Source organism: Granulibacter bethesdensis, from assembly GCF_001889525.1.
Taxonomy (GTDB): Bacteria; Pseudomonadota; Alphaproteobacteria; order Acetobacterales; family Acetobacteraceae; genus Granulibacter; species Granulibacter bethesdensis_C.
In genome coordinates, this window is sequence record NZ_CP018192.1 from 2,645,172 (window position 1) to 2,690,741 (window position 45,570).

General features: G+C 60.2%; 42 protein-coding genes (1 of these 42 cut by a window edge). 9 read left to right on the forward strand and 33 right to left on the reverse strand.

From position 1 onward, the window contains the following. The 14 genes from rbfA to dxs all read right to left on the reverse strand — a co-directional run. Nucleotides 1–30 carry the 5' end (the start) of a 30S ribosome-binding factor RbfA gene (gene rbfA / locus GbCGDNIH6_RS11930; RefSeq protein ID WP_011633091.1) on the reverse strand. It extends 387 nt beyond the left edge of the window, so 30 of the gene's 417 nt are visible here — the first part of the coding sequence; the start codon lies at nucleotides 28–30; the stop codon falls past the left edge of the window. Next, nucleotides 27–2,774 (reverse strand): translation initiation factor IF-2, encoded by a 2,748-nt coding sequence (infB, locus tag GbCGDNIH6_RS11935; RefSeq protein WP_072564144.1) that lies wholly within the window; start codon nucleotides 2,772–2,774, stop codon nucleotides 27–29. The genes rbfA and infB overlap by 4 nt, the downstream gene beginning before the upstream one ends. Nucleotides 2,775–2,782: 8 nt before the next feature. Further along, nucleotides 2,783–3,388, reverse strand: a complete 606-nt coding sequence (locus tag GbCGDNIH6_RS11940; protein WP_072564594.1) for an RNA-binding protein — start codon at nucleotides 3,386–3,388, stop codon at nucleotides 2,783–2,785. A 28-nt stretch (nucleotides 3,389–3,416) separates the two neighbouring features. Beyond that, nucleotides 3,417–4,940, reverse strand: a complete 1,524-nt coding sequence (gene nusA / locus GbCGDNIH6_RS11945; protein ID WP_072564145.1) for a transcription termination factor NusA — start codon at nucleotides 4,938–4,940, stop codon at nucleotides 3,417–3,419. A gap of 11 nt (nucleotides 4,941–4,951) precedes the next feature. Continuing rightward, the gene (rimP, locus tag GbCGDNIH6_RS11950) at nucleotides 4,952–5,488 is read right to left on the reverse strand and encodes a ribosome maturation factor RimP (protein WP_072564146.1); all 537 of its coding nucleotides are present in this window, start codon (nucleotides 5,486–5,488) and stop codon (nucleotides 4,952–4,954) included. A 77-nt stretch (nucleotides 5,489–5,565) separates the two neighbouring features. Further along, a complete protein-coding gene (locus GbCGDNIH6_RS11955) occupies nucleotides 5,566–6,435 on the reverse strand; it encodes a YihY/virulence factor BrkB family protein (protein WP_072564147.1) in 870 nt (289 codons plus the stop codon). Next, nucleotides 6,432–8,450, reverse strand: coding sequence for an AI-2E family transporter (locus GbCGDNIH6_RS11960; RefSeq protein WP_072564148.1), 2,019 nt, complete (start codon nucleotides 8,448–8,450; stop codon nucleotides 6,432–6,434). The genes GbCGDNIH6_RS11955 and GbCGDNIH6_RS11960 overlap by 4 nt, the downstream gene beginning before the upstream one ends. Nucleotides 8,451–8,554: 104 nt before the next feature. Beyond that, nucleotides 8,555–9,238 carry a tRNA (guanine(46)-N(7))-methyltransferase TrmB gene (gene trmB / locus GbCGDNIH6_RS11965; RefSeq protein WP_072564149.1) on the reverse strand — a complete coding sequence of 228 codons (684 nt, stop codon included), beginning with the start codon at nucleotides 9,236–9,238 and terminating at the stop codon, nucleotides 8,555–8,557. A gap of 101 nt (nucleotides 9,239–9,339) precedes the next feature. Continuing rightward, nucleotides 9,340–10,527 carry a methionine adenosyltransferase gene (gene metK / locus GbCGDNIH6_RS11970; protein WP_072564150.1) on the reverse strand — a complete coding sequence of 396 codons (1,188 nt, stop codon included), beginning with the start codon at nucleotides 10,525–10,527 and terminating at the stop codon, nucleotides 9,340–9,342. 140 nt (nucleotides 10,528–10,667) lie between these two features. Beyond that, a complete protein-coding gene (hpnK, locus tag GbCGDNIH6_RS11975) occupies nucleotides 10,668–11,507 on the reverse strand; it encodes a hopanoid biosynthesis-associated protein HpnK (RefSeq protein ID WP_072564151.1) in 840 nt (279 codons plus the stop codon). An 86-nt stretch (nucleotides 11,508–11,593) separates the two neighbouring features. Then, nucleotides 11,594–13,030, reverse strand: coding sequence for a hopanoid biosynthesis associated radical SAM protein HpnJ (gene hpnJ / locus GbCGDNIH6_RS11980; RefSeq protein ID WP_072564152.1), 1,437 nt, complete (start codon nucleotides 13,028–13,030; stop codon nucleotides 11,594–11,596). A gap of 120 nt (nucleotides 13,031–13,150) precedes the next feature. Further along, the gene (gene hpnI, locus GbCGDNIH6_RS11985) at nucleotides 13,151–14,335 is read right to left on the reverse strand and encodes a bacteriohopanetetrol glucosamine biosynthesis glycosyltransferase HpnI (protein WP_072564153.1); all 1,185 of its coding nucleotides are present in this window, start codon (nucleotides 14,333–14,335) and stop codon (nucleotides 13,151–13,153) included. A 51-nt stretch (nucleotides 14,336–14,386) separates the two neighbouring features. Next, a complete protein-coding gene (locus GbCGDNIH6_RS11990; RefSeq protein WP_081370133.1) occupies nucleotides 14,387–15,046 on the reverse strand; it encodes an ABC transporter substrate-binding protein in 660 nt (219 codons plus the stop codon). Then, nucleotides 15,043–17,052, reverse strand: coding sequence for a 1-deoxy-D-xylulose-5-phosphate synthase (dxs, locus tag GbCGDNIH6_RS11995; RefSeq protein ID WP_072564154.1), 2,010 nt, complete (start codon nucleotides 17,050–17,052; stop codon nucleotides 15,043–15,045). Before dxs ends, GbCGDNIH6_RS11990 begins: the two co-directional genes overlap by 4 nt. Nucleotides 17,053–17,785: 733 nt before the next feature. On the opposite strand from dxs, the gene hpnH reads away from it, so the two are divergent. Further along, nucleotides 17,786–18,967 (forward strand): adenosyl-hopene transferase HpnH, encoded by a 1,182-nt coding sequence (gene hpnH / locus GbCGDNIH6_RS12000; RefSeq protein WP_072564155.1) that lies wholly within the window; start codon nucleotides 17,786–17,788, stop codon nucleotides 18,965–18,967. 45 nt (nucleotides 18,968–19,012) lie between these two features. Here the strand turns inward: hpnH and GbCGDNIH6_RS12005 are convergent, their stop codons facing one another. After that, nucleotides 19,013–19,633 (reverse strand): phosphorylase family protein, encoded by a 621-nt coding sequence (locus GbCGDNIH6_RS12005; protein WP_072564156.1) that lies wholly within the window; start codon nucleotides 19,631–19,633, stop codon nucleotides 19,013–19,015. Nucleotides 19,634–19,769: 136 nt separating this feature from the next. Between GbCGDNIH6_RS12005 and dapB the strand changes: the two genes are divergently transcribed. Further along, nucleotides 19,770–20,555, forward strand: coding sequence for a 4-hydroxy-tetrahydrodipicolinate reductase (dapB, locus tag GbCGDNIH6_RS12010; protein WP_198355770.1), 786 nt, complete (start codon nucleotides 19,770–19,772; stop codon nucleotides 20,553–20,555). Between the two features lie 14 nt (nucleotides 20,556–20,569). Further along, entirely contained in the window at nucleotides 20,570–22,108 is a 1,539-nt protein-coding gene (gene murJ / locus GbCGDNIH6_RS12015) for a murein biosynthesis integral membrane protein MurJ (RefSeq protein ID WP_072564157.1), read from the forward strand. Nucleotides 22,109–22,111: 3 nt separating this feature from the next. Here the strand turns inward: murJ and GbCGDNIH6_RS12020 are convergent, their stop codons facing one another. Next, on the reverse strand, nucleotides 22,112–22,444 hold the full coding sequence (locus GbCGDNIH6_RS12020) for a hypothetical protein (RefSeq protein WP_157692439.1): 333 nt from the start codon (nucleotides 22,442–22,444) through the stop codon (nucleotides 22,112–22,114). Nucleotides 22,445–22,699: 255 nt separating this feature from the next. On the opposite strand from GbCGDNIH6_RS12020, the gene GbCGDNIH6_RS12025 reads away from it, so the two are divergent. Next, complete coding sequence (locus GbCGDNIH6_RS12025) at nucleotides 22,700–22,990, forward strand: hypothetical protein (RefSeq protein WP_157692440.1); 291 nt, start codon at nucleotides 22,700–22,702, stop codon at nucleotides 22,988–22,990. A 6-nt stretch (nucleotides 22,991–22,996) separates the two neighbouring features. Here GbCGDNIH6_RS12025 and GbCGDNIH6_RS12030 read toward each other — a convergent pair whose 3' ends face one another. The 3 genes from GbCGDNIH6_RS12030 to GbCGDNIH6_RS12040 all read right to left on the reverse strand — a co-directional run bounded on the left by GbCGDNIH6_RS12030 (nucleotide 22,997) and on the right by GbCGDNIH6_RS12040 (nucleotide 27,462). Next, on the reverse strand, nucleotides 22,997–25,453 hold the full coding sequence (locus GbCGDNIH6_RS12030) for a glycogen/starch/alpha-glucan phosphorylase (protein ID WP_072564160.1): 2,457 nt from the start codon (nucleotides 25,451–25,453) through the stop codon (nucleotides 22,997–22,999). A 196-nt stretch (nucleotides 25,454–25,649) separates the two neighbouring features. Continuing rightward, complete coding sequence (gene trpS, locus GbCGDNIH6_RS12035; protein WP_072564161.1) at nucleotides 25,650–26,648, reverse strand: tryptophan--tRNA ligase; 999 nt, start codon at nucleotides 26,646–26,648, stop codon at nucleotides 25,650–25,652. Between the two features lie 52 nt (nucleotides 26,649–26,700). Continuing rightward, nucleotides 26,701–27,462 (reverse strand): glycosyltransferase family 2 protein, encoded by a 762-nt coding sequence (locus tag GbCGDNIH6_RS12040; protein WP_072564162.1) that lies wholly within the window; start codon nucleotides 27,460–27,462, stop codon nucleotides 26,701–26,703. Nucleotides 27,463–27,617: 155 nt separating this feature from the next. On the opposite strand from GbCGDNIH6_RS12040, the gene GbCGDNIH6_RS12045 reads away from it, so the two are divergent. Further along, nucleotides 27,618–28,967: an NAD(P)/FAD-dependent oxidoreductase gene (locus GbCGDNIH6_RS12045; protein WP_081370134.1), complete on the forward strand. Its 1,350-nt coding sequence runs from the start codon at nucleotides 27,618–27,620 to the stop codon at nucleotides 28,965–28,967. A gap of 41 nt (nucleotides 28,968–29,008) precedes the next feature. Here the strand turns inward: GbCGDNIH6_RS12045 and GbCGDNIH6_RS12050 are convergent, their stop codons facing one another. The 7 genes from GbCGDNIH6_RS12050 to hemC all read right to left on the reverse strand — a co-directional run bounded on the left by GbCGDNIH6_RS12050 (nucleotide 29,009) and on the right by hemC (nucleotide 34,886). Then, complete coding sequence (locus tag GbCGDNIH6_RS12050) at nucleotides 29,009–29,215, reverse strand: TOBE domain-containing protein (protein ID WP_025319322.1); 207 nt, start codon at nucleotides 29,213–29,215, stop codon at nucleotides 29,009–29,011. Between the two features lie 59 nt (nucleotides 29,216–29,274). Beyond that, the gene (msrA, locus tag GbCGDNIH6_RS12055) at nucleotides 29,275–29,826 is read right to left on the reverse strand and encodes a peptide-methionine (S)-S-oxide reductase MsrA (protein ID WP_072564163.1); all 552 of its coding nucleotides are present in this window, start codon (nucleotides 29,824–29,826) and stop codon (nucleotides 29,275–29,277) included. A 96-nt stretch (nucleotides 29,827–29,922) separates the two neighbouring features. Then, nucleotides 29,923–30,306 (reverse strand): hypothetical protein, encoded by a 384-nt coding sequence (locus GbCGDNIH6_RS12060; protein ID WP_198355771.1) that lies wholly within the window; start codon nucleotides 30,304–30,306, stop codon nucleotides 29,923–29,925. Nucleotides 30,307–30,610: 304 nt separating this feature from the next. Next, on the reverse strand, nucleotides 30,611–31,915 hold the full coding sequence (locus GbCGDNIH6_RS12065) for a heme biosynthesis HemY N-terminal domain-containing protein (RefSeq protein WP_072564165.1): 1,305 nt from the start codon (nucleotides 31,913–31,915) through the stop codon (nucleotides 30,611–30,613). Further along, entirely contained in the window at nucleotides 31,915–33,048 is a 1,134-nt protein-coding gene (locus tag GbCGDNIH6_RS12070; RefSeq protein WP_072564166.1) for a COG4223 family protein, read from the reverse strand. The genes GbCGDNIH6_RS12065 and GbCGDNIH6_RS12070 overlap by 1 nt, the downstream gene beginning before the upstream one ends. Next, nucleotides 33,045–33,809: a uroporphyrinogen-III synthase gene (locus tag GbCGDNIH6_RS12075; protein ID WP_072564167.1), complete on the reverse strand. Its 765-nt coding sequence runs from the start codon at nucleotides 33,807–33,809 to the stop codon at nucleotides 33,045–33,047. Before GbCGDNIH6_RS12075 ends, GbCGDNIH6_RS12070 begins: the two co-directional genes overlap by 4 nt. A gap of 18 nt (nucleotides 33,810–33,827) precedes the next feature. Then, nucleotides 33,828–34,886 carry a hydroxymethylbilane synthase gene (gene hemC, locus GbCGDNIH6_RS12080; protein WP_072564168.1) on the reverse strand — a complete coding sequence of 353 codons (1,059 nt, stop codon included), beginning with the start codon at nucleotides 34,884–34,886 and terminating at the stop codon, nucleotides 33,828–33,830. A 43-nt stretch (nucleotides 34,887–34,929) separates the two neighbouring features. Between hemC and tsaD the strand changes: the two genes are divergently transcribed. From tsaD to GbCGDNIH6_RS12095, 3 genes are read left to right on the forward strand one after another with little or no spacing between them, the layout of a single operon-like run. Continuing rightward, complete coding sequence (gene tsaD / locus GbCGDNIH6_RS12085) at nucleotides 34,930–36,075, forward strand: tRNA (adenosine(37)-N6)-threonylcarbamoyltransferase complex transferase subunit TsaD (protein ID WP_081370135.1); 1,146 nt, start codon at nucleotides 34,930–34,932, stop codon at nucleotides 36,073–36,075. Continuing rightward, nucleotides 36,072–36,956, forward strand: coding sequence for a 23S rRNA (adenine(2030)-N(6))-methyltransferase RlmJ (locus GbCGDNIH6_RS12090; RefSeq protein WP_072564169.1), 885 nt, complete (start codon nucleotides 36,072–36,074; stop codon nucleotides 36,954–36,956). Before tsaD ends, GbCGDNIH6_RS12090 begins: the two co-directional genes overlap by 4 nt. Next, nucleotides 36,953–37,924, forward strand: coding sequence for an NAD(P)H-dependent glycerol-3-phosphate dehydrogenase (locus tag GbCGDNIH6_RS12095; protein WP_072564170.1), 972 nt, complete (start codon nucleotides 36,953–36,955; stop codon nucleotides 37,922–37,924). The genes GbCGDNIH6_RS12090 and GbCGDNIH6_RS12095 overlap by 4 nt, the downstream gene beginning before the upstream one ends. A 28-nt stretch (nucleotides 37,925–37,952) precedes the next feature. Here the strand turns inward: GbCGDNIH6_RS12095 and nth are convergent, their stop codons facing one another. After that, on the reverse strand, nucleotides 37,953–38,654 hold the full coding sequence (nth, locus tag GbCGDNIH6_RS12100) for an endonuclease III (RefSeq protein ID WP_072564171.1): 702 nt from the start codon (nucleotides 38,652–38,654) through the stop codon (nucleotides 37,953–37,955). A 92-nt stretch (nucleotides 38,655–38,746) separates the two neighbouring features. Between nth and GbCGDNIH6_RS12105 the strand changes: the two genes are divergently transcribed. After that, on the forward strand, nucleotides 38,747–39,271 hold the full coding sequence (locus GbCGDNIH6_RS12105) for a DUF2244 domain-containing protein (RefSeq protein WP_072564172.1): 525 nt from the start codon (nucleotides 38,747–38,749) through the stop codon (nucleotides 39,269–39,271). On the opposite strand, the gene GbCGDNIH6_RS12110 is transcribed toward GbCGDNIH6_RS12105, so the two are convergent. The 6 genes from GbCGDNIH6_RS12110 to GbCGDNIH6_RS12135 form a co-directional block, all read right to left on the reverse strand. Next, nucleotides 39,268–40,845 (reverse strand): inorganic phosphate transporter, encoded by a 1,578-nt coding sequence (locus GbCGDNIH6_RS12110; protein ID WP_072564173.1) that lies wholly within the window; start codon nucleotides 40,843–40,845, stop codon nucleotides 39,268–39,270. The two genes, GbCGDNIH6_RS12105 and GbCGDNIH6_RS12110, sit on opposite strands and share 4 nt — an antisense overlap. Before the next feature lie 222 nt (nucleotides 40,846–41,067). Next, nucleotides 41,068–41,520, reverse strand: a complete 453-nt coding sequence (hemJ, locus tag GbCGDNIH6_RS12115; protein WP_072564174.1) for a protoporphyrinogen oxidase HemJ — start codon at nucleotides 41,518–41,520, stop codon at nucleotides 41,068–41,070. Beyond that, complete coding sequence (locus GbCGDNIH6_RS12120) at nucleotides 41,517–42,209, reverse strand: HAD family hydrolase (RefSeq protein ID WP_072564175.1); 693 nt, start codon at nucleotides 42,207–42,209, stop codon at nucleotides 41,517–41,519. The genes hemJ and GbCGDNIH6_RS12120 overlap by 4 nt, the downstream gene beginning before the upstream one ends. Continuing rightward, nucleotides 42,206–43,339 (reverse strand): ferrochelatase, encoded by a 1,134-nt coding sequence (hemH, locus tag GbCGDNIH6_RS12125; protein WP_081370136.1) that lies wholly within the window; start codon nucleotides 43,337–43,339, stop codon nucleotides 42,206–42,208. Before hemH ends, GbCGDNIH6_RS12120 begins: the two co-directional genes overlap by 4 nt. A gap of 64 nt (nucleotides 43,340–43,403) precedes the next feature. Beyond that, nucleotides 43,404–44,603 (reverse strand): DEAD/DEAH box helicase, encoded by a 1,200-nt coding sequence (locus GbCGDNIH6_RS12130; RefSeq protein WP_232449846.1) that lies wholly within the window; start codon nucleotides 44,601–44,603, stop codon nucleotides 43,404–43,406. Nucleotides 44,604–44,847: 244 nt separating this feature from the next. Further along, a complete protein-coding gene (locus GbCGDNIH6_RS12135; RefSeq protein ID WP_072564176.1) occupies nucleotides 44,848–45,561 on the reverse strand; it encodes an outer membrane lipoprotein in 714 nt (237 codons plus the stop codon). Nucleotides 45,562–45,570 lie beyond the last annotated feature (9 nt).

Below are 45,570 nucleotides of genomic sequence, written 5' to 3' on the forward strand. Positions count from 1 at the left end.
CCCGGAGGAGGAGGGCGGACGGCTGCTCAAGCGGGAACAAGCTCCGTCTCATAGCATTCAACGACATCGCCTTCCTTGATGTCATTGTAGCCTGCAAAGGACAGACCGCATTCGTAATTGCGGGCCACTTCCTTCACATCATCCTTGAAGCGCTTCAACTGGCTCAATTCACCCGTGTGAATGACAACGTTGTCACGCAGCAGACGCACGCCACAGCCACGCTTCACCACACCTTCGGTCACCATACAGCCAGCGACCTTGCCGACCTTGGTAATTTCGAAAACCTTGCGGATCTCGGCATAGCCCAAGAATTTCTCGCGCTGTTTCGGCGCGATTTTGCCGCGTACCAGCGCCTCGATATCATCCGCCACTTCATAAATGATGGAGTAGTAACGGATATCGACGCCCTCGCGCTGGGCAAGCTCACGCGCCTGATTGGTTGCACGCACATTGAAGGCGATCAGCACGGCATTGGAAGCCTTGGCCAGCTGCACATCGCTTTCGCTGATCTGGCCGACCGAGGAAAGCAGGGTGCGGACCTTGACCTCTTCGTGCTCCTGCTTCTGCACGGTGGAGGCAATTGCCTCCGCGCTGCCCTGCACATCGGCCTTGATGACAACAGCAACTTCTTTCTGCGCACCAGCCTGAATGCGGCTGAGCATCTGTTCCAGCGTGCCACGACCAGCGGCAATACCGGCGGCCATTTTCTCGCGGATTTTGCGCTGACGGAACTCACTGATTTCCCGCGCCCGGCTTTCGTTTTCCACCGCAACGAAAGGCTCGCCCGCCGACGGAACCCCGGCGAGACCGAGAATCTCGACCGGTGTCGAAGGCAGGGCTTCTTTCATCTGCTGGCCCTTATCGTCCAGCATGGCACGCACGCGGCCCCATTCCGCCCCGGCGACGACAATGTCGCCCTGACGCAACGTGCCTTTCTGTACCAGCACGGTGGCCACCGGACCGCGTCCACGATCCAGACGGCTTTCCACCACGGTGCCTTCAGCGGCCCGATCCGGATTGGCTTTCAGATCCAGCACTTCCGCCTGAAGCAGAATGGCCTCTTCCAGCTTGTCCAGATTCTGGCGCTTCAGGGCCGAAACCTCGACATCCTGTGTATCGCCGCCCATATCCTCGACCACGATTTCGTGGTGGAGCAGTTCCTGACGGACGCGGCCCGGATTAGCACCCGGTTTGTCGCACTTGTTGATGGCGACAATGATGGGCGCGTTCGCGGCCTTGGCATGTTTGATGGCCTCGATCGTCTGTGGCATCACGCCGTCATCCGCCGCCACCACCAGCACGACGATATCCGTCACCGATGCACCACGAGAGCGCATGGCCGTGAAGGCTTCATGGCCGGGCGTATCCAGGAAGGTCAGCTTCTGCCGGGAGGGCAGAGTCACCTGATACGCACCGATATGCTGGGTGATACCGCCCGCTTCGCCCGCCGCCACATCGGTGGCACGCAGCGCATCGAGCAGCGAGGTCTTGCCATGATCGACATGCCCCATGACCGTGACCACAGGTGGCCGCGGCTGAAGATCGGAGTCGATATCGCTGATCCCTTCCAGACCGACTTCCACATCGCTTTCGCTGACGCGACGGACGCGATGACCGAATTCCTGAACGACCAGTTCGGCGGTATCGGCGTCGATGGTCTGGGTCACAGTGGCCATCATGCCCATGCGCATCAGCTGCTTGATCACATCGGCAGCCCGCACGGCCATACGGTTGGCAAGCTCACCCACCGCAATGGTTTCCGGCAGCACGACATCGCGCACCACTTTCAGCTGATCAGCGCGCAGACGCTCCAGTTCCGCCTGACGGCGTTCACGGTCACGCTGACGACGCATAGAGGCGATGGAACGCGTGCGCTCATCCTCCCCCTCGATCGCAGCACGCACATCGATGCGGCCACCACGACGCGGCTCAGCAACGGCTTTTTTCGCAACCGGAGCGGCCGCTTTGCGCGGTGCAGGTGCACCGCCACCGCCTGCACGGCGCGGCTTGCGTTCTTCCTCACCCTCATCCCCACGTTCCCGCAGACGCAGCGTCTGCGGAGCGGACGGTGCTGCAACAGGAACCTTGGAGGGAATCGGCGCGGGGCGGGAGGGACGACGAATATCGTCCGACGGTGCTGTGCGAGAGGGGGCAGACCGCGAAGAAGGGGCAGCCGTACGCTCACGCTGGGCCGGAGGAGGCACAGGAGGAGCCTCGGCCGGCGGCGCGGATTCAGCGGCCTTACGGGCCGCTTCTGCGGCAATCCGGTCGGCCTCTTCCTGTTCCTTGCGACGTTCCTCTTCTTCAGCGGCGCGTTTGGCTTCTTCCTCGCGGCGGCGTGCTTCCTCGGCAGCAGAGAGGATCGAGATCTTCTCCTGCTCGCGGCGCTCCACCTCACGGCGCGCGGCCTCGATACGTTGCTGTTCCAGCACGCGCTGGCGAATAGCCAGTTCCTGCGCCGTCAGAGCGCGGCCTGCGCCCCCGGCACCACCACGACCGGAGCCGCGATTACCACCACCGCTGCGTGGCGTACCCTGTGGGGCATTACCACTCTGTGGGGCGGGTGCGCTGCTGCTGCCGCCTTCCGGGGCCGAAGGGGTGCCGGGCTGCAATCCGCGCTTCTTGCGGACCTCAACCTGCACAACCTTCGAACGTCCGTGGCTGAAGCTTTGCCGCACGGATCCGGCATCCACGGTACGGCCCAGCTCCATCCGGCCAGCTGGCCGAAGCGACAGCCGGCCCTTGCCCGCGTCCTGATCGTTGCCTTCGCTCATCTAACGCCTTAACCCTCAATCGTGTCGCCGGTGAGTCCGGCCAACCGTTCCGCCTCAATCTCCAGCCGCGTGGCCAGAGCCCCCGGCGTAACCGCGATATGCACAGCATGATCGCGGCCAAATATCCGTCCCAGTTCCTCACCGCTCAGCGGCGAGATGACCGGCACGGTCCTCTGTCCCGACAGGAAACGCGCCCTTTCGTCCCGGCTGCCATCCGCAGCCTGCACAATCAGCGCCGCCCGACCGGCGACCAGCCATTCGCGGGCTTTGGTATAACCCGCCACTGCCTGCCCGGCGCGGCGCGCCAGACCAAGGCAATCCGTAACCCGTCGTAGAAGGCCGTGCCGCACCCTATCGGTCAGATCGGACGGAACAACCACCTGTGCGCGCGCAGCCCTGGCGAAAGCACCCCGGCGCTGGGCTGTTTCTAGCACATCGCGCCGTGCGCTCAACCATATTCCCCTGCCCGGCAGGGTTGCCGTCAGGTCGGGGACCACCGAGCCGTCAGGACCAATGACAAAACGGAGCATGCGGGCGCGTTCACCCTGCGCCCTCGTCACGACACAACGGCGCAGCGGCCCCCGCTCGTCCTGCTCATCATCCGCGTTGTCCAGCGGCGAATCGTCCGGTACTAGGGGCACGTCAGGCGTGGTCAGCCTCCTGTTCCTCATCGGTGAACCAATGGGCGCGGGCAGCCATGATGATCTCGTTGGCTGTCTCTTCATCCATGGCATCGCTGCCGACGATTTCCACCAACTCGTCACCGGCCAGATCGGCCAGATCATCCAGGGTTTTGACGCCCTTTTCACCCAGCGCCACCAGCATGGCAGGCGTCAACGTTTCGATATCGGCGATCTCGTCGGTAACACCCAGCGCCTTGCGCTTGTCATCCATCTCATTCGCACGGCGGGTCAGATCGACCTCGGCGCGGCGGATCAGCTCTTCCGCCACGTTCTCGTCAAAGCCCTCGATTTCGCTGAGTTCTTCCAGCGGCGAGAAAGCCAGTTCCTCGACCGTCGTGAAGCCTTCGGTCACCAGCAGGCCGGCGATCACGTCATCGACATCCAGCGCATCAACAAACAGGCTGGTACGCTTGCGGAATTCTTCCTGACGGCGCTCGCTTTCCTCGGCCTCGGTCAGGATGTCGATATCCCAACGGGTCAACTGGCTGGCGAGGCGGACATTCTGGCCACGGCGACCGATTGCCAGACTGAGCTGGTCATCCGGCACGACGACTTCAACGCGGCCTGCTTCCTCATCCATCACCACCTTGGTGACTTCAGCCGGAGCAAGCGCGTTCACCACGAAGGTCGCGGCCTGCGGGCTCCAGGGGATGATATCAATTTTCTCGCCCTGCAACTCGGCCACCACCGCCTGCACGCGGCTACCGCGCATACCGACACAGGCGCCGACCGGGTCGATGGACTGGTCACGGCTGATCACCGCCATTTTCGCACGGCTGCCGGGATCGCGGGAAACTGCCTTGATCTCAATAATGCCATCGTAGATTTCCGGCACTTCCTGCGCGAACAGTTTGGCCAGGAAATTCGGATGCGTGCGGCTGAGGAAAATCTGTGGGCCGCGCGGCTCTTCACGCACATCATAGATATAGGCCCGCACGCGATCGCCATTACGGAAGCTTTCACGGGCAATCAGCTCGTCACGGCGCAGCAGCGCTTCGGACTTGCCAAGATCAACCATCAGATTGCCGTATTCGGTCCGCTTGACCACACCGTTGATGATCTCGCCCACGCGGTCCTTGAATTCGTCGTATTGACGGCGACGCTCATATTCGCGCACGCGCTGTACGATCACCTGCTTGGCGGTCTGCGCGGCAATACGCCCGAAATCGATCGGCGGCAGGGGATCGACCAGATGACCGCCAAGCTCGATATCGGGTTTGAATTTACGGGCGATATGAATCGGGATCTGAGTTTCCTCATTTTCCACGACCTCGACCGCCTCGGTCCAGCGGGACAGGCGCACATCACCGGTTTTACGATCGATGGTGGCGCGGATATCCTTTTCATGCCCGTATTTCGCACGACCAGCCTTCTGGATGGCCTGCTCCATCGCCTCGAGCACTTCTTCTCGGTCGATCGACTTTTCCCGCGCCACAGCATCGGCGACGAGAAGCAGTTCGGGACGGGAAATCGCCGTATCCATGCGGTCCTCTATCAATTCGGCTGCTGCGGAGAATCGGCCACGCCTGCGTCCTGGGCGGTGGCGTCGATCAATGCATCCGTCAGCACCAGTTTAGCCTTCTTCAGCCCATCCATCGGCAGGCTGACTTCCTCGCCGTCATCCAGCCGCAGACGAGCAGCGGTTTCGTCAGCCCCCAGCACCGTGCCGGCAAAGCGCCGGCGACCGCCGGGGCCGGGAATCGACATCTCGACCTTTGCCAGATGACCGGCAAAACGCACCCAGTCCTTCACCCTGGTCAGCGGACGGTCGATCCCTGCGGAGCTGACCTCCAGATTCCAGGTAGACTGGATCACATCCTCCACATCCAGCAGCGCGCCGGCTGCGTGGCTGATAGCCTCGCAATCGTCGATGCCGATCAGGGAACCGTCGGCACGATCAGCCATGATCTGCACCGTGGGCTGCTCCCGCCCCAGCACGGCCACACGCACCAGTTCGAATCCCATATCGGCCAGACCGGGAGCGATCAATCCGGCAATACGTTGTTCGAGAGGAGTTTGCGCCACACTCATATGGTCATACGTCCGAGAAAGAAAAAGGGCGGCCCGTGGGCCACCCTTTTACAGGCATAAGTATAGGAACAATGTTCCTACGCCTTTAACGTGTCCGGTGCAATACCTGCCTGTCGGCGGGCGTGCCGATCATCGGAATAGGCGCGGGTCAACTCGGCCCCGAACAGGAAAATCTGCGCGGAGTAATAAACCCACAGCAGCATGATCACCAGCGCCCCGGCAGCGCCATAAGAAGTCGCCGCATTGCTGGAGCCGATATACATGCCGATCAGCATCTTGCCGACGCTGAACAGGAGCGCGGTCGTCACAGCCCCCATCCCTACATCACGCCATGCAATCACCCGGTCCGGCAGGATTTTGTAGGTTGCCCCGAAGATCAGGGCGATGATGAAAAAGGACATGGCGGCATTGGCCAGTTGCAGCAGTAATCTGGTTTCCGGAATAAAACTGTCGAGCCAATCGCCGATAGCGGCCAGCACCGCACTGGCCACCAACGAGACCATCAGTAAAAAACCCATCGTCATCACCAACCCAAGGCTGAGCAATCTGACCCTGACCAATTGTCCGACCGTGGAGCGTGGCGGCTCCGCCCGCCAGATCACATTCAGCGTCGCCTGAATTTCACCGAACACACCGCTGGCCGTTATCAGCAATGTCCCGATGCCGATCACCGTCGCAATCGGTCCCGCACCATGCCGTCCGGCACTGGCAATCATGGCCTGCAATGCCTCGGCGGCCTGCTTGCCCATCAGACCGCCCAGTTGGCTGACGATCGCACCGCGCGCGGCATCCTCACCGAACAGGGTGCCTGCCACGGCAATGACGATCACCAGCACCGGCGACATCGAAAACACCGTGTAATACGCAATTGCCGCCCCGCGGCTGAGGCAGTTATCGGCGAGGTAACCCCCCGCCGCATCCTTGAGAATAGCAAGAATACGTTTCATGCCGCCATTCCCGACTGATGCTCCAGCGCTGCCGCATGCGCCTGCCGCACTGCATCCCGTAATGAGGTCACATAGTAATCCGCCCCGATCATTTCCTGCTGCGCTTCATCAGACAGAATCGAGTTTCCCGTCGGCCACAGCCCGACCATCAGCTTCGCATGAGGGGCATGGGTGCGCAGGCGCTGCATCAGCATGCGCAGATGGGCCGGGCGGCTGGTGACTTCCAGATAGGAAACGCACACCAGATCGACCTCACCCAGATCCGTCTGGGCAATACGGACGCCCCGCACAGCATGGCGTGACAGAACCCGTGCCGGCAGACCATGCTTGGCCATCAGCTGAGCCAGCATGATAGCAGCCCCCTCATCCAGTGGTCCCCGCCCCGCGACGCAGACAACTGAATAGGATCCAGCCGAAACAGGCTCGACATGCGTATCCGGTGGTAAAGCAGACGTCTCGGCCATGCGCACCCCCGTTTCTTCAGGCAACAGGGCTTCATCATCGAAATCAGCCAGCTCATCAGTCAGATCCCGCACCTGCTGAAGGATGACTTCTACCCGATCCGGCGCCAGAACACCGCGCTGGGCGTCTCTGCCGGCCAGTTGCAGCGCCTTCAGCGCGACTTCATCGTAATAGGAAGACAGGCTCCGCTCCCTCAGCAGGATCTCGGCATGGTCCTGGACCTCGTCGGAATCACCGGCAAGCATGCGCTGATAAAAACTCTCCACCGGTGTCAATGCCGGCCTGTCTCCCAGCAGAACATCCAGAAATTCCAGTTTCGGGATATGCCGCCCCATCACCACCAGACAGACTGTCAACGGCGTGGACAGGATCAGCCCGATTGACCCCCACAGCCAAGTCCAGAAAATCGCCGACAGCATGACCGCCAGAGGCGACAGCCCGGTCGAATGACCATAGAGCAAAGGCTCCACCACCTGCCCCATCATGCTTTCCGCCACCAGAAACATACCGGCCGCCCACAGCGCCATGCTCCAGCCCGGATCAACCGCCGCCGCAAGGGCGATCGGCGGAATGGCTGCCAGGGGTGTACCGATATAAGGCACGAACCGCATCAGCCCGGCGATCACTCCCCACAAAGCCGGGCTGGGCACCCCGATCATCCACAGACCAAGCCCGGTGATCAGACCGAAAGCCGCATTCAATCCAAGCTGCGCCAAAAAATATCGGCTGAGCCGACTGGCTGCATCGTCCATCGCCAGAGTTGTACGGTGCAAGTCGGACGAACCGAACAGGCGGATCATCCGGTCTCGCAGATCCTCCAGCCTCATCAGCATGAAAATTGCGACAATGAACACGATTCCCGTGGATGCCAGCGGGGCAATGATCGGCGACAGATACCGTTCTGCGATTTCCAGTGGCGACGGGTTGACTGGCGCGATCATCACGGGAACCGGCTGATCCTCCCTACCCGGAGAAGCGTGCAGATCGCCGCCATCCCGCCGCTGGGGCAACAGCGGAGTCCCATGATCAGGCGCTGAGCGAGCCGGAGGAATCACAGACTCTTTCGGAGGGTGAGATTCAGTCTGCAAAGAAGATGGGGCAGCACTCCGCTCATGACCGAATGAACCAAAACGCTCGGCAAGATGCCCGGCACGGATCATCGCCCAATCCCGCAACATGTCCGCCTTGTCGAGGATCGTGGACTGATAGCGTGGGACGTTATCAGCCAGCTGCGCCAACTGGGTGCCGATCAGACCGCCCAAGGCCAGAATGATGCCCAAAGCCAGCAAGACGGCCAGCACCACCGCGATAAAGCGCGGCATCCACAGCCGGCGCAGCACCGAGACCAGCGGCGACAGTACGAAGCTGAGCAGCACGGCCAGCGTGATCGGCACCAGCACCTCTCGCCCCAGATACAGCGCCGCCACCACGACCACGCCGATCACCACAGCACGCAGATCGTTACTGCTGGGCGTTTCGGCGGCGGGGATGCGGACGCGGTTGTCTGCGACCGGCGGCAGCAGGGAGGACGAAGAAGATGGCGCGTCGGGCATGAGGGTCGCTTTGCTGCGAAAAAGGCTTCACCCTAATGCGCAGTAAAGCGTGTCAGGTTCCCGATTGCGACCGTGCTGTACGCAATTGGCAACGAATGGTGGCGTCAGCGCCGCACATAGCGCCAATAAAGCGGCTGACGGCCCGCTCTGATCGCCTTGGCCTCATAACGCGTCGGCGGCCAGCCTTCCGGCCTTTCATCGCTCACACCGAGCAGCTCGAAAGCGGTCTGACGCTCCATGACCTCCGGCACCCAGGCCTGGTAGGTAGGATCATCAGAGGCAATCCGCCATTCCGCTCCCGGCTTCATCACCCGCGCCAGCGTAGCGGCGTTTTCAGGATGCACAAAGCGCCGTTTCGCGTGTCGCGCCTTCGGCCATGGGTCGGGAAACATCAGAAAAACCCGGTCCAACACCTGATCCGGCAGATCGCGCAACAGGGGACGCGCATCATCATCCCAGACCCGTAAATGACCTGGAAGCGGCGCAGTTTCCTCATCCAGCGGCTCTGGCAGAAGGCGTGACAGCAGGGAACACAGACCGTTTTCGAATACTTCGCAGGCGATCAGAGTCACATCCGGATGCGCCTCGATCTGGGCCACGGCATGCTCACCGCCCCCAAACCCGATTTCCAGCCAGAGTGGAGCAACACCCCGAAGGGAGGACGGTCCGGCATAGCGCAGGCGCGGCAAGGTCAGGTCCAGCAGACGCTGCTGACGAGGCCGGAGCGCATGGCCACGCTGACGGCCATACAGTCGGTCGGGTTGGGATTTCATCGTCATGTCAGGCATCGATTCAAATCAGACAGAAGCAGATGATCGAGATCAAATGAAAAGGTCAGGGATTGCTCCCTGACCTTTCATATCATCCGGTCAGTCGGAAGCGTCTGGTCTCAGCGGTTGAAGGCGGAGCGGAGGGCTGCCGCAATATCCGTCTGCTCCCAGGTAAAGTTATCCAGTGCCATATCCGGGGTACGGCCAAAATGGCCGTATGCGGAGGTCGGCACATAAATCGGACGGTTCAGACGCAGATGCTCGCGAATACCACGCGGGGACAGGTTCACCAGCTCACGCAAGGTCTTTTCCAGCTTCACTTCGTCCACATCATGGCCCGTGCCATGCAGATCGACATAGACAGACAGCGGATGCGACACACCGATCGCGTAGCTGATCTGCAGGGTCACCTGGTCCGCCAGCTCGGCCGCGACCACGTTCTTGGCCAGATAGCGGGCGACATAGGCAGCGGAACGGTCAACCTTGGTAGGATCCTTGCCGCTGAAGGCTCCGCCGCCATGCGGGGCCGCACCACCATAGGTGTCGACGATGATCTTGCGGCCCGTCAGACCCGCATCACCATCCGGACCGCCAATGACGAACTTGCCGGTCGGGTTGACATAGATTTCCTGCTCCGGCGGCATCCAGCCATCCGGCAGAACCTGACCGATCACACCGGTCACGATATGGCGCAGCTCATCCTGAGACGCGGATTCGCCATGCTGGGTGGACACAACCACGCTGGTCGCGCCGACCGGGCGGCCATCCACATAACGCAGGGTGACCTGGCTCTTCGCATCCGGCTCCAGCAGCTTGCCTTCGGCGGAACCGCTTTTACGCAGCTCCGTCAGACGACGCAGAATTTCATGAGAATAATAGATCGGGGCCGGCATCAGGGCCGGAGTCTCGCGGCAGGCATAGCCGAACATGATGCCCTGATCGCCCGCGCCTTCATCCTTATTGCCCGCGCTATCGACGCCAACAGCGATGTCGGCGGATTGCGCATGCAGATGAATGGCCACGTCGGCATTCTTCCAGGAAAAGCCTTCCTGATCGTAACCAATGTCCTTGATCGCCTCACGGGTGAGGTTTTCGAGCAGTTCCGGCGTCACCGAAGCAGGGCCGCGTGTTTCACCCGCGAGAACGACACGGTTGGTGGTTACCAGCGTTTCACAGGCCACACGGGCGTAAGGATCAGCCTTCAGGAAAGCATCCAGAACCGTATCACTGATCCGGTCTGCCACCTTGTCGGGATGACCTTCCGAAACGGATTCGGAAGTGAAAAGATATTCGCCCTTATCGCGCATGGAGTTTTTTCCTCTTGTCGCGAGCGTGAACCGCTACGATCGCCATGGTGGGGGGTGTGGCTGAAACCGGTCATATCGTCAAGGCGCGATGGCCTGCCGGAAGGGCCGGAACCGGCTGACAGCATAATGTCAGCGATCTGTCACAGATCATTCCAGCCTATGAACTGCACCTGCCTACCCGTGAATGCGTCCCTTACCTGTGGATCAGTCAGGGCTGCGTATTCACCGGTCTGGTCGTATTCCGGCATCAGCGCCCGCAGGGTCGCATCGGGCCGGGATGCCGGATGCGTGTAGATTTCGGTGACACCGGACGGCAAATGCCTGCTCAGCCGCAACAGCTTGTCGGATGTCATATGCCCGCTCCAGCGCAGGCCGAACACGTGATCGTTGACCGAAAGACCCGCTTTGCGCGCCTGCGCCCGCAGCATACCGGTCCAGCGATATAACAGCGTATCACTCAGGCCCGTCTTTTCCCCGCAGGCCGCCATGATGGCAGGCGGCTCGGCAGGGATGCGGATCGCACGCAGACCATAATCCCGGCCGATTTCGCACAGCAACTTCCCCACCGTCGGATGCAGATGCATGTGCTTGTGCGCATTGGCGTGATCCAGCGTCAGCCCGGTGGCGCGAAAAGCCGCGAACTGGGCGTCGATCTCCTCCGCCAGTTGCCGCCTCGCCGAGGGGGAAAAGAAATAGGTGAAGCCCCGCCGCACCTGATCGGAGCCGAAACGCCCCTGCTGATCAACCAATGCCGGAATCCGGGCATGCGGCAGCACCGCATCCCCTTCTACCAGCACCAGATGCAGACCGACCCGCAGGGAGGGCGTCGCCTGTGCCATGGCCACGGCCTCTGCCGCCGCCGGAGCCGCCACCATCAGGCTGCATGTCGACAGGATTCCGTTGCGGTGGGCATCCCGCACCGCCTCATTCACCGTCGAGGTCAGGCCGAAATCATCAGCGGAGACGATGATTCGTCTCATCACCCGTCCTATCCTTCATAAGCGACAGGGCCAGAGAATGAACTCTGGCCCTGTCCCGTTACCCTTGTTTTAACCGTGCGGATCGATCAGGCAGCGTTACGCTGGGTCTTGCGTTCCTTGAGGAACTGGAAGAACTCCACACCCTCGCGCAGGCGACGCTTCATCATCTGCGGGCTGGTGATCATCTCGCCGACGATGGAGGCGATCTTCGGCGCGCGGAAATAGAATTTCCGGTAGAATTCCTCGACGCTCTGGAACATCTCGGTATGGCTGAGATGGTCGTAATGCAGCGGCGCCATCTGGATGCCATGCTCGTCGATCAGTTCCGCATGCTCGGCATCCAGCCAGCCATTCTCAACCGCCTGATTATACAGGAACGTGCCCGGATACGGCGCAGCAAGGCTCACCTGCAAGGTATGCGGGTTCACTTCCTTCGCATAGTCGATCGTCTCCTGAATGGTTTCCTTCGTCTCACCCGGCAGGCCGAGGATGAAGGTACCATGAATCTTGATGCCGAGATCGTGGCAATCCTTGGAGAATTTCTTCGCCACCTCGATCCGCAGACCCTTCTTGATGTTGTGCAGGATCTGCTGGTTGCCGCTCTCATAACCAACCAGCAACAGGCGCAGGCCGTTATCCTTCAAAATCTTCAGGGTTTCGCGCGGCACATTGGCCTTGGCATTGCAGGACCATGTGACACCCAGCTTGCCCATTTCACGTGCGATGGCCTCAGCGCGCGGCAGATCGTCGGTGAAGGTGTCGTCGTCGAAGAAGAATTCCTTCACCTGCGGGAAGTATTTCTTCGCCAGCGCGATTTCCTCAGCCACATGCTGCGGGCTGCGCACCCGGTAGCGATGGCCACCAACCGTCTGCGGCCAGAGGCAGAAGGTGCAGCGGGATTTACAGCCACGCCCGGTATACAGGCTCAGATAGGGATGCTTCAGATAGCCGATGAAGTAATCCTCGATCTTCAGATCACGCTTATAGACCTCGGTCACGAAGGGAAGCTGATCCATATCCTCCAGGATTTCACGATCCGGGTTATGGATGATCTCACCATTCGCATTGCGCCAGGACAGGCCGGCAATGGTGGCCAGATCACGGCCCTCCGCCACTTCCTTGACGGTGAAGTCGAATTCGTTGCGCGCCACCCAGTCAACGGGACCGCCGCTTTTCAGGCTTTCTTCCGGCTGCACCGCCACCTTCGCGCCGACGAAACCGATCTTGAGGGATGGATTCGCGTCTTTCAGGGCCTGCGCCACCTTCACGTCGGAGGCAAAGGAAGGGGAGGAAGTGTGCATCACACACAGCTCATAATCCTTGATCTGCGCCGTCACCGTCTCCAGCGTGATCCCGGCTGGCGGAGCGTCAATCAGCTTGCTGCCCGGCACCATCGCGGCAGGCTGGGCCAGCCATGTCGGATACCAGAAGGAACGGATCTCGCGCCGCGCCTGATAACGGGAGCCGGCTCCGCCATCAAATCCATCGAAGGAAGGCGGGTGCAAAAACAGGGTCTTCATCATGAGCGTCGGTACCTCTCCATGAGTCGGCGCCGACAGGCCCGGCTCCGCTTACGCAATCTTACGCAGTCATTGTCTTACGTCATTGTGGCGCGGATACGTATGCCCGCACTGCAATCGACCTCAGCCCTTCAGGAGGGGCTGACCCGCCAGCGTCGCCTGCTGCATGGCCGGAGATGAGCGATAGGTCATCCGCGTCACCTGCACCACCTGCCCGCGCCATTTGACATCCCCTTTGCGGAAAGTGGCGAGAATGGTGGCCATCGACAACAGCTCCCGCACAGGCAGCAGCAGAAGAGAGGTCGCCGGGGCAAGCTTCAACAGACGGTCGATCCCGCGGCTGACCAGAAAACGCACCATCCAGAAAGCAAAAAATACCGCCAGCGCCCAACCCGCCAGACCGGACAGCGCCACCCCCAGCATGGCCCAGAATAACGGGAACTGAAGCATGGAAAGAATGAACCCGACCGGAGCCACGGATTGAATGGTGCGTTGCCAGCGCAGCTCATGATCGAACAGGGCACGAATCGTGGTCTCCGGCACGGTGGTGGCGGGAACGGTATCTGCCAGACCCACGCGCAGCCCCTGCCCCACCATTAAATGGCCCAGCACCGCATCATCGGCAATATGATGCGAAAGCACTGCCAGACCGCCCAGATTTTCCAGCGTTTCCCGCCGCAGCGCCATGGTGGCTCCCAGGCAATCCTGACGGCCCAGCAGGCGTGCAACCAGCGCACCGGGCAGGAATTGATGGGAAATACCCGCCATGCCCAGAGTACCGATCAGGCCGGATTGCGGCGACACACCGGAATACAGAGTGGTTACCAACCCGATTTGAGGCTGCTCCAGCGCAATAACCAGACGTCGGAGATAATCCCGCGTGACATGGACATCGCTATCCGCAATCACCAGCACATCATGCCGGGCGCTTGGATACATATTGATGAGATTAGCAATTTTCCGGTTTTCGCCATGCGGGGTGGGGTCAACCACCATCACGATATCCAGATGGGGAAACCGTCCCTGCAAACGACGCACAACATGACGGGCGGGATCATTCGCGCTCTGCACACCGAAAACCAGCTGATAATACGGATAATCCTGCTGACAGAAGCTTTCCAGCGCCTGTTCGAGCAGCGGCTCCTCACCATGCAATGGTTTCATGATGGTGACGGCGGGCCAGTCCTGCCGGGGGGGCAGAGGCTGCCTTGCATGCCTGGCAAATTTCCACACAGCCCCAAGGCCGAGAACGGTCTGCACCATCCCGATCCCGGCCAAAGCCATGGTCGTATCAGCGAAAAAAAGCATCACTCAAAAAACCGGATTAAAATCTTGAGGAACACACCAGGACACGCTTCATCACATCGTGCCGCCGGAGAGGTCCGATATTTTCTGACGAAGCTTGTCCAGCAGATTATCCGGTCCGGCGGCCAGCAATGTCCGGAAATCGGAGCGTGTCACGGCCACCTGGCTGATCGAGCCATCCAGCAGAACATCGACAACTTTCCACTGCCCTCCATCATTGCGCATCAGATAGTCAATGCGATTGGCGGTGCCGTCACTCACGATCTGGCTCTGTACAACCTGATCGCTGCCGGATGCCACCGTGTTAGGCGAGACCTGGAAAGACTGGCCATCAAAGCTCGAGAATTCGGAAACGTAGCGCGCCACGGTAAAGCGCGTGAAAACATCCAGCAGCTGGGATTGCTGCTCCGGCGTCAGGCTGTTCCATTTCAGACCCACGGAATTTTTCAGTAGCAGCGGCAGGTCCAGAACCTGCTGCACGACTGGAGCCAAGGTCTGGTAACGCTGAGGAAAAGGAACCGCACTGCCCTGTTTCATAATACCGAGCAGCGCCTGATTGAGCCGCTCGATCTGGGCGGACGGACCTGCCGTCTGGGCCGCTACTGTCTGGGCCTGGGCCGCAACGGGAACCAGGCCTGTCGTGAAGGAAAGCCCGGCAACGGGTGCCCACAACACCAGCCCCTGTAACAGAGACGCGCGGATGATTGTTTTCATCGTGACGGCACCTTCCGGGTCATTGGCTGCTCCAGCAGTTTCAGGACGGTATCTCGAATTGCATGATGGTCAAGTCCAGCCTGTCTGATCTGGTTTGGCTGGGTATCATGGTCGATATAGCGATCGGGCAGGATCATGGAACGGAGTTTCAGCGCATGGCCATCGCGCGCATCCAGCAGGCCAGCCTGCGCCAGATGCTGCATAACGTGGCTGGCATAGCCGCCGATCGAGCCTTCCTCAACAATCACCAGAACATCGTTCTCCCGCGCCAGACGCTCCACCAGCGCCGTGTCCAGCGGCTTCACGAAGCGGCCATCCGCCACCGTCACCGTCAGCCCATGCGCGCCAAGATCATCCGCAGCCAGCAGAGCATCCTGCAACCGGGTGCCAATGCTCAGGATCGCGATCCCGCTCCGACCCTCCCGCACGAGGCGGCCTCGACCGATCGGCAGGATATCCCCGCGCAGGCGACCTTTCTCATCACGCGGCAGCGCAACGCCTACGCCTTCGCCACGCGGATAACGCACCGCACTCGGCCCCGCATCATAGGCCGCAACCGTCGCCACAGCATGCACAAGCTCCGCCTCATCAGACGGAGACATAATCATCATCCCGGGCAGACAGCCCAGATACGCCATGTCGAAACTGCCGGCATGCGTCGCCCCATCGGCCCCCACCAGCCCAGCACGGTCAATCGCAAAGCGCACCGGAAGGTGCTGGATCGCAACGTCATGCACCAGCTGGTCATAACCGCGCTGAAGAAAGGTCGAATACAGTGCGCAGAACGGAACCATCCCCTCCACCGCCAGACCAGCCGCAAATGTCACCGCATGCTGCTCCGCGATCCCCACATCAAAGCAACGATCCGGGAACCGCTTCTCAAACGCGTCCAGACCCGTGCCGGACGGCATCGCCGCATTGATCGCAACAACGCGGGGATTATCCTCCGCCGCCGCAATCAGCGCCTCCGCAAAGACTTTCGTGTAGGTCGGCGCCGCGGGCTTTGCCCCAGGAACAGGCGCGGGCTTGATCTGCTCGCCCGTCACAACGTTGAACCGGCTCACCGCATGATATTTGTCCGCAGACGCCTCCGCCGGCGCATAGCCATGACCCTTCCGCGTGATCGCATGCACCAGGATCGGACCCGTCTCCTCCGCATCCCGCACATTGCGCAGAACCGGCAGAAGATGGTCCAGATTATGACCGTCAATCGGGCCCACGTAATAGAAGCCCAGCTCCTCGAACAGCGTGCCGCCCGTCAGGATGCCGCGCGCATATTCCTCCGCACGGCGCGCCGTCCGCTCGATCCCACGCGGGAAATGGCGCGCCATCTTCCCCGCCAGATCGCGCAGGTTCAGGAAGCTCCGCGAGGACAACAGACGAGACAGATACGCCGACATCGCCCCCACAGGAGGCGCGATCGACATGTCATTGTCGTTCAGGATCACCACCAGGCGCGACTTCAGGCTGCCGGCGTTGTTCATCGCCTCATACACCATCCCGGCGCTCATCGCCCCGTCGCCGATCACCGCGATCACATGCTCAGGTCCCGCCCCAACCTCGCCCGCCGCGCGACGCAGATCCCGCGCCACCGCCATGCCAAGACCAGCCGAGATCGAGGTCGAGCTGTGGCCCGCGCCAAACGGATCGTATTCGCTCTCCGAACGCTTCGTGAAGCCGGACAGGCCGCCTCCCATCCGCAAGGTCCGGATGCGATCGCGACGGCCCGTCAGGATCTTGTGAGGATAAGCCTGATGACCAACATCCCAGATCAGACGGTCAGACGGAGTATCAAACACCGCATGGATCGCAACCGTCAGCTCAATCACACCAAGCGCCGCGCCAAGATGCCCGCCCGTCACCGAGACAGCGTCTACCGTCTCCGCACGAAGCTCATCCGCAACCGCGCGCAGCTGATCCGATGACATGTTCCGTAAATCAGACGGGTAACGAACTCGGTCCAGCGTCGGAGTCTCATGGCAACGGACAGGGGTTGTTTCAGTCATGCGAACTTTTCATCCTGCGGCGTGTGGCCGCTTCAATTCTTGAACACCACCCGGACCTCCCGTCGATTCTTCCCCCCGGAAGACCCAACGGCCCGAACTCCCTCACGGGCTGGACCCTGTCCGAGCTGAGCGGTGGCAGCGGCAGGCATGACCATAGACCACTCGCGCAGTTCGCATTCCCCTCTATCCAAATCCGGCAACTCTTTGATTGCATGTTTCATGTGGAACCGTCTGCGGCAACCCCAAACCCGCAGCCAGCCCGGCCACAATGTCCGAATCCATCAAGAAGCGTGCTTTATGAGCAACACTGTGCTGATAACCTGTCCTGATTTTAATAGAAGACTCTCAATCCAGGAATGGAATGATTTACTGCTTGTGAACTGAATGATTTGGCTTTCAAACACGGCACTGACAGGCGGTCATGCCCCGACAAAAACTTTCCTAATCCTGAACAGAACAGCCCGCCCCTGCTTTACACACCGTGTTGCCGCGCATTTCCAGTCTGGACCCATGCGGTCGGGATGGTGTAGCGAAACCGGTTCCATGCCCGGCCTGAACTGCCGGGGCATACAGCATGATGAGGCTATCATTTATCGTTCCGTCATATCGTGTTCCAGAGCATCCATGGCCAATCGGTCAGATTTACCCGGACCGTATGATTGGCTTATCCTTGATGCCCGGTCCGCGACCGGTCATCCGACCGCAGTTTTGACCAAAGGCTGAGGAAGTCCGTATGGCTGTGCCGCTGCACCAGGCGATCCGCGTAGGCGCCTATGTGATGAAGCAACATCTGCTGGGGCGGAAACGCTATCCGCTGGTCCTGATGCTGGAACCACTGTTCCGTTGCAATCTGGCCTGCGCGGGTTGCGGCAAGATCGATTACCCGGCGGAAATCCTCAACCAGCGCCTGTCCGTGGCAGAGTGCCTCGAAGCCGTCGATGAATGCGGCGCGCCGGTGGTGGTGATCGCCGGTGGGGAGCCACTGCTCCATAAGGAACTGGATCAGGTGGTCGAGGGCATCATTGCCCGCAAGAAATTCGTGATCGTCTGCACCAATGCCTTGCTGCTCGAAAAGAAGATGCATCTTTTCAAGCCGAGCAAATGGTTCTCCTGGTCCGTCCATCTGGATGGCGACCGGGAAGATCACGACAAATCGGTCTGTCAGGATGGTGTTTATGAACGCGCGGTGGAAGCTATCCGCCGCGTGAAGCAAGCCGGATTCCGCACCATCATCAACTCCACCCTGTTCGACACAGCCGATCCGGAGCGCATGGCGCGTTTCTTCGACGATGTCATGGAAATCGGCGTGGACGGGATCAGCGTCTCCCCCGGCTATGCGTATGAACGTGCGCCGGATCAGCAGCACTTCCTGAACCGTCGTCGTACGAAAGACCTGTTCCGTGGGATTTTTGCACGCGCGGACAAGACAAAAAAGAAGTGGGAGTTCAATCAATCCTCCCTGTTCCTGGATTTTCTGGCCGGAAACCAGACTTTTAAATGCACCCCCTGGGGTAACCCGACGCGCACCTATTTCGGCTGGCAGCGCCCCTGCTATCTGCTCGGTGAAGGCTATGCCAAATCCTTCAAGGAGTTGATGGAGGAAACCGACTGGGATGCCTACGGTACCGGCAATTACGAAAAATGCGCCGATTGCATGGTGCATTCCGGATACGAAGCTACCGCCGTGGCCGAGGCCGTCAGCAAGCCATGGAAAGCTGCCAAGGTCGCTTTGACCGGTATCAGGGCCACCGGCGACATGGCTCCTGACATTCCGCTGACCAACCAGCGTCCAGCCCAGTATGTTTTCAGCCGGCACGTTGAAACCGCGCTGGAAAAAATCCGCGCCGAGCAGGCTGGGGCCTCCAAACCCCCCAAGACAGTGGTTCGCCATGTGGCCGCCGAGGCTGGAGACTGAACTGATTTCTTCCCCGATCGTGTAAACGGTCGGGGATTTTCTTTTTCAACCCTGTTTCGGCCACTGAAAACGACGCAGGGTCCGCCGGGCCACCGCAGCATCCCGTGCCAGCGCCATCAGGGAACCTATCTGGGAAGGCTGACGCAGAATTGATCCCGCAACCCTGAACACGCCGATCGCTCCGGCCTGATCCAGCGCCAGCAACGCCGCAGGCGGTAAATCCCTGTCCGCCGGATCACACACTGCCCGGACAATCGAAAACGGGATGCCATACCGGGCCGCCACGCGGGCTACCGCCCCGCTTTCCAGATCGACTGCCCCTGCCCCGGTTTGATGAAACAGCGCGGCCTTGTCCTTCCGACTGACCACGATCTGCCGGGTCGCGACCATACGCTGGAGAGTCATACCCCCCGGCCATAACGGATCGGTCCTGTAAACCTTCCCCTCCTCAATCAACTCCGCAGGTATTAGCAATGCGCCCGGCAGAATGGCCGGATCGAGGCCACCCGCCAGGCCGAAACTTACCAGCCGATCCACACCGCTTTCAGCCAGATGAACAGCAGCCTGTTCCGCGCCCTCGGGCTCCCCTCCACCGACCGCGGCAATACCGAATCCGCACAGGAGTCTTGCCTCAGCCTGTAAGCCCACGACCACGCCGGTTTTCATCACCGCATCCCGCCTTCATCGCCTGTTCGGGGCTGTTTGAAGCAAAGCACGCTCATCCGGGCAAATACGGCCCATCATAGCCTGTGCGCTTTTGTCCCCTCTCGTCATTCCGTGCAGTCTGTGCCACCACAGGAGCATGAGCACAGATCGCAGCATACGCATTGGAATTGCCGGCATGGCCGGTCGGATGGGCAGCCTGCTGGTCGAGGAAGCGGCTGCACAGGGTACGGTCTCCGGCGGAACACTCCGACCCGGATCAAACAGCCCGGCACCAGCCGGCGTTCATGCCTTTGTCGACATCAGCGCACTGGCTGACGCCTCCGACGCGGTGATTGATTTTACCTCCGCCTCCACTGTGCAGGCGCATGCCAGAGCACTGAGCAAGACGGGGACGGCGTGGATTCTCGGCACGTCCGGCCTTTCCCCTGCTGACGAAAAGGACGTCGAGGACGTCGCTACCCTCATCCCAGTGGTGTATGCGCCTAATTTTGCGCCGGGGGTCAATCTGGTGCTGGCACTGGCCGAAAAAATGGCCGCTGCGCTGCCCGGTAACCGCTATGATGCGGAAATCGTGGAAATGCACCATCGTCGCAAGATCGACTCCCCCTCCGGCACGGCCATTGGTCTGGGTCGCGCGGTAGCCGCCGGTCGCGGCGTGGCGCTGGAGGAAGTGATTGAGAGCGGTCGGCATGGGCATGTCGGCCCGCGCCAACCGGGCGCCATCGGCTTTGCGGCCCTGCGGGGCGGCCAGGTCGTCGGCGAACACACCCTGCTGTTTGCGGCTGATGACGAGCATATTGCCCTGACCCACCGCGCCTTCGACCGTCGTGCTTTCGCGCGCGGTGCGGTACAGGCAGCCTTATGGGTGCAGGGTAGGCCACCCGGACTGTATTCAATGATGGATGTGCTGGGCATGCGCTGAAAGCGACTGCGCCGATGCTGAAAGGAATTCTGACCGTCGGCGGATGGACCATGGCCAGCCGTATTCTGGGCCTGCTGCGGGAAATGCTGATCGCGGCACTGGTCGGCACAGGGCCAGTCGCGGAAGCCTTCATCATCGCCAATAAGGTCCCAAATCTGTTCCGACGGCTGTTCGGGGAAGGGGCCTTCAACGCCGCCTTCGTCCCTTCTTTTTCCGGTCTGCTGCAAACGGAAGGTCACGACGCCGCCCAGCGCTTCGCCAGCGAGGCGATGGCCGTCATGACGTTCTGGCTGGTCTCCCTGACCATTCTCGGCGAAATCTGTATGCCGTGGATGATGACGGTGCTGGCCAACGGCTTTGTCGATGATCCTTCCAAATTCGCCCTGACCGTTACGCTCAGCCGCATCACTTTTCCCTATCTGCCGCTGATCTGCCTGTGCGCGCTGGTCGGCGGGGTGCTGAACGGGCTGAACCGCTTCACAGCCGCCAGCGCAAGCTATGTGCTGTTCAACGTGGTCTCCATCGTGTTCATGCTCTGGGCCACGCCGTTCATGCCGGGGGTAGGGCATGCGCTGGCATGGGGGGTGACGGTCTCCGGCGTGCTGCAACTCTCGCTGATGCTGTGGGCGGCAAAGAGGGCCGGCATGGCGCTGCATCTGCCGCGCCCGCGCCTGACCCCGCGCATGCGTATTCTGCTGCGCCGCATGGGACCGGGGCTGATCGGGGCCGGAGTCACCCAGATCAATTTCCTGATCGATGTGGTCATCACCACTCTGCTGCCCGCCGGATCGGTGGCGCTGCTGGGCTATGCCGACCGTGTTAATCAGCTACCGCTTGGTGTCGTGGGTCTGGCCACCAGCACAGCCTCCCTGCCCGTATTATCCCGGCTGGTCCATGCGGGGGATGAGCAAGGCGCGAACCACGCCATGAACCGGGCGCTGGAATATGCGATGACGCTGATCCTGCCTGCCGCCGTCGCGCTGGTAGTCATCGCCCAACCAATCATGGCCGTGCTGTATGAGCGCGGAGCCTTTACAGCCGAAGCCACCTATCTGTCGTCACAATCTCTGGCAGCGTATGCAATCGGGTTGCCAGCCTTCGTGGCCGTACGCATCATCACCAACGGTTTTTTTGCGCGCGGCGATACCGCCACCCCGGTGAAGATCAGCGTTTTCATCATCGCCCTGAATCTGGGCCTTAATCTGCTGCTGATGGATCGGCTGCATCATATGGGCCCCCCTCTGGCCTCCAGCATCGCGGCCTATGTGAATGTGCTGGTGCTGGGTGGAATGCTGGGCAGACGGGGTCATTTCTCAGCAGACGCCGCATTACGCCGCTCCTTGTCCCGAATGGGTCTGGCGGCACTGGCGATGGGAGCCGTGCTGGCCGTGTTCAGACCGCTTTTGTTCGATACGCTGCCTGACATTCACGGCGCACGCTGGGTGGCTCTGGCTTTGTTGATGGCCATTGGCGGGGGCGCCTATGTGATCAGCGGCCAGATGCTGGGGGCGTTCCAGATCAGGGATACGCTGGCGAAAATCCGCCGCCGCTAAGGATCAGGTCCGCCATTTCACATGGCAGGTCTGATCCAGCGGATGACAGAACCGGCCATACCGATAGGGAACGATCTCAGCCGGGGCCAGCAATTCCACCGGACGCGAGGGCGGAGAAGAAAAATCTGCCGCCACGGCAGGGGGGCGTTCAGACCGCGAGGCAGATGGGAAAGGGGCAAACCCACCTGCCTGATGATCCGACACAACCGTGGCGGCAGACCTGACCGGACCATAGCTGCCACCGACCAACGCAGCTGTTCCGACCGTCAGCAGGACCGGAAAAAGAGCCAGGCTCCGGGTCTGCACAACCCGAGAGGACGTGAGAAACATCCGCATGACCGTGTCATCCTTTTCCATACTGGCTGACAGAGGTGTTCTAGCAGACAAAGAACAAAAACAGAACTGTTATTTTCAAAAATCAGAACAAAAAAAGTACAAACTCACGTCCATGGGGTGAAAGAAACGCTACACGGCACTGTTGAGATAGCCGTCAACAGCCCTTGAAACCCGCCTGACAAGACCGAATCGATCCAGCTGCGTTGCCGACTGACGCTCTCGTGCCATCACGCTGACATGGATGCAATTTCGACCATGCGCATTCTGGCAGCCATCGGCCTTCTCTCTCTCATCCCGGCAGCCGCTTCGGCTGAGCCGCTGGCGGGGATCTCCACGGAGGTTGTTATGCTGCCATCAACGAAGGAGACCGACGCTGTCGGCGATCTGGCGTGGCAGGCTTTGGTAAAGCGTCTGGCGCAAACCCCACGCACATACCAGCGGCGTGGGGTATTTCATATCTATCGAGGTATCCTGTGGAAACATCACGATATGAAAAGAAAGGGGCAGGTTTGCCCGCCCCTTTCAGTTTTTCTGATCACACTATGAATCGACTCACGGAGAAGGATGCGGGGCGGCGTGCCAGATATCCCGCGCATATTCCCGGATGGTTCGATCAGAAGAAAACCAGCCCATCGCCGCCGTGTTGAGCAGCGCCTTACGCCGCCATTCCAGCGGCGTGCGATACAGGGCTGCTCCCCGCTTGTGCGTTTCCTCATAGCTTTCGAAATCAGCGGTCACGAGAAACACGTCATCGTTCAGCAGATGATCAATCAGCCCTGCATAGCGTGACGGATCATCCGGGGAAAATACACCGGACCGGATCGCCTCGATCGCCTGCGCCAGGCTGGGGCAGGCAGCGACTTTGGCACGGGCATCGTATCCAGACGCCTTGATATCCGCCACCTCATCAGCCCGCAGCCCGAAGATCAGGATATTGTCGTCCCCGACGTGATCGTGAATTTCGATATTCGCGCCATCCAGCGTGCCGATGGTCAGTGCACCGTTCAAAGCCATTTTCATGTTGCCAGTGCCGGATGCCTCCAGCCCCGCCGTCGAAATCTGCTCCGAGAGATCGGCCGCCGGAATGATGACCTCGGCCAAGCTGACATTATAATTGGGCAGGAACACCACCCGCAGCCGGTCACGCACCACCGGGTCATTGTTGACGACACGGGCGATATCATTGGCCAGCTTGATGATCAGCTTGGCACGGTGATAGCTGGCTGCCGCCTTGCCCGCGAATATCTTGACCCGCGGCGTCCAGTTACGACCCGGCTCGGCGCGCATCTTGTCATACAGCGCCACCGTCTCGATCAGATTGAGCAATTGCCGCTTGTATTCGTGGATACGCTTGATCTGCACATCGAACAGCGCATCGGGATCAAGCCGGATGCCCATCCGGTCCTGCACCAGGGCCGCCAGCCGCTGCTTGTTTTCACGCTTTACAGCGCTGTAGCGGTCCATGAAGGGGGTATCATCGACAAACCGCGCCAATTCCGACAGTTCTTCCGCATCCGCGACCCAGCGATTACCAATCGAGTCGTTGATCAGCGCGGTCAGGCCGGGATTGCACTCCACCAGCCACCGACGGAAGGTGATGCCGTTGGTGATGGCGGTGATCCGATCGGGGAACAGCCTGTGAAAATCACGGAACACCGTGGTCTTCATCAAATCGCCATGCAGCGCCGAGACGCCATTGACTTTCTTCGATCCGACAAAAGCAAGATGACCCATGCGCACCTGACGCCCGTTGCTCTCATCGATCAGAGAGATGGAGCGCCGCAGCTCAGGAGAACTGACCGGGCGAGGCGTTGCCGTATCCAGATGCAGCGCGTTGATCTCATAGATAATCTGCATATGGCGCGGCAGAAGACGTTCGAACAGCGTCACCGGCCAGCTTTCCAGCGCCTCCGGCAACAGAGTGTGGTTGGTATACCCTAGCGTTCCGCGCGCGATGGAAAAAGCGCGTTCCAGCGTCAAGCCGTACTCATCCACCAGCAGACGCACCAGCTCCGCCACTGCCACCGCCGGATGGGTATCGTTCAGCTGGATGGAAGCCGTATCCGGCAGCCTCTCCACCGATCCCTGCTGCGCCATGTGACGCCTGACCAGATCCTGCAGGGAAGCGGAGGTAAAGAAAAACTCCTGCTTCAGCCGCAATTCCCGGCCAGCCTCGCTGCTGTCATCGGGATAGAGCACGCGGCTGATATTGGTGGCATTCAGCTGGGCGGCAAAAGCATCGGCATGGTGACCGCGATTGAAGGCGTCCAGCCGCATCGGCTCCACCGAACGAGCGCGCCACAGGCGCAGCGTATTGATGTGCGTACCCTGCCAACCCACCACCGGCGTATCATACGCCACGGCACGCACCCGCTCCGCCGGCATCCAGACCAGACGGGAGGAGCCATCCGGCTGATCCTGCGGCAGCACGCGGCCCCCGAAGCCGATATCATAGGCAATTTCGGGGCGCTCGAATTCCCACGGATTGCCGAAGACCAGCCAGTCTTCCGGCATCTCGACCTGATAGCCGTCGCGGATCACCTGCCTGAACAGGCCGTGATCATAGCGGATGCCATAGCCGAGCCCCGCCAGCCCGACCGTGGCCATACTTTCCATAAAGCAGGCCGCCAGACGGCCCAGACCGCCATTGCCCAGCGCCGCATCCGGCTCCAGATCCTTGATCTGATCAAAGGAGACGCCATGCAGGGCGAGGGCTTCCTTCGCCGCCGACATCAGGTTCAGATTGGTGAGACTGTCCGTCAGCAACCGCCCGATCAGGAATTCGAGGCTCAGATAATAAACCCGCTTGGCATTGGCCTCATCAGCAGAGCGAGCGGTCGCATGCCAGCGATCCACGATCCGGTCGCGCACAGCGAGGGCGGTCGCGGCATACCAGTCGTGCAACCGGGCATGGCGGGGATCGCGCCCCACCGCGTACCGCATCTTGTCTTCGATGGCACGGTGCAGTTCGGCAACCTGTGCGGTGTAAGGCGTGTTGGCGGCGTCCATACTCGCTCCCTGGTTTGAACAGACCGTTCAGAATCCGGCGGTCGCGAGCCGGCTCCTGCGGCACCACTACGATACAGAGACAAACGCATCTGTCACGCACTTGTGCCGTACCAATGGTCACCAGGAAGGCAAGCAATCCCCGTGCCGTGGCTCCGGCCACAGTGGGGAAGTATGTCAAAGGAAAGAAAAAAGAGAGTCAGACCCGCAGAAAACCAACCAGTTTTTCCGCCTCGGCGACAATGGGTTCAGCGATGGCTTCAGCCCGACGGCCACCGTCATGCAGCAGCCGGTCCAGTTCTGCCTCATCTGCCAGCAACCGCCTCGTTTCCGCGGCAATGGGGGAAAGCTCCTGCACCAGTAGCTCGGTCAGGGCCTCCTTATAGGGGCCGAAGCCTTTTCCGCCATGCACGCTCAGCACGGTTGCGGTGTCACTGTTGGTCAACGCCGCATAAATACCCACCAGATTGCGGGCTTCCGGACGCCCTTCCAGCCCGGCGATATCCTCAGGCAGCGGCTCGGGATCGGTTTTCGCCCGACGGATTTTCATGGCGATGGTATCGGCATCATCCGAAAGATTAATGCGACTCTGATCAGATGGATCGGATTTGGACATTTTCCGTAAACCATCCCGCAGGCTCATCACCCGCGCTGCCGGCCCCTGAATCAACGGTTCAACATGCGGGAAAAATGCCACGCCAAAATCGTGATTGAATTTCTCGGCAATGTCGTTGGTCAGTTCCAGATGCTGGCGCTGGTCATCGCCCACCGGAACCAGTGTGGCATGGTAGGCCAGAATATCCGCCGCCATCAGATTGGGATACACATACAGCCCGGCAGACGCATTCTCACGGTCCTTGCCGGCCTTGTCCTTGAACTGCGTCATGCGGTTCAGCCAGCCCAGCCGGGCCACGCAGTTGAAAATCCAGGCCAGCCTTGCATGGGCGCTGACGGAACTCTGCACGAACAGAATGTTACGGGCCGGGTCCACGCCACAGGCAATCACCGATGCCGCCATTTCCCGCGTAGACTGACGCAGCTTTTCCGGGTCCTGCGCCACGGTGATCGCATGCATGTCGACCACGCAGTAAAGGCATTCATGCGTATCCTGCAGCGTCACCCAGTTGCGCAGAGCGCCCAGATAATTGCCAAGGGTCGGGATGCCGGAAGGCTGGATGCCGGAGAATATGCGCTTCATACCGCGTTCTTTCTCTCAGAGGCGTTATCGCGTCAACGGGCGATATAGGAGCTCAACTGCGTTGGGGCCGGGTGAGGAACAGCCGGGCCAGACCAACAGGGCAAAATCCGGTGCGCCACAGGCGGCCCCATGTCATGGCGCCGATACGTCCGACATCTCTCAGCGGCCTGAAATGGCTGGGCCGATGCAGGGCAGGGCCATGGATACGGGGAATATCGACCGAGACAGTCCGAATCCCCTGCCGGCCAGCCTCAATCAGCAACTCGCTTTCATAGGCAAACCCGCCCGACGTAATCCGGTCCAGCAGGTGTGGCAGCAGCAGGGCCGGATAAACCCGCATCCCGCTCTGTGTATCCTCGATCGGCCAGCCGGATGCCCATGAAACGACAGCATCCGCCACACGGTTGGCAGCACGGCGAATCCATGGTCCAGGCGCATGGTCACGACGGCGGGAGCCGATGACGATCAGGGCCGGATAGCGTTCGGAAACCTGGATCAGACGCGGCAGATCCTCCGGCCTGTGCTGGCCATCCGCATCGAGTGTCACGATCCGGGCAGCCTCCATGGCGCAGGCCGCCGCCAAACCGGCCGCAAGGCTTGCCCCCTTGCCTGCATTGGCGGGGAAGCGCAGCACCTCTGCCCCCGCTGCTTCCGCACGCTGTGCTGTTGTATCGCGGGAGCCATCATCGACCACCAGAACCCGGGCATCCCGCACAGATGCACGGCAGCGCATCACAATGTCGCCAACCGATTTTTCTTCCTGATAGGCGGGAATGACAATAACGATGCGCGATACGCTTTCATCCCCGGGCATCTTCCTGCCCGGACCAGTTGAAAACGGAACAGAGGTTGAATGGGTCACAGAACGTGTTTTTGATTACAAAGGCGCAAGGAAATAAGCATTCCGGTTACAAAAAATCCTGAACGATCTATACATTAGGTCAGTCACGGACAGATGGTAAACTCTTCATGCTGGACAGCGCATCGATCTCCATGAAAATGGGTGGCTCAACCAGTGACGCACGGTTTTGTGATGTGCTGATCGTCGGCGCTGGTCCGGCCGGATGCACCGCAGCCTACCTGCTGGCTGAAAAAGGGCGCGATGTCGTTCTGCTGGAGAAAGAGCGCCATCCGCGCTTTCATATCGGGGAGAGTTTGCTGCCACGCAACCTTCAATTAATAGAGCGGCTGGGCCTGACCGAAGATATCGCCACATTCGGCGTGTTCAAGCCCGGTGCGGAATTCATCTCGGATGGTCATGGCGGCCAGGATACGAAATTCTGTTTCGCGGATGCTCTGGACAAGACTTTTACCCATTCCTGGCAAGTGAAACGCGCCGATTTCGATGCCGCCCTGTTCCGCCGTGCGCGTGACAAGGGGGCGGATGTCATCGATGGCATGCGTGTCACCACCATCCGTTTTCCCGAAGATGTGCCGGAAGGATCGGCCCGCGCCATCGTGGAAGCCGTGGACGAAGCCGGGAATGCGCATCACTTCGCTCCCCGCTATGTGATCGACGCTTCGGGACGAGATACGTTTCTGGGCAGCAAGATAGGTGGCAAAAAGCGGAATCCTCATAACAACACCGCCGCTCTCTACGCCCATTTCCGTCATGTAACGCCACGCCCCTGCGACCGCACCGGTTACATTACCATTTGTCTGGTGGAAGGCGGATGGTTCTGGATGATCCCCCTTCCTGACGACATCACCAGCGTCGGCTTTGTCGGCACGCAGGAGGCTTTCAAACAACGCAAAGGCTCGCTGGAAGATTTCCTCGACGCCCGCATCGCCGCCAGCCCGAGTGTCAGCAGCCGCATGATGCAGGCTGAACGGATCTCCAAAGTCACCGCCACCGGCAATTACTCCTATTCCTGCGAGCGGCTGTCGGGGCCGGGCTGGATGATGATTGGCGATGCCTTCGCCTTTCTGGACCCGGTTTTTTCCTCCGGCGTGCTGCTGGCCATGACCAGTGGCGAAATGGGGGCGGAGGTCGCTGATCTCTGGCTGGACAATCCTGTTGCCGCCCGAAAAAAGCTGAAAAAAGTCGAAGCCAAAATCCGCCACGCAATCGGGACGCTGTCCTGGCTGGTCTATCGCATCAACAAACCGGTGCTGCGTGACATGTTTATGTCCCCCAACAACCGTTTTCGCATGCGGGATGGTCTGGTGTCGCTGCTGGCCGGGAATGTTCATGGGACATTACCGCGCAGTCCGGTCCGGGCGTTTAAGGGGGCGTATTATTTCCTGACCGCTCTGGCAAAAATCGGTATCAGGCTGACACCAGACGGCGATCTGAAGCGCGGCCCCCGTATCGACTAATTGACCAGTCAGATACGGAGAAACCCGATTCAGAGCCTCGATCAAACTCCGACCATCACATCCGACGCCTTGATAACGGCTGTCGCTGTATCGCCAATTTTCAGGCCCAGCTCCTCGGATGCTTCGTTGGTGATCGAGGCCGTCAGGACTACGCCGTCAGCGATTTCAATCTTCACATGCGTGGTCGTGGCGCCCGGCCTGACCTCGACAATGCGGCCCTGAATCTGATTGCGGGCAGATAATCTCATTGTAGCCGTCTCCTGTAACGATTGAGGCATCCCTATGGAGGCTTCCTCATCCGGAGCCGTCAAGCATGGTTCGGAGACATGTTGGCCCTGACGTGATCGGCCGCATGCTTTCGAAAAGCGCGCACTTTGGGTGCAATCACCGCCTGACAATAAGCCGCCTCGGGATGGCGCGCGAAATAATCCACGTGCTCCGGTTCGGCTGGATGGAAAATCCGTAAAGGCTCGATCGTCGTCGATAATGGGGCCGGCCAGATTTGCGCAGCTTCTACCTCTGCCAGCACTGCACGCGCTGCATTCTCCTGCTCTGTCGAGGCAGGCATGATGACGGAGCGATACTGTGTTCCTACATCCGCACCCTGCCGGTTTGGTGTGGTCGGATCGTGAATAGTCAGAAAAATCCTCAATAAATCATCATACGAGAGAACGGTCGGATCAAACGTGACCTCAACCACTTCCGCATGAAATGTAGTACCGGTGCATACCTCCTTGTAAGTAGGATTGGCCGTATGACCCCCCGCATAACCGGGACGGAGTGAGGCAACCCCGTTCAGTTCCCTCAGCACCGCTTCCACACACCAGAAGCAGCCGCCACCTATGACTGCCGTTTCCATCCACACTCTCCTGCCGATTTGTCTAGCTGCAATGTCGGAACGGAAAGGCCCGGATAAAAGAGGCTGAAGAGTCAGATGGGGATGCCATCATGACATTCAGGCAGCCAGCGTTCGGGATGTGGCCCCGAATGTATGGGCGGGATGGGTTTCACCCAGCCGGTCGCCCTGACCGAACAGCTTGTTACGCAGACTGCCTTCAGCATAGGCGGTCTTATAGACACCGCGCCGCTGGAGTTCAGGGATCACCAGATCGACAAAATCCTCGAATGTTTCGGGTGTGACGGCGTAGGCGAGGTTGAAGCCGTCAATGCCGGTCTCGTCGATCAAGGCCTGCAATTCGTCCGCTACACGCTCAGGCGAGCCGATGGTGATCTGGCCTGTCCCACCAATCGCCGCGAATTCGGCAAATTTCCCTGATCGTCCAGATTTTGCCAGGATCGGCGACCGTGAATGCATCCACATCCGAATGGATCGCGTCATTCCGGATCTGTTTCAGCTCGTCATCCAGCCCGTATTGGGAAAAATCGATCCCGGTCCAGCCCCCCACAATTCATGTCGAACGCGTTCAGACGGATTTGCTTCGCCATTGTTCGGCCCTGCTTAAATAACAATTTCTTAATGTTATATCAATAAATGATGTAAAATTATTAAGATTAATAAACTAAACGATTTTAAATTGTATTAATTTTTCTGCCGGGCAGGGACGGGCCGGCTGCCTGGAGTCCATAACAAAACTGCCGTTCCATAATCTGGAACGGCAGCCTGACTGGAAGAAGAATCGATGTCAGCGGAGGGCCAGAAGCGGCTCTGTCACTGCCGAGGATGGAAGAGGTGGTAAGGCCACTCCTGCTTCCCCCGGCGTGGTCCAGCGTATCTGACCGGGCGTATGACAGGACGGACAGGCAGTCACCCAATGCGGCGTGGCATGACCGCAATGCAGGCAGCGCCACTCCGGATCAGGACTGGCCTCCGAGGCGCGACGCAGCGCGGCCTGCATGGCAGCACCGGAACCATGTTCCTTTTCCTCGATATCAGCCAGCAGCAGCCAAACCCGTTTTTGGTCGATCAGGCGACTGGCCTGTTCGGCATGGCTGCGGGCTTCGCCGGTCAGCCCGGCGGCCAGATTTTCCCGTGCCAGCAACAGATGCGACTCGGGATGACCGGGATTGCCAGCCACCAGACGCTTGACCGTGCGCACCCGTGTCAGCGGATCCGTCACACCGGACAGGGCCACCATCGCCAGATCGGGTTGCGGATGGGCGGCCCATGCCTTGACCAGCACGGCATCGGAACGTCTCTGCCGACCGGCTGCCCGCAGCGCAGTCGCATAGGCAATGGCCGCTTGGGTCAGGCTGGGGTCCAGACGAAACGCCTGCCGGGCCGTGCGCAGCTTTTCGGCCTGATCCAGCTCCGCCTGCGCCGCTGCCGTGGCAAAAGCCGCCCGTTGCTGATCGTTTTCCGCCAAAGACAGCGCATCCATCCAGCGACCGCCACGGATCGCCAGATTGACACGCTCCGTCCGCAGCCAGGCTGCACCGGGATGGGCCAGTTCCGCCTTGCGCGCCAGTTCCGCAGCACTGGTCCAGTCCTCGCGCGTGATCGCCTCCCGCAGCAGGCCGCGATAGCCGAGGAAAGAGGCATCTTCAGTCCGGGTCAAAGCATGGAAAGCCTGCGTGGCCTCACTCTCCCGGCCGGAGAGACGCGCCGCCTCGGCCACCAGCAGCAGGGTCTGGGCAGTATCGCCGAGACAGGCACGAGCCTTGCCTGCCTCGCGCCATGCTCCGCCCGCATCCCCCGCAGCCAGCGAGACCAACGCACGGGAAACCGCATAATCCCCGGCCTGCCGCGTCCGCGCCTGCCGCCAGCGGCGGATCGTGCGGGGGAGGCCAAGAATGGCGCCGACAGCCCGCAGCAACAGATGCACGGCCAGAACCAGAATGACGACCGCAACGATGGCCGCTGGCACCGACATGTCGATGGTCAGATCATCCCCGACCGTCACGCCGACATGGCCAGGCAATCCGGCGACATACCACGCGACGGCAACAACCACCGCTGCGGGGAGAACAATTTTGATGATCCGGCGCATCAGGCGTGTGCCGCCATATCGGACAGCGCAGCCTGCGCATCCAGCAGAGCCTGTGCCTGTGCTTTCCAGCCACTGACAGCCTGCGCCGCCGGCCCCGTCAGCGCATCCAGTGTCCTGACGGCCCCGGCCAGATCACCCGCATCCAATGCTTTTCTGGCCCGGGCAATGACACCAGCCGCAGGATCACCCACCAGAACCTGATCCCCCCGCCGGATGGTTACCAGAGTTTCGGCTTTTTGTTTTACGGTTTCCCAAAAAGAAGCATGGCTCACATCCGGGCGGGATGCTTCCACAGCATGCTGTGCCACAGTCTCGAAAGACAAGGTCAGCGCCGCCAAGGTCGGAGGAGCCTCCTGTGCAAAGCGGGTCAAGGCAGGCGGTGCATTTGGAATATCACCCAGCTTCTCACCCCGGCCAAGAGCGGAGGAGGCAGCCTGAAGACGGGCCAGCCTGCCCGCCCGATCGGCCAGCGCTGTTACTTTTCCGGCCTCCCCGGCGATTGCGTTCAGGCGCTCACGCGCCTGTTGCAGCGCCTGCACCGCCCCTTGCTGCTCCGCGTCCAGTTTTGCGAGACGAGATTCCAGTATGTGTAGCGCGGCCTGCATCCGATCACGTTCAGAATCGGAAAGATCCCTGAATCGCTTTTGCTCTGCCGTGATGTCATCCACGCGCTTCGTCAACGCCTCAACCGCGGTAATGGTCGCTTCATCACGGGCGGCAGGGCGATGTTCAAGCGTGTCGAGACGAGCTGTATGAGCACGTACAAAGCCCGCAAGTGATTGCATCTGCCGGTGAAGCGTCGTGTCAAGATCCTCGATCTGTTCCTCCATCTTCTTGATGGCAGGCCGTTCGGTGTCATGGCGGCTGGTGACGTTTTCTTCAAGCGCCTCCAACCGTGCCAGCAGCACGGGATCGGTCGGCTGTGACTGCACGCCCAGATATAACGACACCCCACCAAGAACGAGTGCACCCCCCGCCAGCACCAGCGCGGCACGGGAAAGGCTGTTTTGCCCGGCATTCTTCTGCCCCACCTGTGTGGAAGCCAAAGAGGGAGAAGAAGGCTGTTCCATCGTCCGGGTCACCTCGTCCACAGGACCGTCGATCTGCGGCCCGGTCTTGTCTGGTTCACTCATCGCAGAAGGGCCAGAAGATCGTCCTGAGTAGGCTGTGCTGCGACACGTATATCCCTCCAGGTTAAAACAGTGATGGCCTCGGCAACCGCGGAGGAGATGACACAGGCCACCAGCCTCGACGTCCCATCAGCCAATCCGGCCCTGTCCAGAAGACGCACGAAACTCCGTGCTGTTTCCGGTGAAAAGAACAGGACCGCCTTCAATCCGGCCACTCCCGCAGAGGGGGCAGCCCCTTCCATCAGAATGCGCAGTGCATGCTCCGCCTGTTCAGGGAGAGCCTGCACCGGGCGGGCGCAGTATACGAAACGATGCAGCACGGTGAACCCGGTCTGGCTCAATCCCTGATACAAAAACGCGCCCTGTCCCTCTCCCGAGGCAAGCAGCAGCGGCTTTCCAGCCGGGTCAAGCCGGGCACGAACGAGCATCAGCAAACGGTCCGCATCTTTTCCGGCACTGGTCACATCCTGATGCCCCGCCGCTCGCGCCGCCCTTGCTGTCGCATCCCCTACTGCGAACAGGGGCAAAGTACGCAATGGATCAAGCGCGGGAATCGCATTGGCGCTGGTCACCAGCACGGCCTGCAAATCAGGGAGTGCCTCCTCAATCAGCGCATCGGCACGGATTTCGACCTCCAGCGCAGGGGCCAGCACAGGCGTAAAACCGAGTGCAGCCAGCCGTCGCGCCGTCGCCGAAGCACCCGGCTCGGGCCGGGTAACGAGGATGGCAGGCCGTTCAATGCGGGACGAGATCGAAAGGCTCATACCCCGCTCTGCCCCATGTTAATCGAGGAAAATATCGGGTGGGCTGTCGGCACGCAGGCTGCGGCCGAGTTCAGCACCCAGCGCCTCCGCTTCCGAAACCGCACCCTGCAACGTCCGGCGCAGCAGAAAGCTGCCATCCTCAGCGGCGACCAGACCGGTCAGATGCAGCACTCCCCCCGACAATATCCGCGCATGTCCGCCGATCGGCGTACGGCAGGAGCCATCCAGCAGATTGAGCAATGCTCGTTCCGCGGTGGAGACTGCTTTAGCCTCCCGATCCTCGATCCCGGCCAGCAGGTCGCGCAGAGCGTAATCGTCTTCCCGCACCGTGACCCCGACAATGCCCTGACAGGCGGCAGGCACCATGATTTCGGTATCCAGCACCACGCTTGCCGCCTGCTCCATATCCAGCCGACGCAGACCGGCCAGAGCGAGAAGGCTGGCATCGCATTCCCCCCGCGCCAGCTTGGCAAGGCGAGTCTGGACATTGCCACGGATCGTCGCAAAACGAAGATCAGGGCGGGCATGGGCCAGTTGGGCCTGTCTCCGCACCGATGAGGTGCCGACCAGCGCGCCCTGTTGCAACACGCTGAACGGATCTCCCGGCGGGGGCGGGGTGAAGCCGGGGGGAAGGATAATCGCATCCCGTGCGTCTTCGCGCTTGAGCGTACAGGCCAGCACGATGCCGGGTGGAAGCTGGGTTTCCAGATCCTTCAGGCTGTGAACCGCGAAGTCGATCCGCCGGTCAGACAGTGCTTCGTGGATTTCTTTGGCGAACAGACCTTTGCCGCCAATCTCGGCCAGACGCCGGTCCTGCACACGGTCGCCAGTCGTGTTGATCTGGTGTTCCTCGAACACCTCCATATCCCGCAAGATCGGGCAGAAGCTGCGTAGCCGGGCGAGAAATGCCCGGGTTTGCACCAGAGCAAGAGGAGAAGCGCGTGTGCCGACCCGTAAAGGCAGACCATGCATCCCCACATGGGAGGATGGCGGCGTAGAAGAGGGCGTTGCCGGGCCAGAGGGGTGGCCAGAGGGGTGGCCAGAGGGGTAGCCAGAGGGGGGGTGGGCGGGTTGCATGCATGTGTCCTAAAACCCGCACAGAGGAAAGGAAAGAGTACAGATGACCCCCAATCTGCCGGAAATGCATGAAGCAGTGGATTCTCCGGCTTCTGAAAACCTTTTTCCGGGTCCGGTCCTGGGTATCGAGACCTCCTGCGATGAAACCGCCGCCGCCGTCCTGGACGGATCGGGCCGTATTCTGGCCGAAATCGTGTTGAGCCAGTACGACGATCATGCCCGCTTCGGCGGGGTGGTGCCGGAAATCGCCGCCCGGGCCCATCTGGCCTATCTGCCCGGCATGGTGACAGAGGTAATGGACAAAGCCGGACTCCGTTTTCAGGATCTGGCCGCGATTGCTGCAACCTCCGGTCCGGGGCTGATCGGTGGGTTGCTGGTGGGGGCGGGGTTGGGCAAAGGTCTGGCCCTGGCGGCAAAACGACCCTTTATCGCCATCAATCATCTGGAAGCCCATGCTCTGGCCGCGCTGCTGCCGGCATTGGGCGGGGTCGCGGAAACAACCTCCGGTGAGCATTTCCCTTTCCTGCTGATGCTGCTGTCCGGCGGTCATTGCCAGTGCATTCTGGTCGAGGGAGTCGGACGTTACCGGCGGCTCGGCGGCACGATCGATGATGCGGTGGGGGAAGCCTTCGACAAGGTCGGCAAGCTGCTGGGGCTGGGCTGGCCCGGCGGTCCGGCGCTGGAGCGGCTGGCCTTGCAGGGCAATCCACGCGCCCTTGCCTTTCCCCGCCCCATGAAGGGCAGGGTGGGGTGCGATTTCAGTTTTTCGGGACTGAAGACGGCGGTGGCCCAGTATGTCGCCCGATTTCCAGATGGGCCGCTGCCTTTATCCGATGCTGCCGATATAGCCGCCAGTTTTCAGGCGGCCGTTGCCGATGTCATGGCCGACCGCGCCACCGCCGCCCTTGCTATGGCGGATGAGATCGCGCCCGCGAAAATGCTCGTCGTCTCCGGCGGTGTCGCGGCCAATGCAGCGATCCGGGCAGCGCTTTCCACCGCCGCCGAGCGGCGTGGCATTACCATGCTCGCCCCGCCACCCCGGCTGTGCACCGATAATGCCGTCATGGTGGCCTGGGCCGGGCTGCACCGTCTGAAATATGGCGCGGTCTCCGGTCTGGATCATGCCCCCCTGCCACGCTGGCCGCTGGATGCGCCGGATATGGCGCTGCCGGAATCGACCGCTCCATGAATTATCGCCATGCTTTCCACGCCGGAAACTTCGCCGATTGCCATAAGCACGCCTTGATGGTCGCATTGCTGACTGTTCTGCGACAAAAAGAGGCTCCGTTCTTCGTGCTCGATACCCATGCGGGCACCGGCGAGACCCTGCTGACGGACGGACCAGCCGCCCGTACCGGAGAATGGCAGAAGGGAATAGGTCTGTTGCTGGATGATCCGGCTCCGGCACTGGCGTCTTATCTGGCGCTGGTCAAATCATTGGGTATGGAGCGGAGCCTCTATCCCGGTTCTCCCCTGATTGCCCGTGCCATGCTGCGTCCTCAGGATCGTATGGCCGTGTGTGAACTCCATCCCGAAGATGGCGCCAGCCTCGCCGAGCGGTTCAGGGGAGATCCCTATTGCGCCATCCATCGCCGCGACGGGTGGAAAGCGCTGGAAACCATGCTCCCTCCGAAAACCGCTTCCTCCGGCGGTGTCCTGCCCAGACGCGGCCTGACCCTGATCGACCCGCCTTTCGAGCAGCCGGATGAACACCGCCGCCTGGCCGATGCCATGCTGACGGCCCAACAGCGCTTTCCCACCGGCATGGTCGCCGGGTGGTATCCGATCAAGGGCGGTGCTCCGGCCCGGCTGCTGCGGCATCAGTTGCAGGATGCCGGGCTGAAACGGGCCTTGATCGCCGAATTATTCCTTCGGCCGCCTACTGATACGACACGTCTTAACGGAAGTGGCATGGCCATCCTCAACCCGCCCTGGCAATTTGGCGATAACGCCCGCGCGATCATGCAGGCCCTGAAAACCGGATTAAAAGCGTGTGAGATCCGCGTGGATGAACTCGGAACTGATTGTGCGGCCTCTGCCCCCGGAGCCATGGAACATAAAACGCAATGACAGATACCGGTTTGAACGATGTTCTGGTTGTCGGTGCCGGTGCGTGGGGCACCGCCTTGGCCATTCAGGCAGCGAGGACAGGGCGGCGCGTGCGGCTATGGGCACGCAGCGAGGAGACAGCCATCCGTTTGCAGGATAGCCGACACAATCCCCGCCTGCCCGGTATCATGATCCCCGACGCGGTGACAGTCACTCACAAGCTGGATCAAGCCGCCTGCGCCCTGCTTGCTGTGCCGATGCAGCATATGAGGGCGGTCGCACAAAACCTGCCGCCCATGCGACTGATCACCTGCTGCAAAGGGGTGGAGAGTAAGACCGGACTGTTTCCACTGGAAATTCTGGCAACCCTGTTTCCCGATCTACCTCATGCCGTGCTCAGTGGCCCGAATTTCGCCCACGAAGTCGCTGCCGGACTGCCGGCGGCTTCCGTCATCGCCAGCACGGATGCCGGATTGAGAAGCGATATTATCCATGCTCTCGGCAGTGCAGGATTCCGGTTGTATGGCAATGCCGATCCTGTCGGTGCGCAGGTAGGCGGCGCGGCCAAAAACGTCATCGCCATCGCCGCAGGGGTCACGATCGGTGCGGGCTTAGGGGAAAATGCCCGCGCTGCGCTGGTGACCCGCGGCATTGCAGAATTGTCGCGTCTGGCTGTCACACTGGGGGGGCAGGCTACCACAGTGGCCGGTTTATCGGGGCTGGGCGATCTGCTGCTGACCTGTACCGGAAAAGCCAGCCGCAATTTCCGTCTCGGCTTCGCCCTCGGGCAGGGAATGGCGCTGGATCAGGCGCTGTCCGCCAGTGAAGGCGTGGTGGAAGGCGTCATGACTGCCCCCGCCCTGCTGCACCGGGCCGGGCCGAATGCCGATTTGCCAATCATTTCCGCTGTTGCCGCGATGGTCTCCGGCCAAGCCGATTTTCAGGAAGCCATGAGCGCATTGCTGTCCCGTCCGGTCAGGGACGAATAAGGCCCTGTGCTTCATTTAACAGGGTGCTTCATTTAACAGGCGGCACCAGCACCTTGGCCGGGTAACGGCACCACTCTGCCCCCACACATCGCCAGCATTCCGGACGGCGCGCCTTGCAGACATAGCGCCCATGCAGGATCAGCCAGTGATGCGCCATACCCAGCCTGTCCGCCGGGATACGCGCCACCAGCCCATCTTCGACCATGCGCGTGGTCTTGCCGGGCGCAATGCCGGTACGGTTACCCAGCCGGAACACATGCGTATCCACCGCCATGGTCGGCTGATCGAACGCCACGCTCAGCACAACATTCGCTGTCTTGCGGCCAACACCCGGCAGGGATTCCAGAGCTTCCCGATCAGCAGGAACCTCCCCGCCGAAACGATCCAACAATTGCTGCGACAAAGCTGCGACATTCCGCGCCTTCGCCTGCCATAGCCCGATGGAACGGATATGACGGGCAATCCCTTGCTCCCCCAGCGCCGCCATCGAAGCGGGATCGGGAGCCTGTTCGAACAGGCTCCGTGTGGCCTTGTTCACCGCGGCATCCGTAGTCTGGGCCGACAACACAACCGCAACAAGCAATGTGAAATTGGACGTGTAGATCAGCTCACTTTTCGGATCTGGATTGGCTTTGGCAAGCGCATCCAGAAAACCGATTACCTGCGCCCTGGTCATACGCGGACTGGCAGAAACAGGATCGGCAGCAGAAAGAGAAGAAGAGGAGGACATGGAACAGGAGACACCACGCCTGACCCGATCATGGCAAGAGGCAGGCAAATGTAGTGGCGTTTCAGGACGAAAGAAGGAATGATACGCGCCTTATGTGGCGATTGACGGAAAAAAACTCTGACGGGTTTCCGGTCACGGAAGCCATCATTATCCCGCATCGCAGCCTGTCCCGCCGCGGGCTGGCGCTGGTGTGCGGGGGGCTGTGCCTGTTATCCGGGCTGGGTGTCCTCTTTTCCCTGATGGTTCATGCCTGGCCCGTAGCCGGATTTGCCGGACTGGAAGCCCCTCTGGCCATCGCTGCTTTGCTATGGAATGCCAGAGCTGTCCGCCAAACCGAGATCGTCACCCTGAGCGGAACTGGTCCCGGCATTGCCCATATCGATGCAAGGGGACGCAGCCGCCATATGAAAATAAGGCCGGGATGGCTGCGTTTGCGGCTGGAGGAATGTCCGGGGCGCGTGCCGCAACTGATCCTGTCCTCCCGTGATGGTGAATTCGAACTGGCACGTTCACTGGGGGAGGATGAAAAACGCGCCCTGGCGGAAACTCTCCAGGACGCGTTGTACAGGGTTCAGAATCCGGTTTTCGATAATCCCCAGCTTGTTGCTGCGGATTAACCGGTAAACATACTGCGGAAAGCCCAGAACAGGCCGCCCGCCAGAAGGATCGAGGCAGGCAGGGTCAGCACCCAGGCCATGAGCAGACTGCGCACTGTTTTCGCCTGTAGGCCAGATCCGTTTGCTGCCATCGTACCCGCCACACCGGATGTCAGCACATGGGTAGTGCTGACCGGCAGGTGATACATATCGGCTGCCTGAATCAGGCCCATTGCCACGCTTTCAGCAACCGCACCCTGCGCATAAGTCAGATGCTCCTTGCCGATGCGCTCCCCGACCGTCACCACGATGCGGCGCCAGCCGACCATAGTGCCAAGCCCCAGCGCAAGAGCCACACAGACCTTGACCCACAGGGGAATGAACTGGGTGGCGTTGTTCGCCTGAGCCGTGAAAGTCTCGAAAACCGATTTTTGCTGGGGCGTCAGAGTGGCGGTTTTTTCCACGAACGGCAGCGCATGGCTGATCAGGTAGAAATCATTGCGGATATTGCCTGCCTGATCATGCGGCACATCGCGCAATGCAACCCGGCTTTCCAGCTTTGCATTCACATCTTTGATCAAGGTGGCCAGCGCGGATGCCGTATCAGACAGGGCCTTCTTTTTCTGTATCGCAGCCGTCACCCTGTTGCGGGCCGCATCCAGTGACACGGCAGGAGCATGTCTGGCAGCAGACAGATCATCAAGTATCTGGACCGTCTGCAGGGACGAATGATGCAGCGCGATCAGTTTCTGACCATCAACGGTATGGTTCAGGGCATAAGCCGTGGGAACCGTGCCGATCAGGATCAGCATGATCAGGCCCATGCCTTTCTGACCATCATTGGAACCATGGCTGAAGCTGACGCCCGTGCAGGTCAGAACCAGCAGAGCACGGATCGGCCAGGGTGGCGGCTGTTTTCCTTCCGGTGCCTTGTACAAGGTCGGAATTTTCACCAGCCTGCGCAGCAGCAGCATCCCCAGACCAGCCAGCAAAAATCCGGCAACAGGGCTGAACAGCAGGGAACGCAGGACATTCAGGGCCTGTGCCCAGTCCACGCCACTGGTGCCATTCGGACCGGCCATCAGCTGATTCATCAGACCGACCCCGATAATGGAGCCAATCAGAGTATGAGAGGAAGAATTGGGAATACCGACATACCAGGTGGCCAGATTCCACAAAATCGCTGCCACCAGTAGCGCAAATACCATCGCAAATCCGGCATCGCTGCCAACCTGAAGGATCAGTTCCACCGGCAGCAGAGAGACGACTGTGAAGGCGACACCACCCGAGGAAGCCAGAACGCCCAAAAAATTCCATACGCCCGACCAGACCACAGCGAAATGGGCGGGCAGGGAATTGGTATAGATCACTGTCGCCACAGCATTGGCGGTATCGTGAAAACCGTTGACGAATTCAAAGCCAAGCGCAATCGCCAGAGCAATCCCAAGCAGAACAAAGGGCAGAGCAGTGGGATAACTGACACCCTCAAGATCATTCGACAGATGAAAAGCGGCATATACGACACCAATAACCAGCAGCAGGCTGACGATAATCCCGGTCAGCTGCCCGGCTTTGCTTGTTGTCGGCATAACCATGTCTGTACCATTCTGGGTTGGGTTCCACCCGGACATCATGCTTTCGCTTTCACATTGATATGCTGCAACGGAAAAGCATATCCATCGAAGATATTGTAAGATTGTTTAGTGAAACATTGCGATGGACCAGAAAGCACCGGAGATTTTTGACTCTGGAAAAGATCAGGCTTTTTTCAGGTCCGTTATTCTGTCTTTTGAAGACAAAAATGACCTTCCACCCGATCAGAAAGGTCTTACGATCACCATCGTTACGATGATCAGCATCAGAAGAGTCGGAACTTCATTGGCAATTCTATAAAATTTGTGCGTCCGCGTGTTGCGGTCTTCCAGAAAATCACGCCGCCATTTCGACATCGCGCCATGAAAACCACTCATCAGCAGCACACAAAGCAGTTTGACATGCCACCAGCCGCGGCTCCAGTCGATAACACCGGGCGTCAGCACAAGAAGAATTCCAAATAGCCATGTCGCCATCATCGCCGGATTGATGATCTGCTTCAGCAAACGACGCTCCATGATCTTGAAACGTTCGCTCTCCTCGCTCCCGCGCCTTAATCCGCAATGGTAGACATACAGTCTGGGCAGATAAAACAAACCAGCCATCCAGGCGATCATGCTGGCGATATGGGCTGTTTTGATCCACAGATAAAACGGGGTCAGAAATGAAGCGGTCATGCTGTCACCGTGCTGCCCACTTGCATCCGTTGCCGGAATAACATTGGCAGTTCGGACAAGGCCCTGAACACTGTAGCCCCTTCCGCTTTCAGGGCTTCACCATCGCCATACGGTGCGAAACCCAGAATCTCCATACCGGCAGCACGCGCACCGCGTGAGCCGGGGATGCTGTCTTCCACCACAACACATGCCTCAGCTGGAATGCCCGCATCGGCCGCCGCAGCCAGAAATACGTCCGGGGCAGGTTTCGGTTTGAGGGAACCGCCCGGCCCGCCGCTGAATGTCCGGCCTTCTGTCAGATAGCTAAGACCGGTCCGTGCAAACTTGACGGCCATTTCCGCCTGAGAACTGTTAGAGGCAACCCGCCATTCCAGACCCAGCGCCGCCATCCCTTCCAGAACCTCTTTTGCCCCCGGCACAGTGACAGATTCCATTTCCAGTGCTTTCAGCAACGCACTGGCCAATGCTGGACGCCAGCCGGGCGACACCGGACGGCCCAGCATTTTTTCGATCAGGGGCACCATATCAATCAACGACATGCCCAGAAAAATACGGTGTGCCTCATCAGGTGTCATCGGCAACCCTTCTTCGGTCAGGCTGGCTGCCACGACACGGGAAGCAATGGTTTCGCTGTCGATCAGCACGCCATCACAATCGAAGATCACCATGCGCAGGGGTACCGTTCTCATGCAGCATCTTCCTGTTCACCATGGGGGCAATCACGATGAATACGCGGGCAGACACGGCTCCCTGCAAAACTGCACAAACCAGGTCCATGCTCTCTCACGCGCCTTACCAGCCCGGCCAGAGAGCCGATAAATCCCGGATCGGAATTCTGGGTAGGCACCCGGAAATAGCCCTTGATGTTTTTTCCGTGTGCCAACTCTGCATACTCGACATCGAGTTCAACCAGCGTTTCCGAATGTTCGCTGACGAAGGCAATGGGCACCACCAGCACCGCAACCCCATCCTCTACCGCCCGATCAATCGCTTCTTCCGTCGAGGGACCCAGCCAGACCTGCGGCGTGGCGCGGGACTGATAGCAGATCTGATGATCAAGACCGGGCATGTTCATAGCTCGCAGAACGGCTGCCGTGCTCCGCTCCACCTGAAACTGATAAGGATCGCCTTTTTTGACGATGACCTCCGGCAGACCATGTGCCGAGAATAACAGCCGTAAAGGGACGTCATCCGGCAGGGTATGGCGGGCTTCATCATACGCTTTGCGCACCAGGGCCGCTGTTGCCGAAGCAAAATCACGATCACTGTGATAGCAGCACAGGGAAAAGGTCTGCTTTGCCAACCCTGAAGCTGCGGCGGCTTCCCGCCAGTCTGTCAGCGAACTGCCCGTCGTCGTTGTGGAATATTGCGGATAGAGCGGCAGCAGGATGATTTCGTCCGGGTCCCAGTCTTTCACTTCCCGCACTGTTTCATGAGCAAACGGGTGCCAGTATCGCATGGCAATGAAACAGCGGGCCTCGAATTCCGGCAAAGCCTGTTCCAGCGTGTGTGCCTGTTCCTGTGTCAGCTCCAGCAGCGGAGATTTGCCGCCTAGCAGCGCATAATTCTCGCTGGCCGGTTTGACACGCGCTTTCGCGATAATCCTCGCCAGAATGGGACGGACGAAAAACGGGACCCTCAGAATGGCGGGATCTTTGAATAAATTCAGCAGAAAAGGCCGGATGGCAGCCGGGCTGTCTGGGCCGCCAAGGTTGAACAGCACCACCGCAAGCTTACGCCGCTTGCCCGCGCCAGCGAGCGGAAAAGAGTCATCATACGGGGAGGAGGGGGTACAGGAAACATTGCTGATCATTGGCATGGCTTCGCAAGTGTTGTCCCGTACCCGACCGGTAAGTCAATCAGCCAGTTGATCGGTGTGAAAATCAGGCCGCATTGCGCCAGCGCGGACGATGACGGCGCGCCTGTGGCTGCTTGCGCGGTTCTTCAGCCGGAAGATCGCTTTCGACACCACCGGCAACCGACATTTTCACGCGGGTAAGCTTCTCGATGGCTTTCAGGAACGGACGCTCGCTGCCGTCACAGAAGGAAATCGCAATGCCTGTCTGTCCAGCCCGCGCTGTGCGGCCGATACGATGGACATAGCTTTCCGGCTCGTTCGGCAGTTCGAAATTGACGACATGCGACACACCGGCAACGTCGATCCCACGGGCGGCGATATCGGTGGCCACCAGAACCCGTGCCTCTCCGCTACGGAAACGCTCCAGAGCGCGCTGACGAGCATTCTGGCTTTTGTTGCCATGAATGGCATCGGCCGCAATACCGGATTCTTCCAGATGTTCCGCGACGCGATTGGCACCATGCTTGGTGCGGGTAAACACGATGACCTTTTCCAACGCACGATCCGCCAGCAGACGGGTCAACAGCACGCGCTTGCCGGTGCTTTCTATAAAATGAACATGCTGGGCAATCCGGTCGGGAGTCGGCTCCTCCACCGCGATCCGCACGCGCGCCGGATTACGCAGCAGCCCTTCTGCCAGACGTCCGATTTCACCGGGCATGGTGGCAGAGAACAGCAGGGATTGCCGTTTTTCCGGCAGAGAGGCCAGAACCTTGCGGATATCGCGCATGAAGCCGAGATCAAGCATCCGGTCCGCTTCATCCAGCACGAAATGCGACACCTGATCCAGCAGTAGTTCATTGGTGCTCATCAGATCGCAGATACGGCCCGGCGTGCCGATCACGATATCGGCACCGCGCTGCATGCGCTGCACCTGCGGCTTGCGACCAACGCCACCCAGAATCAGAACACGGCGAATCGGCAGCTCACCACCCAGCATGCGCAGATTATCGTCAATCTGCACGGCCAGTTCGCGGGTCGGGGCCAGAATCAGAGCACGGGTTGAAAAGGCCCGCGGACGCTCTCGCTTCTGCATCAGGTGCTGCAACAAAGGCAGGGAAAAAGCCGCCGTCTTGCCAGTTCCAGTCTGGGCGATCCCCAGCAGGTCACGCCCTTCCAGCAAAGGAGGAATGGCACCGGCCTGAATCGGAGTCGGCTTGTGGAAACTGGCCCCCTGAAGCGCCTGAAGAATAGGCTCGGCCAGTCCAAAACTATCAAATGTCACGTCTGTCACAGTCGTCTCCAGCCGGCATATGCATGCCGGATCGGTCACGATCCACGCGCGATGCTGGAACGGGACAGGTCATCTATGGATCGTTCAGGAAACGCCAACCCTTTCAGGACCTTGCCTGCAGGCAGGTCGGCTCGACAGGTCTGACTTATCGCGCGCAGCGAACGATGCGCGCTTCATGCGCCGGAGCAGGGCTTGAAAGCAAGTCTCTTGAGAAAGTGGCTGTTGCCCGGTTTCGTCAGGGCTTGGCGTCCGGCAGCACCAGTCTGGCGGCCATAGTGGCCAATTTTACCAAGGGCGAATCGCCGGGCAGGGCAGCAGGTAAGGCGCTGAGCGGAGACGGAAGCGGGGTGGAGGTCACATCTGGCCGGGTTTCCGCGGGTTGAGTCGAATCAGTCGCGGGTTTTTCTGCGGATGGGGTCGCGACAGCAGGTTTACTATCTGTTTTGCTGTTCAGCAGGGGAACCGTGTAATCAGGTACGATCCGCGCCTGATTGCCGCCGATCACCAGCACCTTCCCCCCGATTGCCAGAGGTTTTTCATCCTTCTGGGTAACGGAGACCATATCACCGCTGGTTTTCCGGACGATGTATTCCCATGCCTTGGTATCACCCACCACATGGGTTGCAGTGGTTCCGACAATCCCGCCGACCAGCGCGCCACCCAGCGCCCCGAAAGCAGATCCCACCCCACCCGGCGTTTGTGCCCCTGCGATACCGCCAGCCGCAGCCCCGGTCGCGGTACCCATCGATGAATCAATGCTGACCCCAATCGGCCTGACACCAACAATGACCCCTTGTTCGACCTTGTTGGCCTGCTGCATCGCACGGTCGGCATAGGTATCGGGGGAATAGCTGGGTCCACATCCCGACAAAAACGGAACGGCAACCGCACAGAACGCGGCGGACAGTACCGAAAGGCAGTGACGAGCTGAAACAGACTGACGAAACACGGCAAACCC

Bases quoted from the DNA above. Each gene is read 5' to 3' on its own strand.
- hpnK (WP_072564151.1), bottom strand. From the start codon at position 11,507: ATGAGACGAATCATCGTCTCCGCTGATGATTTCGGCCTGACCTCGACG.
- GbCGDNIH6_RS12120 (WP_072564175.1), bottom strand. From the start codon at position 42,209: ATGAGAACGGTACCCCTGCGCATGGTGATCTTCGATTGTGATGGCGTG.
- tsaD (WP_081370135.1), top strand. From the start codon at position 34,930: ATGACCCCCAATCTGCCGGAAATGCATGAAGCAGTGGATTCTCCGGCT.
- msrA (WP_072564163.1), bottom strand. From the start codon at position 29,826: ATGGAAACGGCAGTCATAGGTGGCGGCTGCTTCTGGTGTGTGGAAGCG.
- nusA (WP_072564145.1), bottom strand. From the start codon at position 4,940: ATGGATACGGCGATTTCCCGTCCCGAACTGCTTCTCGTCGCCGATGCT.
- hpnJ (WP_072564152.1), bottom strand. From the start codon at position 13,030: ATGATGAAGACCCTGTTTTTGCACCCGCCTTCCTTCGATGGATTTGAT.
- GbCGDNIH6_RS12070 (WP_072564166.1), bottom strand. From the start codon at position 33,048: ATGAGTGAACCAGACAAGACCGGGCCGCAGATCGACGGTCCTGTGGAC.
- GbCGDNIH6_RS11960 (WP_072564148.1), bottom strand. From the start codon at position 8,450: ATGCCCGACGCGCCATCTTCTTCGTCCTCCCTGCTGCCGCCGGTCGCA.
- nth (WP_072564171.1), bottom strand. From the start codon at position 38,654: ATGTCCTCCTCTTCTTCTCTTTCTGCTGCCGATCCTGTTTCTGCCAGT.
- murJ (WP_072564157.1), top strand. From the start codon at position 20,570: ATGCTGAAAGGAATTCTGACCGTCGGCGGATGGACCATGGCCAGCCGT.
- GbCGDNIH6_RS12050 (WP_025319322.1), bottom strand. From the start codon at position 29,215: ATGAGATTATCTGCCCGCAATCAGATTCAGGGCCGCATTGTCGAGGTC.
- GbCGDNIH6_RS12040 (WP_072564162.1), bottom strand. From the start codon at position 27,462: ATGCCCGGGGATGAAAGCGTATCGCGCATCGTTATTGTCATTCCCGCC.
- GbCGDNIH6_RS12030 (WP_072564160.1), bottom strand. From the start codon at position 25,453: ATGGACGCCGCCAACACGCCTTACACCGCACAGGTTGCCGAACTGCAC.
- GbCGDNIH6_RS11955 (WP_072564147.1), bottom strand. From the start codon at position 6,435: ATGAAACGTATTCTTGCTATTCTCAAGGATGCGGCGGGGGGTTACCTC.
- GbCGDNIH6_RS12090 (WP_072564169.1), top strand. From the start codon at position 36,072: ATGAATTATCGCCATGCTTTCCACGCCGGAAACTTCGCCGATTGCCAT.
- hemH (WP_081370136.1), bottom strand. From the start codon at position 43,339: ATGCCAATGATCAGCAATGTTTCCTGTACCCCCTCCTCCCCGTATGAT.
- GbCGDNIH6_RS12095 (WP_072564170.1), top strand. From the start codon at position 36,953: ATGACAGATACCGGTTTGAACGATGTTCTGGTTGTCGGTGCCGGTGCG.
- GbCGDNIH6_RS12045 (WP_081370134.1), top strand. From the start codon at position 27,618: ATGCTGGACAGCGCATCGATCTCCATGAAAATGGGTGGCTCAACCAGT.
- dxs (WP_072564154.1), bottom strand. From the start codon at position 17,052: ATGACTGAAACAACCCCTGTCCGTTGCCATGAGACTCCGACGCTGGAC.
- trmB (WP_072564149.1), bottom strand. From the start codon at position 9,238: ATGCCTGACATGACGATGAAATCCCAACCCGACCGACTGTATGGCCGT.
- hemC (WP_072564168.1), bottom strand. From the start codon at position 34,886: ATGCAACCCGCCCACCCCCCCTCTGGCTACCCCTCTGGCCACCCCTCT.
- rimP (WP_072564146.1), bottom strand. From the start codon at position 5,488: ATGAGTGTGGCGCAAACTCCTCTCGAACAACGTATTGCCGGATTGATC.
- GbCGDNIH6_RS12110 (WP_072564173.1), bottom strand. From the start codon at position 40,845: ATGGTTATGCCGACAACAAGCAAAGCCGGGCAGCTGACCGGGATTATC.
- GbCGDNIH6_RS12005 (WP_072564156.1), bottom strand. From the start codon at position 19,633: ATGAAAACCGGCGTGGTCGTGGGCTTACAGGCTGAGGCAAGACTCCTG.
- infB (WP_072564144.1), bottom strand. From the start codon at position 2,774: ATGAGCGAAGGCAACGATCAGGACGCGGGCAAGGGCCGGCTGTCGCTT.
- hpnI (WP_072564153.1), bottom strand. From the start codon at position 14,335: ATGCTTTTTTTCGCTGATACGACCATGGCTTTGGCCGGGATCGGGATG.
- trpS (WP_072564161.1), bottom strand. From the start codon at position 26,648: ATGAAGCGCATATTCTCCGGCATCCAGCCTTCCGGCATCCCGACCCTT.
- GbCGDNIH6_RS12060 (WP_198355771.1), bottom strand. From the start codon at position 30,306: ATGACGCGATCCATTCGGATGTGGATGCATTCACGGTCGCCGATCCTG.
- dapB (WP_198355770.1), top strand. From the start codon at position 19,770: ATGAGCACAGATCGCAGCATACGCATTGGAATTGCCGGCATGGCCGGT.
- GbCGDNIH6_RS12020 (WP_157692439.1), bottom strand. From the start codon at position 22,444: ATGCGGATGTTTCTCACGTCCTCTCGGGTTGTGCAGACCCGGAGCCTG.
- GbCGDNIH6_RS12065 (WP_072564165.1), bottom strand. From the start codon at position 31,915: ATGCGCCGGATCATCAAAATTGTTCTCCCCGCAGCGGTGGTTGTTGCC.
- hemJ (WP_072564174.1), bottom strand. From the start codon at position 41,520: ATGACCGCTTCATTTCTGACCCCGTTTTATCTGTGGATCAAAACAGCC.
- GbCGDNIH6_RS11990 (WP_081370133.1), bottom strand. From the start codon at position 15,046: ATGAAAACAATCATCCGCGCGTCTCTGTTACAGGGGCTGGTGTTGTGG.
- GbCGDNIH6_RS12075 (WP_072564167.1), bottom strand. From the start codon at position 33,809: ATGAGCCTTTCGATCTCGTCCCGCATTGAACGGCCTGCCATCCTCGTT.
- GbCGDNIH6_RS12025 (WP_157692440.1), top strand. From the start codon at position 22,700: ATGCGCATTCTGGCAGCCATCGGCCTTCTCTCTCTCATCCCGGCAGCC.
- GbCGDNIH6_RS12105 (WP_072564172.1), top strand. From the start codon at position 38,747: ATGTGGCGATTGACGGAAAAAAACTCTGACGGGTTTCCGGTCACGGAA.
- metK (WP_072564150.1), bottom strand. From the start codon at position 10,527: ATGCGCGATAAGGGCGAATATCTTTTCACTTCCGAATCCGTTTCGGAA.
- hpnH (WP_072564155.1), top strand. From the start codon at position 17,786: ATGGCTGTGCCGCTGCACCAGGCGATCCGCGTAGGCGCCTATGTGATG.